This window comes from Actinoallomurus oryzae (genome assembly GCF_039541955.1).
Lineage (GTDB): Bacteria > Actinomycetota > Actinomycetes > Streptosporangiales > Streptosporangiaceae > Actinoallomurus > Actinoallomurus oryzae.
In genome coordinates this window covers 1-54,990 of the sequence record NZ_BAABHF010000028.1, presented here as the reverse complement: position 1 = coordinate 54,990, position 54,990 = coordinate 1, and the positions used below count along the sequence as shown (strand labels likewise).

The following is a 54,990-nucleotide window of genomic DNA, read 5'->3' as shown; positions in this document are numbered from 1 at the left end:
CGAGGACGAGGCGGTCCAGCACCAGGCGGCCGAGCGGATCCGTCTCGTCCGCCGGCTCAACGACGTCGTGGCCGACCTGAACGCCGAGCGGGAGCTGTCGGCCGTCCTCGACCGGGTCGCGGGCAGTGTCATCGAGCTGACCGGCGCCGACGCGGCCGGGTTCGTGCTCATCGAGCAGGCGACCGGCACGCTGCGGCTCGTCAGCATCAGCGGCCTGCCGGAGCGCCTGCGCGGCGTCACCTCCGACCTGCGCACGAGCCTGGTCGGCGAGCTGCTGCGCTCCGGCCGTACGGTCATGCTCGCCACCGCCGACACCCGCAGCCTCGGCGATCTGATCTGGTCGGAGCTGGAGGGCCTGCACACGATCGCGCTCGGCGTCTCCACCGTGCACGGCCGGCCGTACGGCGCCCTCTACGCCCTGTTCTCCGGCCACAAGGCGGGGCACATCGAGCTGGAGCTCCTGGAGCTGTTCGCCGGGCACGCCGGGGTCGTGGTCGGCAACGCGGTCAGCTACTCCGAGGTGGTCAAGCAGCGTAAGCACGAGCGGGCCGTCATCGAGGCCAGTGCCGACGGCATCGCCGTGCTCGACCGTGACGGCATCGTCCGGCAGTGGAACCCCGCCGCGCGCGCGATCACCGGAATGGACGCCGACGAGGTGATCGGCCGGCCGCTGCCGTTCGCGCTGCCCGCGCCGGACGCGGAGCCGACGATCCAGGTCGAGTCGGGCGTCTGGCTCAACGTGCTGTACTCCGAGATCGAAGACCACGACGAGATCGTCGTCGACTTCCGCGACGTGACCGAGGCCAAGTCGCTGGAGGCCGCCAAGGACCTGTTCCTGTCGATGACGAGTCACGAGCTGCGCACGCCGATCACCGTCGTGCACGGGTTCGCCCGCACACTCGTCAACCGGTGGGACAAGCTCGGCGACGCCGACCGGCGGCAGGCGGTGGCGATCATCGCCGAGCGCGCCCAGACGCTGGGTCAGCTGGTGGACAACCTGCTCTACTCCCGCGCGGTGCCCGACGGGCTCGACGTGACCAACGAGCCGTTCGACCTCGACCGTCTCCTGCACGGCGCGGTCGAGGGCTTCCGCGGGATGTCGGAGCAGCACACGCTGGAGCTGATGATCGACGAGAAGCTGCCGGAGGCCCTCGGCGACGCGATGGCCACCGACATCATCATCGGGCAGCTTCTGGAGAACGCCGTGAAGTACTCCCCGGGAGGGGGCACCGTCACCGTACGCGCGGACGCCGAGGACGAATTGATCGTTGTCACCGTCGAGGACGACGGTGTCGGCATCCCGGCCGGAGACCGCGAGCGGGTCTTCGAGCGCTTCGTCCAGGGCGAGGCGGGGGACCGCCGCCGGTTCGGCGGACTCGGGCTCGGGCTCTACATCGTGCGCAGACTCGCCCGCGCCCAGCATGGAGAGGTCACCGCGCACGCCCGGCCGGACGCTCCGGGCACGCTCATGCGATTCACCCTCCCCCGTGCCGACCACCGACAGTAGTCGGTCATACTGTACGTTCTGTGGCGATCTACACCATCATTTCGTGCGCGGTCGAGGTCACCGTTGCTCGTTGTGTTGGCAATAGATTCCTGTGGCAGGGTTTCCGACCGCTTTAACTGGGCATTTCGGTCGTACCGGAGTGACGTTACGGGGAGTGTCCGGGAGAAGTTCCGCGCCCCCTGGGGAGGTGAGGGCGTCGAGCGTCGTATTCCTGCCGCATGCGCCGTCGAGTGTTTCGGTGGTCCGCAGGCGTCTCGCGGCGGAGCTCCTCGAGTCGGGGGTGTACGAGGACATCGCCGATGACGCAGCCGTGATCGTCAGTGAGCTGATCAGCAACGCCCTTCGGCACGCACGCCCCCTACCCTCCGGGGACATACGCGTCGCGTGGAGCCGCCAGGGCGATCTCATCCAGCTCGCGGTCAGCGACGGCGGTGCCATGACCGAGCCCCGGCGCGCCCGCGCCACGCTGTCCTCGCTCGGCGGGCGCGGCCTCGGCATCGTCGAGTCCCTCGCGGACGGCTGGGGAGTCCACCACGATGACGGCGGCACCACCGTCTGGGCGACCCTGCACTCCCCGCACACGAACAACGGCCGGTCGGCCGTCGATCCCCCGTACGGCCTGCTCAACCAGGCCCACTGATCCCACACCGGACGCCGCCCGCGGGGCGGGCTCTCAGGCCGGGTCGCGCAGCACCGGGCAGGACATGCAGCGCGGGCCGCCTCGTCCGCTGCCCAGCTCGCTGCCCTCGATCCGGATGACCTCGATGCCCGCCGCCTCCAGCCGGGCGTTGGTCTCGACGTTGCGCTCGTACGCCACCGCCAGCCGCGGCCCGACCGCGAGCGTGTTGTTGCCGTCGTCCCACTGCTCGCGCTCGGCGGTGACCGGGTCGAGGCCGGTGTCGATCACGCTCAGCCGGTCGATGCGCATGGCCTGCGCGGCGGCCTCCAGGAACGGGCGGGCGCGAGACACCCGCAGGTCGCCGTTCTCGCTGGTCACGGTGTAGGCGGTCAGGGAGTACGCCACGGCCGGGTACATGACGACCTTGTCGACGTCGACCATCGTGCAGATCGTGTCGAGGTGCATCGTCGCGCGGTCCTGGGCGATCGGCACCGCGAGCACGGTGTGCACCAGCCCGCTGGCGAAGACCTGCCGGGCCAGCCGCTCGACCCCCGCCGGCGTCGTACGCTCCCCGGTGCCGATGGCCAGCACGCCCGGGGCCAGGAGCAGCACGTCGCCGCCCTCCAGGTGCTCCAGGGCGGGCTCGTACACGGGTGCGGCGTTCTCGAACCTCGGATGGTGCCGGTAGATCAGCTGGGTGAGCGCGGTCTCGCGCTGCCGTGCCGGCATCGCCAGGCTCGTCACGGCCACCCGGTCGCCGATCCAGACGCTGGAGTCGCGGGTGAACAGCAGGTTCGGCAGCGGGTCGATGACGAAGTCGTGCCGGTCCATGAGCTGGTAGACCAGGCCACGGCCGGTCTTCAGCTCCTCGTGGGCGAGGCCCGCGACGAGCACCTGGGTGAGGGCCTCCGGCGTCAGGTCGCCGAGGAACGCTCCCAGGATCTTGCGAAGCTGGTCGCCGAGCCGGGGGTCGTCGAGCACACCGGCGATGGCCTCGTCGCGCGCCGGCTGGTACTCCAGCGTGTCCTGGAGGAGTTCGGTCAGGTAGAGGACCTCGACGTCGTGGTCCCGCAGCGCCTGCGCGAAGGCGTCGTGCTCCTGCTGGGCACGGCCGACCCAGGGGATGCCGTCGAAGAGAAGCTGGTCGTTGTTCCGCGGCGTCAGCCGCCTCAACTCAGCGCCTGGACGGTGCAGGAGCACGGTCCTCAGGCGGCCGACCTCGCTGTCGACACGGTAGGCATGAGTCACATTTGCGAGCTTAGTCGCCCTAAGTGAAGCCGTGAGTTTTCGCCCAGTAGGCATCTTTCATGGACTTTCCCACCTGCTCATGGCAGAAAGATGCCGTACTCCTTGATCTCCGGTGTCAGGTCCGGGTGCAGGTCCGCGGTCGCCACGAGCTCCTCGGCGGAGGAGAAACGGCCGACGTGCTCGCGCATCGACACGATCCGCTCGGCGATCTCCGGAGTCACGCCGGACAGCATGGTCAGCGCGGGTGCGGGCACGTGGTTGACGTCGATCAGCCCGCCGTCGTCGTACTGCCGGGGCAGGTCGGGCCGGCCGATGCGCAGCTCGCGGGCGAGCGCGACGTCCTCGGCGGCGTGCTCGCGGGCCTGCCGGCGCAGTTCGCGGCGCATGTTGGCGGCGGCGATCGCCTGAGCGTTGGCGTCGCCACGTTGGCGTCGCCGCGGCCGGGCCGGCGGTGGGGCGACCATCGGCGCCGGCCGGCCGTTGAACAGCACGACGCCGTTCGGATCGACCGTGATGATCACGCGCTTCTCGTTGCCGACCAGGCCGATGATCAGCCAGACCGGCAGCCACGCGCCGCAGGTCAGCACGCTGATCAACAGGTGTGCCGCATGGTTGACGTCGCCGCCGTTGGCCATGATCGCCTGGTTGTCGACCTGCGACTCGATCCGCCAGCCGCGCGCGACCTGGCGCATGACCGCGTTGCCGAGGATCGCGCGAAGCCGGTCCGGCGGCAGCGGAGATCCAGGCTGAAACGGAACCATGCTCCCCCTTTTGACCTCGTGTGCCCGGCTCAGCGCACCGCGCGGGACTCTCCGGCCCAGTACGGCTCGCGGAGCTGCCGCTTGAGGACCTTGCCCGTCGGGTTGCGCGGGATCGTCTCCACCCACTCGACCGAGGTCGGGCACTTGAAGTGCGCCAGCCTCTCGCGGCAGTAGCCGATCAGCTCCTGTTCGGTGATCTCGCCGCCGCGTACGACGATGGCCTTCGGGGTCTCGCCCCACTTTTCGTCCGGTACGCCGATCACCGCGCAGTCGGCCACCGCCGGGTGACTCATCAGGGCGTTCTCCACCTCGGCCGGGTAGATGTTCTCCCCGCCCGAGATGATCATGTCCTTGACGCGGTCGTGGATGAACAGGTAGCCGTCCTCGTCGAGGTAGCCGGCGTCGCCCGTGCGCAGCCAGCCGCCGGGCAGCAGCGTCTCGCGTGTGGCCTGTTCGAGCGACCAGTAGCCGCGCATGTTCTGCGCGGTGCGGCAGACGATCTCCCCGACCTGGCCGGTGGGCAGCTCGTCGCCGGTGGCCGGATCGAGGATCCGCAGCTCGACGCCGGGGCCCGCCGTGCCGGCGCTGCGCAGCCGGGTGCCGTCGGGCACGTGATCCGCCGGAGGCAGGTACGTGATCGAGCCGGTCGTCTCGGTCAGCCCGTACACCTGCATGAAGCCGGTGCCCGGCAGCAGCTCCATCGCGCCGCGCAGCACCTCGTCGCTGATCGGGGAGGCGCCGTAGAGCAGGAGCCGGAGACTGGACAGGTCCGCCTCGCGGACCTGCGGGATCTGCTGCATGAACAGCAGCAGCGCCGGAACGAGGAACACGTGCGTGACCCGGTGTGCCTCGATCGCCCGGGCGATCGCGACCGGGTCGGGCTCCCGCACGATCACCGCGGGGATGCCGGCGTAGACCACGCCGACCGCGAGGGCGCAGCCCGCGATGTGGTACAGCGGCATCGCGACCATGTTGACGCTCTCGGGCGTCAGATCCCAGAGCTGGTCGACGACCGGCAGCAGCGCGAGGAAGTTGTCGTGCGTGAGCATGACGCCCTTGGGCCGCCCGGTGGTGCCGGAGGAGTAGAGCTGGGCGAACACCTCGCCGGTGTCATCCCGCCGCTCCGGCTCATCCGCACCGCTGGTGCTCCAGGTCGCGTAGCTCTCGTAGCGCTCCGTTTCGCCGACCACGATCACGTGCTCGGTGTGCTGGAGATCGTCGGCGATGGCGTCGAGGACGGGGACGAACTCGGGTCCGGCGACGAGGACCTTCGCCCTGGCGTTGTCGACGATGTAGGCGACCTCGGCGGGCGCGAGCCGGTAGTTGACCGGCACCTGGACCCCACCGGCACGCGCCGCGCCGAACAGCAGCTCGACGCAGGCCAAGGAGTTTTTGTCGAGCACGGCGACACGGTCACCGGGCCCCACGCCGGAGGCGCGCAACGCCGCCGCGACAGCGTCCACGCGCCGATCGAACTCCGCGAAGGTGACCTGCTCGCTCTCGTAGATGTAGGCGATCCGGTCGGGGTGCGTCGCCGCTTGCTCGCGGAGCATGCCGGTGAGAGTCATGGCCGAATCATGCGGGACCCGACATCACGCGACAAGGCTCGCGCTAACTGCTCTTCGCCATTTTGCTGATGAGGGTCACGATCACCGCGCCGATGACCGCGAGGAAGCCGATCCAGATGAGGAACTTCAACGCCGAGATGATCATGCCGATCACCATGAAGACCAGCCAGATCGCCAACAGCACGCCGACAATCGAAAGTATCGCCTTGCCCATGGGGCGAGCGTACGCGTTCAGCGCGGCGACGGCACCGGTTACAAGCCCTATCAAAGTGACAATCGCGACAAGATGCCTCCCGTACGCCTGCGGGAGCACCGACGGATTGTCACTCCGCCGGCCGAATCCGAGCACCGCGGGCAGCGCGACGAGTGTGACCGTACCTGCGACGACGGCCGCGCGGCGCCACACCGCCGGCGCGCGCCTCGTCACGTACGCCGCACCGAAGACCAGCGGCGCGAACACCGCGTCGTGCGCGACCGCGACACCCGCGAACCAGATCGCCCAGCCCACGACCCCGATGTGGCGGCCGATTCCGGCGAGCCCGACGCCGATGAGCACGGCACCGGCGGCGTAGAGCATCCGGCGCACCATCAGCTCACCTCCAGCTTCGCGACCCACTTCGTCTGCATGACGCCCGGCCGGTCCGGCGCGATCAGGCGGCAGGGGTAGCCGTGGTCGAGGGAGAGCGGCTCGCCGTTCACCTCGAGCGCCAGGAGGGTCAGCGGGTCGTGCCAGTGCGGCGGATCGACCTGGGACGTCCGGTAGAGGCCCTCCTTCTGCAGCGACTCGACCCGTACACGCGCGTCGTCCTCGACGCCGGCCGCGCGCAGGACGTCCCTCAGCCGCACGCCGGCCCAGGTGGCCTCGGCACTCCACCCCTCGACGCAGGCGATCGGCAGCCGTACGACGTGCCGGGGCATCCCGCGCAGGTCGTCCAGGCCGAGCGAGAGCTCCCGTCGTACGGCACCGGTGACCGTGAGCCGCCAGCCGGTGCTCCGGGTGACGCCGGCCGCGAGCGCGGTCTTGTTGACGGGCAGGCGCTGCGGACCGGTGCCGGGGCGCCGGGGGGCGAGGACGGCCAGGTCGCCGAGTGGTGTGAACGTCTCGCCGACGGTCGTCACCGCGACGAGGCCGCAGGCTCCCGCGACCGTGGCGAGGAAGCCGCGCCGCGACGGCCCGTACGGCGGCGGAGGCCGTCGCAGCCCCTTGACCTTGGCCCACTCGTCGGCGGCGTGGATGAGGACGGCGCCGAAGACGACATAGGCGGTCCAGTAGTGCGCCACCGTGAAGAAGAACGGGAACGGGTACCAGTAGTCGACGTTGAACAGGCCGGTGACCAGCTGGAACAGCGAACCGCCGACGAGAAGGAAGACGACGCCGCGCCGGGCCGCGTGGGCCACCGAGCGGATCGGCGGCCACTGCCACAGCTTCGGGTACACCGTCCACAGCTTGGCGAGCAGGAGCGGGATGGTGGCCATCCCGCAGATGACATGCGCGCCCTGGGTGAACCGGTAGAGCCCGACCGGCCGCGACGGCCAGACCATCCATGACGGCGGATGCTGCATGAAGTGACTGACCAGGCCGGTGACGAACGCGACGGTGAAGCTGACGCCGAGACACAGCCCGAGCCAGGCCGCGACCCGTTCGTCGTGGAGACGGCTGGTGAAGACCGTGCCGATCCGGCGAGTGAGGCGTTCGGCGTCCGTGCCGACCCGCCGTGTCAGCCGCCGGGAATCGGCGGCGGCCATGCGGGTGATACGCGCTGGGGCGACGCGGCGTATCAGGCGTCGGGGATCAGCTCGGCGAAGCATCGCGCCGCCTCCGTCCAGATGGTGGTCACGGTCAGCCCGGCCTCGCCGGCGCAGGGGCCGATCGCCTCCACGTCGAGATGGGCCCAGCGGAACCAGTCCCCGGCCCGCCCTCCGTCGCGCAGCCGCAGCCGTTCGGTGCGGGTCGTGTCGCCGAGTTCGACGATGGCGCGGCCGGTCCGGTCGAGGAGCGCCGCGACGCGTCGCAGGAGCACGGGCGGGTCGCCGCCGATGCCGATGTTCCCGTCCGCGAGCAGCACGGTCTGCCAGCGCCCCGCGCCGGGGATCCGGTCGAACACGTCGCGGAGCAGCGCCATGCCGCCCGCGGCCCGGGTCATCTCCACGGCGTACGGGGTGACGTCGATGCCCAGGGCGGGCAGCCCGCGTTCGGCGAGGGCGACGGTGAGACGTCCGGGACCCGACCCGATGTCCAGCGTCGGTCCCTTGCACCGGTCGAGCAGGGCATCGTCGCCGGGCCGTCCGTCGCGCCACTGGTCGACCGGGAGCCGCTCCGTACGCCCGTCCTCGTGTTCGATCACGACCTCGCCCAGGCCGGCGAGCGAGCCCTCGTACAGGTGGCCGATCATCGTGCTCCCGCGTGGACGGCGTGTTCGGCGGCGCGTACGGCGGCGGCGAAGCGTGTGCCGGGAGCCTGAGCGGCCACGCGTACCGCGTCGCCGGCGGTGTCGACGTCCCGCAGTGTGCCGAGCGTCGCGACGCGGAGCCCGGCCAGGCGTTCGAGCTGGCGGGCGCCGGTGTCGGGACGGGACATCGGGACGCCTCGGAGCCGCTGCGGGTCGGGGTCGCGCAGGCCGAGCAGCCAGAACCCGCCGTCGGCGGCCGGCCCGTACACCGCGTCGCAGTCGCTGAGACGCCTGCCCGCGTCGGCGAGCATCCCGGGTGTCACCTGCGGCGTGTCCATGCCGATCAGTACGGCGGGCCCGTCGACGTCCGCGAAGGCGTTCGCGAGCCGTTCGTCGAGCCCCGCACCGCGCTGGGCGATGACCTCGACCCCGCGCGGCAGCCACGCACCGGGCCGTCCCTCCAGCGCGACCACGCGACGCGTCGCGGGAGCCGCGACGACGGTGTCGAGCGTGTCGGCGAGCGCGGCCTCGGCGATGAGCGCGGCCTGCCCGGACGTGTACGGCGGGCTGAGCCGGGTCTTCACCCGGCCCGGCACCGGCTCCTTGGCGATGACGAGGAGCGTGAAGCTCACGTGCCTTCCTTCGCCGGCAGCGCGTCCGGGCGCGTGCTCAGCGCTTCGCCGCCCTCTTTCGCCGGGACGCGCCTGCGCATCGGTTCGCCCGCTTCGCTCACTCATGAGGCCTCCAGGACGCGGCGCATGTCGCGTACGGCCTGGAGCGTGCCGCGTACCGTCCCGGTGACCTTCGACCGGCCCGTACGCGGGTGGTAGGCCACGTCGGTCTCGCTGATGCGCCAGCCGTTCTCGGCGGCCCGCAGCACCATCTCCAGCGGGTAGCCGGAGCGCCGGTCGGTCAGTTCCAGTCCCAGCAGCCGTTCGCGGTCGACGGCCCGCATCGGGCCGATGTCCCGCAGCCCGAACCGCCGGGCGATGAGCGCGTTGCCGAGACGGGCGTGCGGGGGCCAGGCGCCACGAGCAGTGGGCCGCCGGCGGCCGAGCCCGAGCGCGGCACCGCTGAGAAGGCCCGTGACCTTCGGCAGTTCCGCCGGGTCGAGCGAGGCGTCGGCGTCCATGAAGCAGACGATGTCGCTGGTGGCGGCGAGCAATCCCGCGTGACAGGCGGCGCCGAATCCTCGTCGCGGCTCGTGCACGACGTGGGCACCGTGCGCGGCGGCGACGTCCGCCGAGCCGTCGGTGGACCCGTTGTCGACCACGATGGCCCGATAACCGCCGGGCATGCGGCCGAGAACCCAGGGCAGCGCCGCCGCCTCGTCGAGGCAGGGCAGTACGACGTCGATCATGCGAGGACGCTAAGCCCGCGGAACCGCCGCCGACCCTTACAGGATGATGACGCCGCGTCACAGCCGGTCACCGCACAGATGCTTACGAAGCGATGACGCCGCCTTCGCCGCAAACCCTTACGGAGTGATGACGTACCAGGGGTGTCCGGGCTGGTCAGCCCTAGTGTCGGAGGGTGTCCCGCTCCCAGACGCCCGGCTCCGAACCCACGGTCGCCGACCCCGCGCCCCTGTCCGGCGACCTCGTTGCGCCGGACCGACCTGAGGCGCACGGCGAGCCCAGGGAGCCCAGCGGGTCCGGCGGGAGCGGCACGGTCGGCGCGGTCGTGGTCTCAACTGGAGACGACGTCTCCCCACGGCACCCGGGACACCGCCGGACGGCGATCTGGGCGGGGGCCTGGGCGGCATTCGTCGCCGTCGCCTTCGGGGTGGGAGCCGCGTTGCGAGCGGCCGGAGCACTCCCCGTGGACGCCCTGCCGCCGCTGCACGCCTCCGCGCGCCTGCTGATCGGCCCTCTCGTCCCGGCGGTCGTCGTCGCGTCGGCCGGCGTCGCCTTCCTGCCCGCGGCAGCCCGGCGTCTGCGCTGGCGGCCGCTTCTCGCGGTCGGCTGGCTCGCATCCGCCCTGTGGGCCGTGACCCTCCAATGGCCCGACGGCGTGGGCCGCCCGCTGACCGCGCCGACGGAGTATCTCGCCGGCCTGCCCGCGATGGGCGACCACCCACTGGCCTGGCTGCGCGGCTTCACCCGCCACCTCCAGGAGTACCCGACACACATCAAGGGCCATCCACCGCTGCCGGCCCTGATCCTGTGGATACTGCGGTGGACAGGCCTCAACGAACCGGTCTGGGCCGCCGCCCTGGTGATAGCCGTCGGCACGTCGTCGGTCGCCGCGATCGCCATGACGATCCGCACCCTGTCCGATGAGGAGACCGCCCGCCGCGCCCTGCCCTTCGTAGCGCTGGCACCCACGGTCATCTGCCTCGCGACCAGCATGGACGCCCTTTTCCTGGGCGTAGCGGCATGGGCCGTCGCCCTGACCGCCGAAGCGACCGCCCGCGCCGGGGAGGATGCTCCCCACCCGCCCGGGGGGACCAGCCCACTCCAATCATCAAGCCCTGTGGATGATGGGCACAAGACCTTCCACAGGCTGTGGATAACCGTTCGCCTGTGGGGCGGTTTCCACGCCCCCGCGCGATCCACGGATCACGACATCTCACCGGACGCGCGGCCACCCAGCCTCGCACGCGAGCGGTCGCCGGCCGAGTTTCCTCCGCAGCGATACGGACTCGCGCGGCGGTTGCCGGTCGCGGTCGTCGCGGGGGTGGTGACGGGCTCCCTGCCGTACCTCAACTATGGGCTCGTCACGATTCTCGCCCTGCCGCTCGCGGTGTTCCTCCTCACCCGGCCGCGGCGCGCGATCGTTGGCGCGTTCGTCCTCGGCTGTGCCGTGGTGCCGCTCGCCTTCACGCTGGGCGGGTTCCTCTGGTGGGACGGGGTGATGGCCACTCACGCCGCCTGGGCCGCGGGTGCGGGATCGGACCGGCCCTACGCCTACTTCTTCGTCGGAGATCTCGCCGTCCTCGCGCTGATCATCGGTCCCATGGCCGGCGCGGCGCTCCCGTACGTCCTGCGGCGGGGGCGGGCGCTCGGGGTTCTCCTCGCCGCGGCGCTGCTCGGCGTGCTCGCGCTCGACCTGTCCGGAGTCACACGCGGTGAGGTCGAGCGGATCTGGCTGCCGTACGCTGCGTGGTTGACGGCGGCCGCCGCCGTCTACCGGCCTCCCGCCCGGCGAGCGCTGCTCGTCCAGGCCGTCACCGCCCTCCTGATCCAGGCACTGGTGAGATCGCCATGGTGAACACCGAGACCGGCCGCATCCTGGTCGTCGACGACGATCCGACCGTCGCCGAGGTCGTCGCCCGCTACCTCATGCGCGACGGGTACGACGTCGACTGCGTCGCCGACGGGCACGCCGCGCTGCGCGTCGCCGCGCAGAGCGATCCCGACCTGGTCGTCCTGGACCTCATGCTGCCCGGCATCGACGGCCTCGAGGTCTGCCGCAGGCTGCGGGAACGCCGGCCCGTGCCGATCGTCATGCTGAGCGCGCTCGGCGAGGAGACCGACCGCCTCGTCGGGCTGGAGACCGGCGCGGACGACTACGTCACCAAGCCGTTCAGCCCCCGCGAGCTGGCCCTCCGCGTGCGGTCCGTGCTCCGCAGGGCCCGCGGGGCCCTGGCCCCGACCGGCGAGACGATCCACGACGGCGACCTCACCGTCGACTCCGCCGCGCACGAGGTACGGCTCCGCGGCGAGTCCGTCTCGCTCACCGTACGGGAGTTCGACCTCCTCGCCTTCCTCATGCGGCATCCGCGGCAGGCGTTCACCCGCGCCGAACTGCTGGAGAAGGTGTGGGGCTGGGAGTTCGGCGACTCCTCGACGGTGACCGTCCACGTTCGCCGGCTGCGCGAGAAGATCGAACCCGACCCCACCGCCCCCCGGCGCATCCTGACCGTCTGGGGCGTCGGCTACCGCTACGAGCCCACAACATGATCCCTTTCCACGCGTTCGCCGAGGTCGTCGCGTACGCCGCCGGGGCCGCGCTGGTCGCCGGCGCGGTCGGCGTCGGCCTCCTGTACGCCCTGCGGGCCCGCTCGATCACGACCCAGCTGGCCGTCGTCTCGGCGGCGACCGTGCTGGCGACCGTCGCCGGCATCGTCACGATCACCCTGAAGATGCTGATCACCGACCACGACCGGTCGGTGACCCTGACCGTCACGGCCATCGCGGGCCTCGTCGGATTGGGCGTCTCGCTGCTGCTCGGCCACCGGCTGATCGCGGGCAGCCGCGCCCTGCTCGACTCCGTACGCCGCGCCGGTGACGACGGCCGCTTCGTCCCGCCGGACCGTACGCTGCCGGCCGAACTGGACGGACTCGCCGCCGAACTCTCCGCCGCCTACACGCGCCTGGAGACCGCCCGCGCGCGCGAGCGCACGCTGGAGGCCAGCCGCCGGGAGCTGGTCGCCTGGGTCAGTCACGACCTGCGTACGCCGCTGGCGGGGCTGCGGGCCATGGCCGAGGCGCTGGAGGACGAGGTCGTCGCCGACGCCGAGACCGTACGCCGCTACCACGCCCAGATCCGCGCCGAGGCCGACCGGCTGGCCGCGATGGTGGACGACCTGTTCGAGCTGTCCCGGATCCACGCGGGCGCGCTCCGCCTGTCGCGCCGGCGTGTCGGCCTCGCCGAGCTGGTCTCCGACACCGTGGCCGGTACGGAGCCGCTCGCTCGCGCCAAGGGCGTACGGCTCAGCGGCCTGGCCGACGAGATCCTCCCGGTCGAGGCCGACGCCGCCGAACTCGGCCGCGCCCTGCGCAACCTCGTCGTGAACGCCATCCGCCACACCCCGGAGGACGGCGGCGTGGAGGTCGTCGCCGGGATCGAGCAGGGCATGGCGTGCGTGACCGTGTCGGACGCGTGCGGCGGCATCCCCGAACAGGACCTGCCCCGGCTGTTCGACGTGGCCTTCCGCGGCGAGGCGGCCCGTACGCCGGGCGGCGGCGCGGGACTGGGGCTCGCCATCGCCCGCGGCATCGTCGAGGCCCACGACGGCGAGATCGGCGTGTCGAACGCCGGCACCGGCTGCCGCTTCGTCATCCGCCTCCCCCTGGGCGTCTAGAGGTCGATTACGAACTGCTCGATCGTCCGGCCCGGTTCGAGCAGCGCGGTCCGGCCGCTCGGCGCGAACCCGGCTCGCCGGTACAGCCGCTGCGCCCGCTCGTTGCCCGAACCGGTCCACACCTGCAAACGCGTGCCGCCGAGCGCGGCCACGTGCGTGCGCAGCCGCTCCAGGAGCAGCCGGCCGACGCCCTGTCCCTGCCGGCCGGGATGCACGAACACCATGGAGATGTGGCACAGCCCGTCCACCCGCGCCCCTCGTCCGTCGAGGTCACGGCCGGGCTCGGCCAGGAGCATCCCGCATACCCGCCCGGACGCGACCGCCACGATGACGATGGCGTCCGGCTCACCGAGCTTGGCGCGTACGCGATCGACCCGCGCGGCCTCCGGCGGCCGTCCGCGCGCGACGTTGGCCGCACGCCACACAGCGACCGCGTCATCGTGGTCCGCACTCTTCGCCAAACGCGTCGTCATCAATGGGAGCTCCGTTCTGTGGCGGCCCGGGTCGTCCGGACCTTGGGCATGGTCAGTTGGTGACGCGGCCGCCGGCGACGTCGACGGTGATGCCGGTGAGCCAGGAGGCGGCGTCGGAGGCCAGGAAGAGGGCGGTCCGGGCCACGTCCTCGGTGGTGCCCAGGCGCCGGAGCGGGTGCGTCGCGGCGACCTTGGTCCGCACGTCCGGGGGCATGTTGGCCAGGACCTTCTCGGTGGCGATGGCCGAGGGCGCGATGGCGTTGACGCGGATGCCGTGCGGTCCGACCTCGGTGGCCAAGTGGCGGGTCAGCATGACCAGACCGGCGTTGGCCACGCCGTAGGCGAGGTTGGCCTGGCTGGGCTGCCGTCCTGCGGCCGAGGACATGGTGATGATCGACCCTCGGCCGCGTTCGATCATGCCCGGCAAGAACGTACGGATGGTGAGGAACGCCGAGGTCAGGTCGGAGTCGAGGACCTGACGCCAGCGCTCCTCGGTCAGCTTCGCCGTGGGCACCGGGAAACCCTGGCCACCGGCGAACGCGGCCAGTACGTCCACCGGGCCCAGCTCGTCTTCGGTCCTCCGGCGAGCCGCCTCCAGGGCGGCGGAGTCGGTGACGTCGGCCACGACGGCGATCGCCGTCCCGCCCTTGTCCTGGATGCCGGCGACGACCGAGTCGAGGGCCGCGCGGTCGCGGCCGACGACGGCGACCTTGGCGCCCTGGGCCGCGAAGTCCCGCGCCGTCTGCGCGCCGATGCCGCGCGATCCGCCGGTGATGAAGACGACACGACCGTTCAGGTCGGGGTAAGTGCTGGACATCGCGGAACGCTCCTTCGGTCGGGTGGGGGTTGGGTCACGCGTTCTGGTGCCGCGTACGGTGCCGGGTCTTGGGCAGCAGGGCCGCGACGAACACCAGCCAGACGAGGCCGCCGAAGCGGACGATCGGCAGGAGGAAGCCGAAGCCGGACGCCACCAGGGTCAGCAGGGACACCATTCCGATGGCGGCCAGTGGCAGCCCGGTCCAGGTCACGCCGCGCGGCAGCAGGCCGGCGAGCAGGCCCGTCACGGAGATTCCGGCGATGAGCAGGGCGAACGTCGCCGCGTAGAGCGGGCCGCCGGACAGGAACGACAGGTCGGCGAGGGCGCGGGCCAGGGCCGGCGGTGCGTCGGCGGCCAGCCGGCCACCGGCCCAGCCGAAGATCGAACTGAGCGCCAGCGCTACGGACCCCAGCACTCCGCCGACCAGGGTGATCGCCGATCCCGGCGCGGTGATGCCCAGCGCCCGCAGCCGCCGGTACAGCACCGCGGCGCCCAGCGCCAACGGCACGGCGGACGCCAGCATCAGCAGCGCGCCGACCTCGGCGGCCGTCTCGTGAGTCTGCGCGTAGTGGAGAACGGCCGCGCCCGAGGCGTCGGGGTGCGGAGTCTCCCTGTTCACGATCGTGTAGGCGACGGTCGTCACCGCGAAGGCCACGACGGGGGCGAGCAGCGGTGGCCCGGCCTGCGGTCGGCGCCCGGAGCCGGTGGAACGCGGCGAGGTGGACGTGTCGGTCATGATCTCTCCTTCGATCGGTACACACTCGATAATGATTACAGATCTGAACGATTGTCAAGTGTGTATGATGTCCGCATGAGTACGAACCGCGAGAAGGAGAGCCCGGCGTTCCGGGGCGGCGCGGCGTTCCTGCTGTCGCAGCTGGGAGCCCACGTGGCTCAGCAGTTCGCGGACCGGGTCGCCGAGCTGGATCTGACCCCGGCGCAGGCGGGGCTGCTGCGCATGCTGGTTCAGGCGCCCGGCCGCAGCCAGCGTGAGCTCGCCGAGATGTTGGGGATGCCGCCGAGCCGCTTCGTACCGTTCGCCGACGGCATGCAGGAACGCGGCCTGATCGAGCGGCGGAGGAACCCGGACGACCGCCGCGTCTACTCCCTGACCCTGACCGACAAGGGCATGGAGCTACTGGCCCGCCTCGGCACCGTGGCCAAGGCGCATGAAGAACAGGTCTGCCAGGCGCTGGCGCCTGACGAACATCAGCAGCTGATCGGCCTGCTCCGTCGCATCGCCGACCAGCAGCAGCTCACCCCGGGCGTCCACGGCGGCTACCGCCGCCTCCGCTCCGGCTGACCACGGCCCGCTGCGGGTGTGCGATACGAGGGAAGTCGTCGCAGTCAGAAAAGGGGTTCAGCGGAGCGGGCGGAAGAACGCGCGGACGTCCTCGATGAGCAGGTCGGGTGCCTGTAGTGCGGCGAAGTGCCCGCCCCGGTCGAACTCCGACCAGTGCACCACGTTGTGGTCGCGTCCGGCGAGGCGGCGGATGGTCGAGTCGCCGGGGAACACCGCCACGCCCAGCGGCACCTTCGAAGGCTCGGGCGGTCCCCACGACGCGGCGCTCTCCCGGTACAGCCGTGCCGCCGAGCCGGCCGTCCCCGTCAACCAGTAGACCGTCACGTTCGTCAGGATCGCGTCCCGGTCGATCGAGCCCACGGCCTCGCCGTAGTCGTCGAACCACTCCGTGTACCAGCCGAGCTGCCCGGCCGGTGAGTCCGCCAGCCCGTACGCGAGGGTCTGCGGCCGGGTGCTCTGGATCGTCGCGTAGCCGGACCGCTCCCGCTTCCAGCGGTCCAGCCCGGCCAGCCGTTCCCGCTCGGCCTCGGTCAGGCCGGTCAGCTCATCGGGGTCGCCCGAGGGCAGGGCCGTCAGCGCGTTCGCGTGCACGCCGACCACCTGGGACGGGGCGACCCGGGCCAGCTGAGGGGAGATCCGGGCGCCCCAGTCGCCGCCCTGCGCGCCGTACCGCTCATGGCCCAGCCGGCCCATCAGCTCCGCCCACGCCCGCGCCACGCGCGCCACGTCCCAGCCCGCCGACCGCGTCGGGCCGGAGAATCCGTACCCCGGCAGCGAGGGCACCACGACGTCGAACGCGTCCGCCGGGTCGCCGCCGTACGCGCCGGGGTCGGAGAGCGGACCCAGGAGATCGAGGAAGTCCGCGACCGTGCTCGGCCAGCCGTGGCTGAGGATCAGCGGCATCGCTCCCGGCTCCGGCGACCGGGCGTGCAGGAAATGGATGCGTTCCCCGTCGATGACGGTCGTGAACTGCGGGAACGCGTTGAGCCGAGCTTCGTGCGCGCGCCAGTCGTAGCCGGTGCGCCAGTATTCGGCCAGCTCCCGCACCCGCGCGAGCGGCACACCGTACGACCAGCCCGCGTCCGGCAACTCGTCGGGCCAGCGCGTACGGGCCAGCCGGTCGGTCAGGTCGTCGAGGTCGGCCTGCGGGATATCGATGTGGTACGGATGGATGTCGTCGCCCATGCCCGCATTCGACCATCCATTCAGGTCAGGTTCTGTCCTCTGCGAACTCCGCCATCCCGTCGGCGAAGGAGATCGAGGCGCGGAAGCCGAGCTCGGCCGCGGCGCGTTCCGGTGAGGCGATGATGTGCCGGACGTCCCCGAGCCGGTACTCCCCGGTCACCGTCGGCTGCGGGCCGCCGTACGCCTTGGCCAGGGCGATCGCCATCTCCTCGATCGTGTGCGGCTCGCCGCTCGCCACGTTGTACGCCCGCAGGGCGCCGGCGGTATGGGGGTCGGACGACAGCGCCAGCACGTTGGCCCGCGCCACGTCGCGTACGTGCACGAAGTCGCGTCGCTGGCCGCCGTCCTCGAAGACCCGCGGTGGCTCGCCGTGTTCGAGACGGGACCGGAAGAGCGCGGCGACACCGGCGTACGGGGTGTCGCGCGGCATCCGCGGGCCGTACACGTTGTGGTAGCGCAGCGCGGTCACCGAGCCACCGGTCGCCCGCGCCCACGACGCGGCGAGGTGCTCCTGGCCCAGCTTGGTGTCGGCGTAGGCGTTGCGCGGATCGGCCGGGGCGTCCTCGCCGACCGTGCCCGGGGTCAGTGAGGCGCCGCACGTCGGGCACCGGGGTGAGAAGCGCCCCGCGGACAGGTCGGCCTCGTCGCGGGGCCCGGGCCGTACGCGGCCGTGCGACGCGCAGTCGTAGGCGCCCTCCCCGTACACCACCATGGACGAGGCCAGCACGAGCCGCCCGCAGTCCGCCCGCGCCATCGCGGCGAGCAGCACGGCGGTCCCCACGACGTTCGTGGACGCGTAGTCGGGCAGGTCGGAGACGTCGACGCCGAGCCCCACCTTCGCCGCCTGGTGGCAGACCGCGTCGACGCCGTCGAGCCGGCGCGCGACGGTGGCCTCGTCGCGTACGTCCTCGCCCGAGCGAAGGTCGAGAGTGCGCACGTCATGGCCGCCCTCGCGCAGGGCGTCCACGATGTGGGAGCCGATGAAACCAGAGGAGCCGGTCACGAGTACACGCATGGCCGCACGCTAACGACGCGTCCCGTGCGGCGTCCCGCTCCTGACGTGTGCCGTAGCACTTCGGTAAGAACCCAAACCATCCGCGGATGTCCGCTTTCGGCATTTTGTACCGGTAAACCCCCCAGAGATTCTCCACGTCTCCTGATCGTCACTCGACATCGCGAGTGGCAACCTGAGGAGGTCTGGTGAAAGTACGCGTTTTCTCGCGCGCGCTGGCCGTCACCGCGGTCACCGCACTGGGGGCGGCGGGTATGGCGGGCGTGGCCGGTACGGCTCACGCGTCCGCCCTTCCGAGCACGGCACAGGCGGCGGTGAAGGCCGCGCCGGCCGGAGCCAAGCCGTACGACTTCAACGGCGACGGATACTCGGACCTGGCGCTGGGCAGCCCGTACGGCACCGTCGGCAGCGCCACCACCGCGGGCTTCGTGACGATCGTGTACGGCTCGGCGTCCGGGCCGAACACGGCCAAGAAGCAGATCATCTCGCAGAGCACCGCGAGCGTGCCGGGCGTCGTGGAGAACGCCGACCACTTCGGGTTCTCGGTCACGTCCTTCGACTACGACGAGGACGGGTACGCCGATCTCCTCGTCGGCGCGCCGGACGAGGACACCACCGACGGCACCAACGCCGGTTCGGAGACGATCCTGTGGGGCTCGTCGTCGGGCCTGAGCGGCACCGACTCGCAGGCCATCGCCGAGCCCGACTCCCCGGGCGCGAACCACCGGTTCGGCTATGCCCTGGTCGCGGCCGACTTCGACGGCGACGGCCACACCGACTGGGTGGACGCCACGCCCGGCGTGCAGGCGTTCTACCCGTTCCGCAACCCGGGTCCGGCCGCCGTCGCGGCCAAGAGCACCTCCGCTCACCCCGGGCGGGCCCTGCCGTCCGCTCCGCAACGCCAGACGGTCCGCAGGGCCAATAAGGGCGTGAAGGCGGCCGCCGACACGGCGTACACCGGGATGGTCCTGGCCGCCGGTGACATCGACGGCGACGGGAAGCCCGACCTGGCGGTCGGCTGGCAGGACACCGACGATCCGACCTCCGGGTTCGGCGTGTGGCACAACTTCAGCGACACGGAGATCCCGTTCGCGAACGAGGCGATCACCAACGTCACCAGCCTCGCCGTGGGCGACTTCGACGGTGACGGGTACGGCGACATCGCGGTCGGCAGCGCCGACGAGAGCAACGGCGTCGGCGGCAACGTGACGGTCTACAAGGGCGACGCGACCGTCAGCCTCGGCACGACGAGCACGATCACGCAGGACAGCGACGGCGTGCCGGACACGGCCGCGGCCGGTGACCGGTTCGGCTACTCGCTGGCGGCCGGTGACGTGAACAAGGACGGCAAGGCCGACCTGGCGGTCGGAACGCCCTACAAGACCGTCTCCTCGCAGTCGCACGCGGGAGAGTTCTTCCTGCTGTACGGGAGCGCGTCCGGCCTGCCCGGCGCCGCCTCGCAGGTGATCAGCCAGGACACGACCGGTGTACCCGGCGCGTCCGAGGCCGACGACGAACTCGGCTGGACGGTGAACGTGACCGACGTCAACAATGACGGCTACGCCGACGTGATCGGCGGCGCCCCGAAGGAGAACGGCACCGACGGAGCAGTGGTCTACATGCCCGGCAGCGGCACGGGCCTCACCGCCACGGGCTCGCAGGGCTGGGGCGCCGGCACGCTCGGCATCACCGGCCTGGACGCCCAGGTCGGCGTCCGCCAGGGCCGCGACGGCTGATCCACACCGGATGCGGACCGGCCGCTCGCTCAGGAACCGGGCGGCCGGTCCACCGACTCCTCGACGGCGCGGATGGTCGGGCACGGCCAGCGCCACATGCACGCCCGGCAGCGGCGGATCGGGCTGGCCGGGTCGCTGGAGATGCCGCCCGCGTCGCGCGGCTGGTGCAGGTCGAGCAGTCGCAGGCCCAGGTCGGCGAAGGCGACCACCTCGTCGCGGGCGGAGGAGAGGAACCGCAGGTCCTCGCGCGAGAGCCGGGCCTTCACCGGCACGACGCCCTCACGGTTGATCAGTCCCGAGAAGTAGTGCGTGACGGACCGCCACGATGTGGACTTCTGGGAACGGGTCCGGATGAGCTCCAGGCGCTCGCGCAACCGGGCGCGTCGCGGATCGTCGAGCCTGTCGCCGGTCATCGCGCCCGCCTCGGCCGCCGCGTGGCGCGCGAGTAAACGATCGGATACGCCAAGTCGAATCGGCGCTGGATCGAACTCGCGAAATCGCTGGCGCCGACCCGGCGAACGTTCGTGGACACCGCACTAGCTTCCCTTACGCGCGACGCGCCGGGGGGTGAAATCCCGCACATCTGGTCCCGGGAGCCGAGATGATCTCCATGTGCCCTGACCTGCGTCGGAATAATTTATAAATGTCTGATTAAAAGCGGAAATCTGCACAGCGTTCAGGCAAAGGACACCCCACCACCGGGCAACGGACAGTCCCTAATCTGGCTCGCCTCTGGTTCCTCCGGGCGGGGGACGCTAGTGTGCGGCACGTGGAGCTAAAGATCTCGACTGCATCTCAGGGAGGTCACGCCGTCGTCTCTGTCTACGGCGAGGTCGATCTCTATACGGCACCTAGACTGCAAACGGAGCTCGCCGCGCTGGTGCGCGACGGAGTCAGCCGGCTCGTCGTGGACCTCAGCGGGGTCGAGTTCTGCGACTCGACCGGCATGAACGTCCTGCTGTCGGCGATGAAACGCATGCGTGAGAACGGCGGTTCGCTCGAGCTCGCGGCGCCGCGTTCGGCGGTCCGCAGGATTCTCCAGGTCACCGGCCTCGACACGGTGTTCTCCGTGCACGATGCCGTACCTGCCTTCGGACGGACGTAGCCGCCACTACCATCGCCATCATGCAGGCGGACATCCAGGCCGACACGGCCGTGATCATCTCGGCCAAGGACGAGCAGGACCGCATCGCCGCGACCGTGGAGGCCGCCGCGTCACTACCGGGCGTCGACCTGGTGGTCGTCGTGGACGACGGCTCCACGGACGCGACGGCGCGGATCGCCGAGGGCAGCGGCGCCAAGGTCGTCCGGCACTCACGCAACCGCGGCAAGGCCGCGGCCATGGAGACCGGCGCGTCCGCGGTGCGTCTTCTCGACGGCGACGTGCCGCGTCACCTGCTCTTCCTGGACGCCGACCTGGGTGAGACCGCCAAGCAGGCCGGTCCGCTCATCGAGCCGGTACGCGGCGGGTCCGCCGACATGACCATCGCGGTCTTCAGCGAACTGGTCAGGCTCGGCGGGCACGGCTTCGTCGTCCGCCTGTCGCGTGACGGCATCAAGCGGCTCACCGGCTGGTCCGCGACCCAGCCGCTCAACGGCCAGCGGTGCCTGACCCGCGCGGCCTTCGAGGCGGCCCTGCCGCTCGCGGCGGGGTTCGGCGTCGAGACCGGCCTCACCGTCGACCTGCTGCGCAAGGGGTTCAGGATCACCGAGGTCGAGGTGCCGCTCGCGCACCGCGCCACCGGCACCGACTGGCGCGCCCAACTGCACCGCGCCCGCCAGTTCCGCGACGTCGGCCGCGCTCTGGCGGCCCGCGAGCCGGCCGTGGTCCGGCAACGGGACCGCCTGCGCCGTGCCGGACGCTGACCTGCCCGCACACGCCGGCAACGCTCCACCCGTCGCCTCCGCCGTGCCGGACGCCGACCTGCCCGCACACCTCGGCAACGCCCCACCCGTCGTCTCCGCCGAGCCGGGGCCACGGGCTGAAGAACCCGCGGACCGCGCCGCCGCGTCGGACCACCCGCCCCCGAGACCTGCGGGCGGGGCCGGTGAAGCGCCGCCGGGCGGGCCCGGTGTCCCCACCGCACGCCGTGATCACCGTGGTCCGGCCGGGCTGGGGCTCAGCGCCGCCGGCCTGACCTGCTTCCTCCTCGTCGCCCTGCTCGGCCCCTCCGTCATGCAGCCCGCCCTGCCCGGCAGCGCCGGGCAGCCCCCGTACTCCCTCGTCGTCCACCCCTCCGCGTATCTCGTCGTCGCCCTCACCGTCGCCGGCGTCGTCCTCACCGTCGCCGGCCTGGCCCTGTGCGCGCTCGCGGCGCGTCGTGGCTGGACCTTCCGGCCACGCCTGCTGCTGGTCGCCGGGGCCGTCGCCGCCGGGGCGTTCGCGCTGATGCCTCCGGTCGGCTCGGCCGATCACCTCAACTACGCCGCGTACGGGCGGATGGCCGTCACCGGCAACGACCCCTACGTCACGACCGCGCGGAGCCTGCCCGCCGACCCGGTCGCCCACGCCGTGCAGGACTGGCGCGACACCCCGACCGTGTACGGGCCGATCGCCACCGCGCAGCAGACGCTCGCCTCGCTGGTCGGCGGCACGTCGGTGCGGCTGACGGTGTTCGTCATGTCGCTGACCAACGCGCTCGCCTTCGTGGCCGCCGGGCTGCTGCTCTACCGGACCGCCCGCGGCGACCCCGGCCGCGAACTGCGCGCCGTGCTGCTGTGGACCGCCAACCCGCTCCTGCTCTTCGAACTCATCGGCGGTGCGCACAACGACGTCCTGGCGATCGCGTTCGCGGTGGCCGGGCTGGTGGCCTTCGGGCTGCCGGACCCGCTGCGGCCACGCCCGGGCGACGGCCGCAGCCTGAGCCGCTGTGTGTCCGCTGGCATCCTCATCGGCGCGGGCGCCGCGATCAAGATCAACGTCGCCATCGCCGGCGGCGGTCCGCTCCTGGTGCTCGTGAGCGAGTGGTGGCGGTCGCGCGGCACCGGCGAGAGCGGGCACCGTAACGGCCTCGGGCCGACCGTGGCGCGCGCCGCGGCCCTGTGCGCCTCCGCGGCGGCCGTCACCGGTCTGGCCTATCTCATGGCGGGCCCGCACTCGTTCGACCAGCTCGGCCGCGCCTCCAAGTCGGTGTCCCTGGCCACGCCCTGGCACCTGCTGGCGGGTACGGGCGGCGGCCTGCTGGTGACCGTGTCACGCTCGGGCGTACGGCTCGGCTCGGTGCTCCTGACGCTCGTACTGGTCGCGCTGCTGCTGCGTGCGCTGCCCCGGCCGCACGTCGGCGGCCTGACCGACCCGATCGGCGACGAGACGTTCCGTATCGCCGCCGCGCTGGCGCTGGCCTGGCTTTTCGCCGCTCCGTACGCCCTGCCCTGGTACGACGGGCTCGGCTGGGCGACGATCGCGCTGCTGGCCTGGTCGCGGTTCGACGGGCTGCTGCTGGTGCGCACCGGCGTGCTGGCCCTGGCCTACCTGCCCGCCCGAGATCCCCGGCACGCCGGGCTGCCGCACGACCTCGACTGGCTCGTCACGGTCGTACGGGCCCAGGTCACCCCTTGGGTGCTGACGCTGACTCTGATCGCTCTGATCGCGGCGGCGACGCGCTGGTCGCCTCGGGCCCAAGCGCCCGGATGCTCGCCGCGAGCGCCAGCGGGATCGCCACGGTGAACGCCAGCGCCGGGATCGCCACGCCGGAGTCGTTGACCAGCATGCCCGCCCCCGCCGTCACCAGCACGCCGACGAGCGTGGGCCGCAGCGCGGGGGCGCGCTCGTAGGCGGTCTGCAGCACGGCGGCGCGCCAGGCGAGCGGCCGCATCAGCGCGAAGACCAGGAAGGCGAGGGCGGCCACCGCGATGAGCGACAGCTCCCAGTTACCGAACGTGCCGACCATGCCGCGGAACTTGCGGAACACGACCGTGCCGCCGTCCCCGTTCAGCAGGCTCTTCCAGAACTCCCCGATGTGGGTCGGCTCGGCGCGCAACGAGTCGAGGAACGCCACGCCCAGCACCACGACCGCCCCCACGACCAGCACCGCCAGCAGCCGCGACGGCCGGATCCGCCGGCCCGCGATCATCAGGGCGAACACGGCGAACCCGGGGAAGATCGCGATGATGCCGCCGAAGTCGGCACCGGCGAACGGCGCGCCGTCGATCACCAGGCCCAGCACCCCGGCGCCGACCACGGCCGCCGTCGCCGCGGTGCGCCGACCGGCGTCCAGCAGCCATCCGGCCACCGCCCCGGTCGCGATGATCAGGCCGGTCACCCACAGCGCCCAGGGGATGTTGCCGAAGCCGTAGAAGCGGCCCGCGACCACGGGCGTGTACCCGAGCATGCTGCACGTCTGCAGGCGGCTGCCGGTGAGCACGTCGAGCGTCAGGACCAGGGCCGTCACGGCGCCGATGACGGCGCCCGCTCCGGTGATCGAGCGGCGCCACGGCCCCGCCAGGGCGACGGCGGTGATCACGGCGATGCAGACGAGCACGCCGGTGACCATCACGATCGCCGGATGCCCGGCCGACCACCATGGGATCACGTTGGCGAGGAACGTCGCCGCGGGCAGCGCGGCGCCCGCCAGCGAGGCGACCCTGGCCGCCGCCAGGAGGCGGCGCTGTTTGCGCCTGAGGGCGAACACGCCGAACGCGTACAGGGCCACCTGCACGATGACGAGGGCCAGGAAGAAGGACGAGAGGACTCCCCGGTAGACCTGCGCCTGGACGTCCCTGTCGTTCAGCCGGTCGGCGAGCGTGGCCACCGAACGCGGCTTGGCGCCGTCGTCACGCCACCGCGTGCCCACCGCGTCGCTCGGCTGCTTCAGCCCGAGGGAGTGCAGGACCGTCGCGGTGACGTCGGTCAGCGTGACCAGCCCGCCGGTCCGGGTGGAGTCGGCGGTCAGGTAGTGGGAGGAGTACCCCGGGCCGCTGGCGATCGCGACCCGCAGGTGAGCGACGACGTTGGCGTCGGACACGCCCGCGACCAGCACCGTGGCGTTCGGCGGCAGGGCGGTCAGCACCTCGCCGATCTGGGCGTCGGCGGACTTCACCGCCGCCGCGCGCTTCTTGGCCGTGACGTTGGCCTGGTGGCCGTTCACGTCCACGCCCGCGTCGATGTAGGCGTGGACGACGTCGTCGACGTCGACCACGGTGAGCGCGCACCGGGAGAGCCCGTCGGCCGGGATCTGCTCGGTCGACGAGACGTATCCGTCGACCCGGCCGGCGCTGTCGGCGGCGCCGAGGACCGCGCCCGGCCCGACCGCCATCGTGCAGCCGCCGGCGCGGTGCACCGTGTCACCGAGCAGGCCGACGTGTGACTTGTACTTGTTGTGCGCGTTGTCGTCGCGCATCGCGGCGAACCCGGGGACGGCGCTGCCCTCCGGGGCCGGAGGCAGGCCGCAGCTGCCGTGGCGGAGCTGCGACCGCTGTCCCGCGGAGACCGTGAGCCAGCCGTCGATCGGGCACGTGTGCGGGCCGACCGTCTTGACCGACAGTGCGGCGGCGGAGCCCTGCGTGGCGAGCCTGGCGAGGTTCGGCGTGGCGGTAGCGTTGATGTCGCCCCACTGGAGTCCGGGGACGCCGATCAGCACGACGTGGCCGCCGGGCGGGGCACTCGCCGACGCCGCCGGTGCCGTGGCGGACAGGAGAGCCAGCGCCACGGCTGTGAGAAGGAGCAACGCAGCCGCTGCACCTTTTGTGTGGCTACGTCCCGCATCGCGCGGCTGTGCCACGATCACCTCCATGTCTGGGACGTCCCCAGGCTAGCGGCGGACCTGGGACAGGATGGACACATGGGCGGACGAAGGACGATACGCGGGGTGGTGATCGTCGCGACGGCGATCGCCATTACCGCCGTCGCGGTCGCGCCCCTCGTTCTGCACTGGCTGACGAATCAACCTGACCAGCGTCTCGTCGATCTGGACGTCTACCGCTCGGGCGGGCAGGCGGTGCTTCGCGGCGCCCCGGTCTATGACTTCCTGACCCAGCCGCCGCAGCTCCTCCCGTTCACCTACCCGACGTTCGCGGTGCTGCTGGCCGTTCCGCTCGCCCTGGTCCCCTGGACCGCCGCGCAGTGGCTGTGGACGGGATTGATCTTCGCCGCCATGGCCCTGGTGGTGCGCTACTCCTTCGCCCGGCTGCTCGGCCGGATCCGGCCGTGGGCGCCGATCGCGGTCGGGGTGCTCGTCGCGCTCTGTGCGTACGCCATGCCGCTGCGGGACCAGGTCCGGTTCGGGCAGGTCGACATCATGCTCGTGGCCATGTGCGTGGCCGATGTCGCCCCCGGGCGCACCCGCTGGCCGCGCGGCGTCCTGGTCGGGCTGGCCACCGCGATCAAGCTGGTGCCCGGGGTGTTCGTGATCTACTTCTTGGTCACCGGCCGCCGGCGCGAGGCGATCAACGCCGCGTTCGCGGCCGTGGCGGCGACGCTCCTGACCTTCCTGGTGCTGCCCGGCGACTCGGTGGACTACTGGTTCCGCGCGCTGTTCGACAGCGACCGGCTGGGCTCCAACACGGGCACCACCAACCAGTCGATCCGCGGCATGCTGCTGCGCCTGTACTGGCCGGACGCCGTGACCTCGCTGATCTGGCTCGTCTGCGTCGCGATCGTCGCGTACCTCGGCTTCCGCGCCGCCCGCGCCGCCTGGCGGGACGGCGACGAGATCCGCGGCATCGCGATCACCGGGCTGATCCAGGTGCTCGTCTCGCCGGTCTCCTGGATCCACCACCTCGCGTGGCTGGTGGTGATCCTCGGCGCGATCGTCGGGGACGGGCGCGACCTGCGCCGGATCGCGCTCGCCGCCGGCGCCTGGCTCTTCTACGTGCTCCAGGTGCCCTGGTGGGGGATCACCATGTTGGCGCACCACATCGGGCCCCGTTTCCTCGGCCGGATCGTCCAGGACGCGTACGGGCTGGGAGCGTTGGCGTTGTTGGTCGTCTTGTGGCGGATTCGCCGATCCGCCATGGATTCGCAAAGTGACGGCCCGGACACCTCGCGTAATAAGCCCAGGGTGGGTACGCTCAATTCGTGATCCATATCACTCTGGCATTGATCGGCATCATCCTCGGTGGCCTTGGGCTCTACGCGGGCCTCACCGCGCGCAAGCGTGCGGTGCAGGCGTTCGAGGAGTGCGCGGAGATGATGCGTCGTCAGCTCCAGGTGACCTCCGGCGCCGGCGACAACCGCGCCATCCGTGACGTCGCGATCGTCCACTACGACGCGCTGAAGGAGTCCTCCGCCGGGCTGTCCTTCTCCGTGGCCATGCTCAACGCCCTGGGCGACGGCGTCGTGCTCACCTCGATCAACGGCCGCACCGAGGCTCGCACGTACGCCAGGGTGATCCAGGGCGGGCGCAGCCAGCAGGTCCTGTCTCCGGAGGAAGACCACGTCGTCCGCGCGGCACGGCTGGGCCGGGGCCCGTCCATCCGCCTCGACGAGCGGCTCGACGTCCGCGTCAACGGCCAGCCCTCGTCGCCCGCGTAGAGCCGTCGCACGGCGACCGTACCGGGACATACCGCCCACGGTCGGCGAACCGCTCATGCCGGTCCCCGGTAGCCCGTAACCTGGAATGACACCGGACCGGATCACGCCTGAGGGGACCTTGGTGACCGAGCACGACCCACGTCACGACGCTACGGCGGCCGGCCGGTTCGCCTATTTCGGACCCGAGGGCACCTTCACCGAGGCCGCCCTCCTCACGCTGCCCGAGGCGGCCGAGGCGGTCCGCGAGCCGTTCGCCACCGTCCCGGCGGCCCTGGACGCCGTACGCCGCGGCGACGCCGACGCCGCGATGGTCCCCCTGGAGAACTCCGTCGAGGGCCCGGTCACCACCACGGTCGACGACCTCGCCGACGGCGACGCGCTGATCATCGCGGGCGAGGTCCTGCTCCCCGTGGAGTTCTCGCTGCTCGTACGCCCCGGCACCGCACTGGGCGACATCAAGCGCGTATGCACCCACCCGCACGCCTACGCCCAGTGCCGCAAGTGGCTCGCCGCGGCCCTGCCGGACGCCGACGTGTCGACCGGCACCTCCACCGCGGGCGCCGCCATGGAGGTCTCCGACCCGACCTCCGGCTTCGACGCGGCGATCGCCGCCCCCATCGCCGGGCGGCGCTACGGCCTCGTCCCCGCCGCCGAGGGCATCGCCGACCACGCCGGCGCAGTGACGAGGTTCGTCCTCGTACGCCGCCCCGGCCCGCCCGCCGCCCCGACCGGTGCCGACCGCACCTCCCTGATGGCGTACCTCACCCACGACCACCCCGGCGCGCTGCTGGAGTTCCTCACCGAGTTCGCGGTGCGCGGCGTCAACCTGACCCTGATCCAGTCGCGGCCGACCGGAGACGGCTTCGGCCGCTACCGCTTCTGGATCGACTGCGAGGGCCACGTCGCGGACGCCCGCGTCGGCGAGGCGCTCGTCGGCCTGCGCCGCGTCTGCGCCGACATCCGCTTCCTCGGCAGCTACCCGCGCGCCGACGAGGTGCGCCCGGAGATCCGCCGCGGCACCCACGACGACGACTTCGCCGAGGCGTCCGCCTGGCTGTCCGCCATCCGCGCGGGTCGCGACCTGTAGCCAGGCCCTGACAGACTGCTCCTCACCCCGCGCCGTGCCCCCGGGCCGCCTGGAGATTCGAGGACGACCTCATGAGCTATTTCTGGCCGATACTCGTCGGGCTCCTGGCCGTGGCCATGGCGGTCCTGGCCTTCCGCGTCGGCGTGAGGGTCGCGCGGATCCTCTTCATCGTCGCCGCGGTGTGCCTGGCGATCGGCACCGTCCAGCTGATCCGCGCCCAGGGCGGGAACTCCTGGAGCGGCGGCGAGATACACGACGCCGCCGAGCAGGCCGCCCAGGCGTTGGAGACCGAGGAGGGCGTGCTCGCGGACGCGGGGGACGAAGACCGCGGCTTCTTCTCCTCGTACGTCGAGGACAAGCTGCAGCACACCGACGCGGCGCACGCCAACCGCGGAGAGCTCTCCGTCTCGCGTGATCAGGCTCAGGGGGGCCCGGCGGATCCGCGCCGGCAGAAGGAGATCGTCGAGCGCTACGCCGTCAGCGACCGGGGCAGGCACGCCGTGTGCATGACGGTCACCGGCACGAGGGCCGGCCGAGTCATGGCCGCCGGCAAGGTCTCTCCCGACTACTACTGGAAGCTCTCCGTCGAGGTCGCGAGCGGTTCCTGCTGACCCCCACCCACGGTCCGCCGTTACCGAATCGTGTTTCCGGGCGGCCAACCCGCGATGATCATGGGGCGTCTCCTTTGCGCCACATCGGCACGCCCTGCCGCCATCCCAGGCCATCGATCCGGAGATCACCTGTGCGTGGAATCGTCGCTGCCGCCGTCGTCGCGGCGGCACTGTTCACCCCGAGCGCGTCGCATGCCTCCGACCTGCTCCCCACACACTTCAGCGAGTTCACCTTGACGCCCTCGACGGTCGACGTGGACCACGACACCGTCACGTACGCGGGCCGCCTCGTCTACACCGACACCGACGGCGTCGACAAGGGCGTGCCCGGCGTGAACGTCTGCGCCGGCCTGGAAAGCTCCTGCACCAAGGCGACGACGACCGATGCCGACGGCCGTTTCACCACCGATCTGACGCTGACGACCACCGGCCAGGATCCGACCATGGTGGAGGGGACCGCGACCGTGTCGTTCCGCGGCACCGCCGCGTACCGCTGGGTCAAGGCCGACCCCGTTCCGCTGCACGTCCGGTCGGCCCCGACCAGGATCTCCCTCTCGCTGGACCCGATGCCGAGCGTGATCGGCGAGAAGGTGAACGTCAGCGGTCGGCTCGAACGACAGACCGCGGACGGCGGGTGGGCAGGAGCCCCCGGCCAGGTCGTCCGGATCTATCTGCACGATCCGAACACCGGCGTCGACCGGCCGGTGGTGAGTAAGCTCACCGACCCGGACGGTTACTACGCCTTCCCGGCGACCGTTCCGGCCAGTGGCCAGTGGACCGTCGAGACCCGGGACACGTTCGAACGGTTGGACGGCACTCCGTCCAACGGTCCCTACCAGGGAGCCCGCGCGCAGACCGACTACCTCACCGTCAAGGACCCCACGCAGATCGTCGGTTTCAATGCCGCGCCGGAACCGGTCGGAAAGGGTGCGACGCTGACCGGTGACGGGCGGATGACGCGGACCGTGGCGGGCGGTTCGAACGCCCCTGTCACGGGCGGGGACGTCGACCTGCAGTTCTCGGCCGACGGCACGAAATGGACCACGGTCGCCCACGGCCGGACCGACGACGGCGGGTACTTCACCATTCCCGCGAAGGCGACGGCCGACGGCTACTGGCGGGCCGCCGTCGAGTCGGGACCGGTGTATCTGCCCTCCACGAGTTCCTCCGACCACGTCGACGTGCGCTACCGGACGGCGATCTCCTCGTTCAACGCCTCGCCCGAGCCGGTGACCAAGGGCAAGACGATCACCGTTGCCGGGACGCTCAAGCGTGACACGACGGCGTGGAAGGCGTTCTCCGGTCAGAGCGTGAAGATCTACTTCCAGGCGAAGGGCGCCACGAGCTGGACGTACGAGGGGACCGCGAAGACGAGCTCCACCGGGCACTTCTCCCACGGGTTCAAGGCGGCCAAGGACGGCATCTGGCGGGCGACGTACGCGGGCGGTTCCTCGTACCTGGCCGTGACCGGCTCCGGGGACTACGTCGACGTACGTTGATCGTCGCGTGAGCGGTTATCGGCGCGCGGAGGCCGAGGTCGTCCGGGTAACCTCGTGCCTGTGATCGACCTGCGAACCCTTCGTGACGACCCGGAGCGGCTGCGTGTCAGCCAGCGCACCCGGGGTGAGGACGACACCGTCGTCGAGCGACTGCTCGACCTGGACGAGCGGCGGCGGTCCGCGCTGAGCTCGTTCGAGTCGCTGCGGGCGGAGCAGAAGTCGTTCGGGCGGTCGGTCTCCAAGGCGCAGGGCGACGAGCGCCAGAAGCTCCTCGACCGGGCGAAGGAGCTCGCGCAGCAGGTGAAGGAGGCCGACGCCGAGGCGCAGCGGCTCGAGCAGGAGCTGACCGAGCTCCTGCGCACGGTGCCGAACATCGTCGAGGAGGGCGCGCCGGCCGGCGGCGAAGAGGACTACGTCGTCCTGGAGACCGTCGGCACCCCGCCGACCTTCGCCTTCGAGCCCAAAGATCATCTGGAGCTCGGGGAGGCGCTCGGTGCGATCGACACCGAGCGCGGCGCCAAGGTCTCCGGCGCCCGGTTCTTCTACCTGACCGGCGTCGGCGCCCAGCTCCAGCTCGCCCTGCTCAACCTCGCCATGGAGCAGGCCATCGGCTACGGGTTCACCGCGATGGTGCCGCCCGTGCTGGTCAAGCCCGAGGCGATGGAGGGCACCGGCTTCCTCGGCGCGCACGCCGCCGAGGTCTACCAGCTGCCCCAGGACGACCTCTACCTCGTCGGCACCTCCGAGGTGCCCCTGGCCGGCTACCACATGAACGAGATCATCAACGATCTCCCGCGGCGCTACGTCGCCTGGTCCTCCTGCTTCCGCCGCGAGGCCGGGTCGTACGGCAAGGACACCCGCGGCATCATCCGGGTGCACCAGTTCGACAAGGTGGAGATGTTCTCCTACTGCGACCCGGCGGACGCGCACGAGGAGCACCTGCGCCTGCTGGAGTGGGAGAAGGAGATGCTCGCCAAGGTCGAGCTGCCCTACCGCGTGATCGACACCGCGGGCGGCGACCTGGGCACGAGCGCGGCCCGCAAGTACGACTGTGAGGCGTGGGTGCCGACCCAGGAGCGCTACCGCGAGCTGACCTCGACCTCCAACTGCACCGACTTCCAGGCGCGCCGCCTGTCGGTGCGCTACCGCGACGAAGGCGGCCGTACGCGCCCGGTGGCGACGCTCAACGGCACGCTGGCCACCACCCGGTGGATCGTCGCGATCCTGGAGAACCATCAGCAGGCCGACGGCTCGGTGCGCGTGCCCAAGGCACTCCAGCGGTTCCTCGGTCGCGAAGTGCTCGAGCCCGTCGCGAAATGACGCCTCCGCGCCTCATCGCGACCGACCTGGACGGCACGACCGTGCGCAGCGACGGCACGGTGTCCGAGCGCACCGTCAAGGCGTTCGCCAGGGTGGAGCGGGCCGGGGCCATGCTGGTCATGGTCACCGGCCGGCCGCCGCGCTGGATCCACCCGGTCGCCGAGGCCGTGGGCCATCGCGGCGTCGCGATCTGCGCCAACGGCGCCCTGGTCTACGACCTGCACGACGAGCGGGTGATCCGCTCACACCTGATGACCAGCGAGGCGCTGCGGACCGCGATCGAGACGCTGCACGCGGCCCTTCCCGACCTAGGATTCGCGGTGGAGTACGAGGAGGGCATCCAGTACGCGCGCGGCTACGAGCTGTCCGGCTGGGACAACGCCGAACGCGACGACTCGATCGCCCTGGAAGAGCTGATGACGCGGCCGGCCGCCAAGCTGCTGGCCCGTCATCCCGAGCTCGACGCCGACGCGTTGCTCGCCGCCGTCGTCGACCTGGTGGGCGAGGTCGTGCTGCCGACCCACTCCAACGGCCGGCGGCTCGTCGAGATGAGCGCGCCGGGCGTGTCGAAGGCCAGCGCGCTCGCCGAGCTGTGCGAGGAGCACGGCATCGCCGCCGACGACGTCGCGGCGTTCGGTGACATGCCCAACGACCTGCCGATGCTCCTGTGGGCAGGCCGGTCGTACGCCGTGGCCAACGCCCACCCGCAGGTGCTGTCGGCGGTGAGCCGAACGGTGGCGGGCAACGACGACGACGGCGTTGCCCGCACCATCGAGAAGCTGTTCCCCGAAGAACTATAGGTACGGGCCGGAGGTGCGGCCGGGGGCGTTGTCCTCCTGCGGGATGGCGCCCGGCGGCAGCGCGCGGCGCATCTGCTCCAGCTGGGCGCGGGCCGCCATCTGCTGGGCGAACAACGTGGTCTGAATGCCGTGGAACAGGCCCTCGAGCCAGCCGACGAGCTGCGCGTGGGCGACCCGCAGCTCGGCCTCGCTGGGGGTGTTCTCGGTCGTGAACGGCAGCGCGATGCGCTCCAGCTCCTCGATCAGCTCCGGGGCGAGCCCGTCCTCCAGCTCCTTGATCGAACGCTGGTGGATCTCGGCCAGCCGTGCGCGGCTGGCCTCGTCGAGGGGCGCCTGCCGGACCTCTTCGAGCAGTTGCCGGATCATGCTGCCGATGCGCATGACCTTGGCCGGCTGCTCGACCATCTCGGCGACCGAGCGCTCCTCGGACTCACCGTCCTCACCGGAGGCCGTGGCCATGCCGTTCTGGCCGACAACGACGATATGCGGGTCCTGGTTGCTGTTCAGTGGATTGTTCATGAAGCCTCAGTTTCCCACTGTGAGGAGGATCTTGCCGATGTGTGTGCTCTCTTCCAGGATGCGGTGCGCGGTGGCCGCATCGTGCATCGGGACCGTCCGATCCGTGATCGAGCGTACGGCTCCCGACTCCAGCAGCGGCCACACGTGCTCGCGCACCGAGGCGACGATCTCCGCCTTCTCTTCGCGCGGGCGCGCCCGCAACCCCGTCGACTGTATCGACGCGCGCCGGCTCATGAGCTTGCCGAGGTTCAGCTCGGCCCGGGCGCCGCTCTGGAAGCCGATGATCATGAGTCGCCCTCCGGTGCCCAGAGTCTCCACGTTGCGCGCCAGATATTCGGCGCCCATGTTGTCCAGGATGACATCGACCGGCCGGGCCTCTTTGACGAAATCCTCGGTGCGGTAGTTGATTGCGATGTCGGCGCCGAGCTCGCGGCAGCGCCGGAGCTTTTCCTCGCTGCCCGCGGTGCACAGCACTCGTGCGCCGTGCGCCTTGGCGAGCTGGATGGCCATCGTGCCGATTCCGCTCGAACCGCCGTGCACCAGGAATGACTCGCCTTCGCGGAGTCCGGCCAGCATGAAGACGTTCGACCAAACGGTGCACACGACCTCGGGCAGGCCCGCGGCCTCGACCACGCTCATGCCTTTGGGAACGGGCAGTAGCTGCCCCGCGGGCACGGCCACCCGCTCGGCGTAACCGCCGCCGGCGAGGAGGGCGCACACCTCGTCGCCGACCTTCCAGCCGGTGACGCCCTCGCCCAGCGCCGCGATGCGCCCGGAGGCCTCCAGCCCGGGATACTCCGGTGCGCCGGGCGGCGGGGGATAGGCACCCTTTCGCTGGGAGACGTCGGCGCGATTGACGCCGGCCGCGACGATGTCGAGCAGCACCTCACCTGGGCCGATGACGGGATCAGGAACCTCGGTCCATCGCAATACGTCTGGCTCGCCCGGATTTTCGATCACGATCGCATGCATGGGCCTCACGTTAGTCGGGCATGGTGACGCGACACGGTATGGGCCGGTACCTACAGTGGCTTAGGCTGCGGATGAGCGTCTTTTTGCGGGTTCATCCACTGCGCGTCCACGAGGGGGACCTAGTGGCACGAAATGATCAGGATAAAACGGGTCGTTCTCTCGAAGAACAACTCGCGTCCCTTGATGCGATGAGCGGCGGCGACGCCGTCAAGCCGAGCGAAGAGGATAGGGCGAAAAAGCCCGGCGAGGACAAAGCGGTCGAAGAGGACGAGGGCGAGTCCACCGGCGCGTGGACGAACACGCCGCCCGCACCGACCTTCCCGCAGTACCCCGCCCCGCAGGACGCCCCCGCTCAGCCGCCCGCGGAGGGGCCGCAACCGTACGGCTTCGGCTTCCCCGGCTATCCCCCGCAGGACTTCGGGGCGGTGCAGCAGCCGCCGCAGTTCCCCGGAATGCCCACGCCGGGCCCGGAGTACGCCCATCCGCCGTACCAGCCGCCCGAGCAGGCCGCGGCGTACGAGAGCATGCCGCCGGTGAACGGCGCGAACGCCGCCGAGCCCGCGCCGGCGGACCCCGAGCCCCAGCCCGCGCCCGCCGAGCCGGAGGAGCGGTACGAAACGGACGAGGGCGAACGGACCCACTACATCGATCGCCGCCTGCCGGCCGCCGAGGCCACCCAGGTGGACTCCGGCTATGACAACTACGCCGAGGGCGGTTACCAGGGCTACGTGCAGTACCCGCCGCCGCAGTACGGCCCGCCGCCGGAGCAGGGATACCCCGGGCAGCAGTACTACGGGCCGCCCCCGGGCGTTGAGCAGCCGCCGTACCAGGGACAGCAGCAGTACGGTCCGCCGCCGGAAGCCGAGCAGGGCCCGTACCAGCAGCCGTACGCTCAGCCGCAGCAGTACGGTCCGCCGCCCGAGGCCGAGCAGGGCCCGTACCAGCAGCCCTACGCCCAGCCGCAGCAGCCGTACGGTCCGCCGCCCGGTGGAGAGCAGGGCCCGCCGCTGGCCCCGCTGCCGGACGCGTACGCCCAGCAGCCGGAGACCGGCCAGACCGCCGACAGCCTGAGCGCCGACATGCTGCTGCGCGGCCGGCGCCACGCGCCGGCGGGCGGTTGGCGGCGCGCGATCTACAAGGCGTCGGGCGGTGTCATCCACCCGGGCGAGTCACCGCAGGAGCTGCGCAAACGCGAGCTCTTGGCGCGTGCGCGCACGCCCGTCGCCGGCGGCCACCACCGCGTGGCGGTGATGAGCCTCAAGGGCGGCGTCGGCAAGACCACGACCACCGTCGGGCTCGGCTCGACACTGGCGTCGTTGCGTGGCGACCGGGTCATCGCGGTCGACGCCAACCCCGACCGCGGCACGCTGTCGGACAAGGTCCGCCTGGAGACCGCCACGACCGTACGCGACCTGCTGAACGAGCACCAGCAGATCCAGCGGTACGCGGACGTGCGGGCCTACACGTCCCAGTCGTCCTCACGGCTGGAGGTGCTGGCCTCCGACCGCGACCCGGCGGTGTCCGAGGCGTTCAGCGAGGACGACTACCGCACCGTCGCCCACGTGCTGGAGCACTTCTACTCGATCTGCCTGACCGACTGCGGCACCGGCCTGCTGCACTCGGCGATGGCGGGCGTGCTGGGCCTGGCGAACCAGCTGGTGCTGGTCAGCTCGCCGTCCGTCGACGGCGCACGCTCGGCCTCGGCGACGCTCGACTGGCTGGAGGCCCACCACTACGGCGACCTCGTACGCAACGGCGTCGTGGTGCTGTCGATGGTGCGTTCCCGCAGCCGCAGCACGGTCGACCTGGACCGGCTCCAGGCCCACTTCGAAAGCCGCTGCCGAGCGGTCGTCCGTATCCCGTACGACCCCCATCTGGAGGAAGGCGCCGAAGTAGAACTCGACCAACTCTCCGCCGCCACCCAGGACGCCTACCTGGTCCTGGCCGCGACGGTGGGCGACGGCTTCGCCTGGCCGCGCTAGGGGACGGGCGGGGGCGACCAGATCGCGCGTAGGGGTGCCATGCCCTCCTCGACGTAGTCGGCGATCGGGCGTGCGCCGCCGTCGAGGTACCACTGCTCCAGCGCGCCGAAGTAACCGAACACCAGTGCGTTCGCCGTCACGCGCGCCTGGGTCTCGGTCACATCGCCGCGGCCGGCCAGCATCGGGGCGATGCGCTGGCTCGCCCGGTCGAGCGCGGCGCACGCGGCCATGCGCACCGACGGCTCCTGGAAGAAGTAGCGCACCCGGCGCCAGGGGCTCCGCTCGGCCTGCGACCGCGACGTGTCCTGAGCCCCGGACGTCTCCTCCGGCGTCGCCTCATAAGCGCGCACGATCCGCAGCAGGCTGCTGACCGGATCGTTCAGATCCAGGATCTCCTCCAGCGCCTCCTGGCTCATGCTGTCGAACTCGTCGGCGACGAGGAGCCCTTCCTTGGTGCCGAAGTAGCGGTAGACCGACGACGGCGACACCTCCGCCGCGGCGGCGATCTCCTCGATCGTCACCGCGTCGAACCCACGCTCGTCGAACAGGTCGAGTGCCCGCTCCTGGATGGTGCGCCTGGCCTTGACTCGCCGGCGTTCCCGCAGACCGGATGCCATCCACCGAGGCTATAGACAGTCACACTCTTCAGCAAGTGACTCTCTATAGCAATTGACTCGCTGCTTCATGCCTTCGTACAGTCACTCGCATGAGACAGTCACTATCTGAAAAATCCGGTATCCCGACGGCGGCGCCCGGCGGCCGGCGCTTCACCGGCTACGCCGTGGCCGCCGCGATGGCCCTGTCGGTCGTCCTCGCGGCGGCGGCGATCGTCGACCAGTCCGGCGGACGCACCCTTGTCGACCACGCCGCCGCCGTGTACGCGTCATCCGGCAAGCGGCCGTCCGCGGGCCTGCTCTACGGCCTCGTGTACTCCGTCGCCGTCATCGACGCCCTGCTGTGGCTGCTCGTGCTGCGCGCCGCGCGCTCCCACCGCAGGTCGGCGCCGGTCCTGACCGTGACCGGGATCGTGGTCTCCGCCGGCCTCGCCGCACTCCTGCTCGCGTCCTCGGAGTACGGCGAACGGATCTTCCCGCCGCTGTGGGGCGTGCTGGCGATCCTGCCGGCCGTCGCGGGCGTCGTCGCGGCCACGTTCCTCCTGCGCCGGGCCTAGAGTTTCGGCAGGCGGAGCGGGTGCGCGGATGTGTCCGATGAGCCACCGGGGCACATCGCGCCGAGGATGAACGCCCTGAGCGCGTCGTCGATCGGACTCTCCTCCAGCGTTCCGTCGGCCTTGAGGTGCTGGTAGGTGCTCTCGTTCAGCCCGTACGCGAGCTGGCGCCGGCCGTCCGCGCTGCTGAGCGCCATCGTCTCCATGCCGAACACCGCGCCGTCGTGCCCCCAGACCCGGCCGCAGGGAAGGTCGAGCCGGAACAGGGCGAGACCGTAGTCGCCGACATGGGCGCCGGAGGCATCGAGCATCGGCACCGTGCGCTCCATCTCGGCGAGCTCGGCCGCCGGGACCAGCCGTCCGCCGAGCAGCGCGGCGTAGAAGGCGTCGAGGTCGGCCATGGTCGAGACGACCTCACCCGCCGTGGAGGCCCAGCTCATGTTGTAGACGCTGTACTCGCCCGGCGGATCCACCAGGCCGTACAGCGGGTAGTACGCCTTGGAGTGCGGACCGGCGATATAGGGGTTCGTGCCGGGAAAGTAGGTGTGACGCATCCCGGCCGGGCGGATCACGTGTTCGGTGATGTAGGTGGCGGCGGGCCGCCCGGTGACCTTCTCCAGCAGCAACCCGGCCAGGACGTAGTTGGTGTTCGAGTAGGCCCACTTCGCGCCTGGCTCGTTCGTGGCCGGCCGGTTCATCCCGATTCTCACCAGCTCCTCGGGCCGGAAGGTGTGGAACCGGTAGCGATCGAGGTCCGCCGTCGACCCCTGGCCCAGCGAGGCGAACACCGCGTCGTCGTAGTCGTTGATGCCGCTCGTGTGGTTCAGCAGCATCCGTACGGTGATCTGTCGGCCGCGCTCGCCCGGTACGAGATCGGGCAGGTACCGCCCGATCGGCGCGTCCAGCGCGATCCTGCCTTGCGCGACCTGCTGGAGAACGGCGGTGGCGGTGAGCGTCTTGGTGATGCTGCCGATGCGGTGCCGTGAGTCCGGCGTGACGGGCCGCCCGGTGCTCGTGTCCGCGACCCCGGACGCCCCCTTCCAGGTCCGCCCGCCGTCGCGTACGGCGGCGTAGACACCGGGCATGCCGGCCGCGTGAACGGCGTCGAGCGACCGCTGCAACCTGGCCGTGGCCGCGACCGCCGGGGACGAGGTCAGAGCGGGAAGCGCCAGGCCGCTCATCAGCACGGCCCCCACGTAGGTGCGCCAGGTACGGCGCCACTTCTTGGTCAGCATGCACCGAGGATTACGGAACTACGTAATTTCGTCAAACCGTAGGGGCGGCGTGATCGCGACGTCGTGGGGCCGAGATAATGACCCCATGGCAGATGACGACGCGGGAGCGGAGCCGGGTCTCGCCGAACGGCTGGCCCGGCTGGAAGAGCGGGTGGCGGCCCTGGAGTCCGCCAACGCCGCTCCCGTGTCCACTCCCGGTGTGAGCTCGGACCGGTTCTGGGCCCTCGACGGCCTCAAGGAACGAATCCCCGACCCGGGAGCGGTCCTGTTCGCCGGCTCGGTCACGCTGCCCACCGGCGAGCACTACGACTGGCAGGAAGGCCACCCCACCACCGCGATCCTGGACGGCGACTGGACCGAGGCCGGCACGACGCTCACAGCACTGGCCCACCCCATCCGCCTGCTGCTCCTGCGAGAGATCCTCGGCGGCGCCCGCACCACGGCCGAACTCGGCAACCACGAACAACTGGGCACCACCGGCCAGCTGTACCACCACCTACGCCAGTTGGTCTCCGCCGGCTGGCTACGCTCCACAACACGCGGCCAATACACAGTTCCCCCGGAACGCGTAATCCCCCTCCTGGTCATCCTCACCATCTGCCACCGCTAACGCCGAACCGACCGGACGTACGTCACGCAAGCCAAAAATGGCGAGAACCGAGAAGACGGCGAGAAACCACCAATCGTGGGGGTTCCGGGGGGCTCGGCCCCCCGGGCAGACACGGAACCCCATGGCGAAGCCGATCCCCGAAAGGGGTCGGCGAGTATGCGAGCGGAGGGTGTGGGATTCGAACCCACGAGGACTGTCACCAGCCCTGGGCGCTTTCAAGGCGCCTGCACTAGTCCACTATGCGAACCCTCCAAGCGAGGTCCACGATAGCGGTCCGGCCGCATCGACGCGTCCTCCGGTGTGAGGTGGTCCGGTGAATGGGCATGGTCACCGGTGGAGGGGTGGTGCGTCATGGCCGAGGGCGTGTCCGTGGACGTCGGTGCGGTGAAGCATCGGCTGGGCCGGGTGGGCGTCTGGCTGGTCTCGGCCTCCGAGGCGCCGGCCGAGGTGGAGCGCCGGGTGGCGGTGGCGATCGAGCAGCTCGGCTACTGCGCGTTCTGGTTCGGTGAGACGCCGCGGGGCAAGGAGGCGTTCACACATGCCGCGGCGGTGCTGTCATGGACGGAGCGGATGCTGGTGGCGACGGGCATCGCGAACATCTACGGTCGTGACGCGGTCGCGGCCGCCAACGGGGCGGCGACGCTGGACGACGCGTGGCCGGACCGGTTCGTGCTGGGGCTGGGTGTCAGCCATGCCCCGTCGGTGACCTCGCGTGGGCATGACTACGGGCGGCCGGTGGCGACGATGCGTACCTACCTCGACGCCATGGACTCCGCGGAGTCGGCCCTGCCGGTGGCCGTGCCGCGTGTGCTCGCGGCGCTGCGTCCCCGGATGCTGGAGCTCGCGCGGACGCACGCGCAGGGCGCGCACACCTACTTCACGACGCCCGCGCATACGGCACGCGCCCGGGAGGTGCTCGGCGAGGACGCGATCCTCGCGGTGGAGCAGGCGGTCGTGGTCGGTACGGACGCGGAGGCGGCCCGCGCCGCCGCGCGGGAGTACGCCGCGTTCTACCTGCGCCTGCCGAACTACCGTAACCACCTGCGGGAGCTGGGCTTCTCCGAGGCGGATCTCGACGGCGGCGGCAGCGACGCGCTGATCGACGCGATCGTGCCGTCGGGCGACCCGGACGCTCTCGCGGAGCGGGTCCGGGCCCACCACGACGCCGGCGCCGACCACGTCTGCGTCCAGCCGATCGCCGCCACGCTCGATGAGCAGGCCGAGCACCTGCGCCTGCTGGCTCCGGTTTTGACGACCTGAGACGCCGTACGAAACCCACGCCCGTACGAGGTCAGGGCATCGGCCACTGCCGCCACTCGCACGCGTCGCGCCACCCGTCTGCGTCGGCGGCCCAGCCGATGAGCACGGTGAGCGCCGTACGCAGGTCGGTGGCGACCGCCTCGAAGTGGCGCTCGGGCGCCCCCTCGCGGTACTCGATGACGTACGTCGCGTCGACCTCGCGGTACACCTGCATGTAGTGCTGTCCGCCGGGGACGTCGACCCGGTCCACGACGAGGAACTGGTTGCCCGGTCCCAGCTCGCCGAGCAGCCGGAACAGCAGCGCCTCGCTGGGCGCGTCGTACGACCGGCCGCTCGCGGTCTCCGCGCGCAGCGCCCATTGCCCCATTCCCCGGACGCTACGACATTTCCAGGCTTGATGAAGCATGGCGGCTTTCGGAGAGGCCTCCCCTACGTTTCTCATCATCCAGTCCGAAACAGGGGGAGCACACCCAGTGAAGCGGATGAAGACCATCGCGGTCGCGGCCGGTGTGGCCGCCGCGGTGACCACACTGTCGGTCGGCGCGTGGGCCGCCACCGGCGACTCCAAGCCCGCGCCGAAGAAGGCCGCGGCCACCGCCGCGCAGCCGAGCGCGAACACCGCCGCCGCACCCGCCGGCGCGCCGAAGAGCGATCTGCGGTCCAAGAGCAGCGCCGCCGCGGGCCTCGTCAAGCCCGGCCACGTCTTCAAGGTCGGCGCGTGGGTCCGCTCCGCGAACGGCAAGTACGGACTCGTCCTGCAAAAGGACGGCAACCTGGTCCTCTACCAGGGCAAGAAGGCACTGTGGTCCACCGGGACGGGCCGCCACCCGGGCGCGTACGCGGCCATGCAGACCGACGGCAACCTGGTCGTCTACGACAGCGCGAAGAAGGCGCTGTGGTCCAGCAACACCGGCGAACACCCGGGCGCGTCGCTCCTCGTACAGGACGACGGCAACCTGGTGATCTACAGCACGGCCAAGAAGGCACTCTGGTCGCGGCACGTCTCCCTGGGCAGTCTCCAGCCGGGGTACGTCCTGTCGAAGGGCCAGGCCGTCCGGTCGATGAACGGTGACTACCAGCTGCTCCAGCAGACCGACGGCAACCTCGTCCTCTACCGGGGCAAGACCCCGCTCTGGAGCACCGAGACGAGCCGCCACCCGGGCGCGTACACGGTCATGCAGACCGACGGAAACCTGGTCGTCTACGGCAAGGACAAGTCGCCGCTCTGGCACAGCAACACCTCGAGCCACTCCGGCGCGCACCTTGAGGTGCAGAACGACGGAAACCTGGTCATCTACGGCACCGGCCACAAGGCGCTGTGGTCGCGGCACATGGCCATCGGCGGCCTGCAGCCCGGTCAGAAGCTGACCACGGGCAACGAGGTCCGCTCGCCGAACGGCGTGTACTCGCTCCAGGCGCAGACCGACGGCAACGTCGTGCTGTACAAGGACGGCAGGACGCCGATCTGGAGCACCGCCACCAAGGGCTCGGGCGTGTACGCCCTCATGCAGACGGACGGCAACTTCGTCGTCTACACGGGCACCAAGCCGCTGTGGAGCTCGAACACGGGCGGCCACCCGGGCGCGACCCTGGCGGTGCAGGACGACGGCAACCTGGTGGTCTACCAGGACAAACACCCTCTGTGGGCCAGCCGCAAGTAACCCTCGCCGACGGCCACGGCCCCGTGATCACCGATGTGGTCACGGGGTCGTTCCGCGTACACGGGAACCGAGGCGCCCGCCCGCGTCGTCCAAGGCCGTGTCGATCCGGCGGCGACGCCTCGTCCTGTCCGGCTCACTCGCCGTTCTCGTGGCCGTGAGCATCCTGACCGTCGGTCATCACTACACGTGGGCCTACCGCCGCGTCTACCGTGACGCCCGCCTCGCCGGGCTGGCCGCCGCGCGCACCCTCCCCAGTGAAGAACAGATGCCCGACGCCGGACCGACCGTACTCACGCTCCTCGCCGGAGGGCGTCACAAGGTCACAACCGTGCAGCCGGGTGCCCGGGGCGTGCGCGTCTGGATGATCAACCGGCTCATCGACGGCCTGCGGTCCCTGTCGCGCGGTGACCTCCTACGCCCATCCGTGACCTACCGGCCGGCCCAGATGGCGATCATCGCGTGGCGACCTCAGGAGACCGCACTCGCGCCGACGCACCAGATCGTGCCGTGGACGCTGCGGCCGCTCCCGGCGAGCCAACAGGCGACCTGCTCGCTCTTCAACGGGACCGAGGCCGAAGCCGCCGCGCGGCTGGCCGCATCGGCGCCATCCGGCACCTACTGGCGTAGTGGTTCCCGCCTCTATTCGGTGGTCTTCCGGCCGTTGCTACCCGACGAGTCCGGCTGCACCGCGATCTCCCCGTAGGCCCGGCGTACCGCAGAGGACGTTCCGGGAAAGTCCGATGACGCTCTGCTTTCCTCTACTAGTCTGTCGGTGCATGGCGAGAAACGAACAGGATCCCGCAGCGAGCACGCAGCAGTTCCGGGCCTTCGCCAACCGCGGCGGAGGTGAGGCCGCGAAGCAGGGCCCCAACACCGGATTGATCGTCGGCCTGGTCATCGGCGTCGTGGTCGTCGTCGCGGTGATCGCCGTGCTCGTCCTCTAGATACCGGTAGATACCGGGCGCCGCTCAGTGCCCGGTGGCGGAGAAGTGCTGGAAGTCCCACGGGCCGCCCCAGCTTCCGCCCCAGCCCCAGCCGATCGAGCGGAACGCCTTCACGACCTTGTCATTCGCGTGGATGAGCCCCGGGTCGTGGCGCTTGCGGTTGCCGTACTTCACGCACCGCGGGTGCTCGATGTGACCGTTGGGGTGCACGTAGGGGTTCTCGCAGGTGTTGAGGTCGACCGCGTGCCCGTACGCGTGCTGTGACCACGAGCTCGCGCCCGTGGCGTTGCGGCAGTTGAACGCCGAGGTGTTGTCGGCCTCGATCGACTTGAAGTCGCTGCCGCCGTATTTGTCCACGAGCTCCATGCGCCGGATCGGGTAGCGCTCGTCGTACAGCTTGTGGAAGACCTTCACGATCTTGCCGGCGACGTCTTCGTTGACGACCATCTCGCCCTCGTGGGGCTTCTTGTCCATGCCCCAGTACGTCATCGTGATCAGGCGCAGGTCGCCGACGCCGACGGGGCAGCCGGGGTGCCAGGAGTGCTTCACGGTCGCACGGGTGACCTTGCTGATCTTGGCGGAGAACGGCCGGGGACCGGTCGGCGAGGCCTTCGACGGTGAGGGCGAGGCGGACGCGGGCGTCGACGGCGCCGTCGAGGCGGCCGCCGCCGGCGGGGACGCCGCGGCGCCGGACCCGCCGCCCCCGCAGGCCGACGAGAGCGTCACGCAGAGTCCGGTCGCGAGGATTCCGAGAGTCGCGCGTCTCATCTTCAAAGGATTACACGGGTCAGCTTCTCGGCCCTGAAGGGGGCCGAGCTTGCAGCTCTGGCCCGTACCTGGCGGGTACGGGCCAGGCCGCGTCGTCGGCAGCGTGACTCACTGCCCAGCCCGCCGCACCGCGCGTGGCGATGTTGCGGGCTGCGTTGATGTCGGCGTGCTCAGCGAAGCCGCACGACATGCAGGCGAAGGTGGCCTGGTCGGGCCGGTTCTTCTTACTGATGTGGCCGCACGCGTTGCACCCCTGGGAGGTGTAACCAGGGTCCACGAACACCACCGGAACCCCGGCACGGGCCGCCTTGTAGACGATGTAGGCGCCGAGTTGGGCAAAGCTCCACGAATGCAAGGTGACCCGCTGGGGCTTGCGGAGCCGTACCCTCTCGCGGATACCGCCCAGGTCTTCCAGGGCGATGCCGCGACAGGTGCGTTCAGCCTCGGTCACCAGCTGCTTGGAGATGAAATGGTTGGTATCGGCCGCGAAACGCGCCTCCCGGCCCGACAGCTTCCGCAACAGCCGCTTAGCGGACTTGGTGCCCTTCTTCTGCAAACGCTGGCGGAGACGGCGATTGCGGTGCCGGACCCGGTTCAAATGTTTACCGGCGTGGACAGTGCCATCAGAAGTGACGGCGATGTTCGCGATGCCGAGATCGACGCCGAGAAACCCCTCCTCGGGCTCGCGTATGTCGGGTTCAGGGATGTCGCAGGTCGCGTACAGGTACCAGTTCCCACCTCGGAACACCAGATCCGATTCACCACGCCGATACTCGGTCAGCAGCTTCATCTGCTCGGGGGAGCACTGGAACCCGATACGGCCCAACCGGCCGTGGACGGTCCAGCTCGATACCGTGCGGGCATCGAGCTGCCAGGACAGGCAACGATCATCGAACGGCTGGGCGGCGTCCTTACGGAACCGGACCGGCGTGCTCTCTGCTTTGATGCGCCGCTTGGAGCCTTCGGGCCCGTATTTTCCCGCCTTCAGATTCGCCTTCAACGTCGCATAAGCCCCCGCGGCTTTGCGAACCGCGTGGATCGTCGGCTGAGCGGACAACCCCATCTGTTTCAACTCGCCATAAACCAGACGCTGCAAAGACGTCTTTCCCATGACACCAGTGTCGAAAGCGCGACGGGAGGCGTGGTTCGCGGCGATGTTGCACAAACGCAGCGTCTCCCGCAGAGCCGTTTCGGCCGCCTCATCCGGGAGCAGCTTCACCTGCACACCAGCTTCACGACCAGCATCGTATGGCCGACATCTCCACGATGCGCTCCGAACGCCGCAAATACGCGGGGACACGGCATCGTCCAGCTCCTGCATCGTCCTCAAGGCCACAAACGCCCGGACTGACCGGCACACTTCCGGTCCGCTGCCACACGGCTACACGGCACTCCTTGGATGCGACTCCTCCCGGCCGTGAACGGTCGGGACTCCCCGCAAGGATTCGTTGAAGCCGTGCTTCGGACACTTTCATGCGGGACGATGTGGCTGCCATGTCCGGCGGACAGAGGACCGATCATGGAGGAAACGGACCCCAAGCGCCGCCCGCCGCTCGGTATGCGTGAGATCACCGCGGTGGGCAGCGGACTCGGCACATTCATCCTGGTAGACGCGATCATGATGTACTCCGCGTTCGAACGGAACATCATGCACGACCACGACACCAACCTGGTGGCACAGGCGTTAGCCCTGATGCTGCTCGCGTGGGGGCTCGGTGGCTTCCTCGCGTGGAAGATGACCGGGTTCATGCGCCTGTACGGCGTGGGGCTGATGTGCGGCTGGACCTTCCTGACGCTGTTCTCGCTCGGCTTCTGCACCGGCCTGAACCCCAGGGTCTAACGTGCCTTGGCGACCCGGTCGGCGATGGCGGTGAACGCGCGGCCGATGGCCTGAAGGTCGGCGGGGTCGACCACGTCGACGAAGAACTCGCGCACCGCCGCGACGTGGTCGACGGCGGCCTTGGACAAGAACGCGAACCCGTCCTCGGTGAGCTCGGCGAAGACACCGCGCTTGTCCGCACCGCAGTTGTTGCGCGCCACGAGGCCCTTGCACTCCAGGCGCGAGACGGTGTGGGAGAGGCGGCTGCGCGACTGGCTGGCGACCTCGGCGAGCTCCGCCATGCGCAGCCGCCGCTCGGGCGCCTCCGACAGGCGTACGAGGATTTCGTACTCGGCCATGGTCAGGCCGTGCTTGGACTTGAGGTCACGGTCGAGAAGGTCGGCCAGCCGCACACTGCCTTCGACGTAGGCACGCCAGTCGCGCTGCTGAGCGGCGTCGAGCCAGCGCGGTTCGGTCATATCTCGATCCTACCGCTTGATTGAATATTCAACAAAGTTCGGCACCCGGCCGCCCCCCGGATGATCTCATCGGTCGCCCCGCCGGGCGAGTGTTTTCGTGACCTGCACGGACGTTGAAACTTCAACCGAGACGGCTACTCTGACGGCAGAGTCACCGGAGCGGCAGCTCCAGGAATAGTTGAATTTTCAACTTGGTTGCACGGCGTGTAACCCGACCGAGGAGGGCACGATGCCTGCCGTAACCGCCGATCCGCTGACCCTGACACGACTTCCCCGGCTCCCGGAGCAGGACACCGCCTGGCGTCCCGTCCGCCGCGTCATCACCGCCGCGCGCCACCTCGAGGGCGAGGGCTTCGAGGTCCGCCGGCCCTTCCCGGGCGTCGACCTCTCGCTCGCGGATCCGTTCCTGCTGCTCGACCACATGGGCGCGGTGGAGTACGCCCCCGGCGAGGCGCGAGGCACACCCTGGCATCCGCACCGCGGCTTCGAGACCGTGACCTACATCATCGACGGCGCGTTCCAGCACCAGGACACCACCGGTGGCGGCGGTCTGATCACCGACGGCGCCACCCAGTGGATGACCGCCGGCGCCGGGATCCAGCACATCGAGCAGCCCCCGCCGGAGCTGGTCGCCTCGGGCGGCCTGTTCCACGGCGTGCAGCTGTGGGTGAACCTGCCCCGCGAGCGCAAGTGGGTGCCGCCGCGCTACCAGGACATCGAGTCCCGCGACGTGGCCCTGCTGAGCAGCGACGACGGCTCGTCGATCGTGCGAGTGATCGCCGGTGAGCTGGCCGGGCACCAGGGTCCGGGGGTCACCTACACGCCGATCACGTACCTGCACGCCACCGTCGCCCCCGGCGCGCGGCTCACGCTTCCGTGGCCGCGCGACTTCAACGCCCTGGTGTACGCCCTGAGCGGTCGCGGCACGGCGGGGCCGGACGGGCGCCCGGTGGACGAGGGGCAGCTCGCGGTGTTCGGCCACGGCGACGCGCTGACGGTCGCCGCCGCCGACTCCCAGCCCCTGGCGTCGCGGAGCGGCTGGGAGATCCTGGTCCTCGGCGGCCTGCCGATCCGCGAGCCGGTCGCGCGCTACGGGCCGTTCGTGATGAACACCCGCGAGGAGATCATCGAGGCCTTCCAGGACTTCCAGGCGGGCCGGATGGGCACCGTCCCGGCCGAGCGCGTGCCGCACCGGAGCAGCGCGGACGAGTCCGTCGAGGACTGACGGGCTGATCCCGGCGGTACGTACCGGCGCGCCGCGGTCACGCGCGGCGCGCCGTACCGCCGAGCTGTTCCAGGCCGGGCTGGTCGTCGCGGACACGCCGCACCGGCGTACGGGGAGGGGGCGCGGCGATGAACGCCCTGGTCGATTGTTTGTTCGAAAAAGAGCGCCGCTTCTCCTGACGGCGCCTCGCCTCGTGCGCTACGGTGATGAACCTCTTCGAACAGAGTTTCGACCAGCAATGAGGGAGGTGGGGCCGGTGGCGACCCTTACCGCTCCGGTCGCGACGCGCTGCCGTCCACGGCATCGCGCGACACGCCGTAGCACTTTCTACGGAAATCTACGGCCCCAGCTATATCCCCTCATAAAGTCCGAGAGCGTGGACCCCGTGCGCAATCCCTACGCCCCCGGTGCCGGACAGCGACCGCCCGAGCTGACCGGCCGCGATCGCGAGCTCCAGCAGTTCGACGTCGTGCTGGAGCGTGTCGCCCGCGGGCGCCCCGAGCGCAGCATGATCCTCACCGGGCTGCGGGGTGTCGGCAAGACCGTGCTGCTCAACACGTTCCGGTCGATGGCGATCCAGAAGCTCTGGGGCACCGGCAAGATCGAGGCGCGGCCCGACCAGTCGATCCGCCGCCCGGTCGCCTCCGCTCTCCACATGGCCATCCGCGAGCTGGCCCCCCGGCACCGCGCGCCCGACCGCATCGAGGAGTTCCTCGGCGTGCTCAAGGCGTTCGCGCAGGCCGACGCCGATCCGCCCAAGGGCAAGGCCGTGCCCCGCCGCTGGAACCCCGGCATCGACGTGCCCGCCGCACGCGGCCGGGCCGACTCCGGCGACCTGGAGATCGACCTCACCGAGCTGTTCGTCGACGCGGCCTCGGTCGCCACCGACCTCGGCGTCGGCATCGCCCTCTACGTCGACGAGATGCAGGACATCCCGGCCGACGACGTCTCGGCGCTCTGCGCCGCCTGCCACGAGCTGTCGCAGAGCGGCGGCCCGCTCATCGTCGTCGGCGCCGGTCTGCCCCACCTGCCGGCCGTGCTGTCGGCGAGCAAGTCCTACTCCGAGCGGCTGTTCCGCTACGCCCGCATCGACCGGCTCGACCGGGACGCCGCCGACCTCGCCCTGCTCGCCCCGGCCGAGCGCGAGGGCGTCACCTTCACCCAGGACGCGCTCGACGCGCTGTACGACGCGGCCGACGGATACCCCTACTTCGTCCAGGCGTACGGCAAGGTCGCCTGGGACATCGCGCCCGAGACGCCGATCAACGACGGTGACGTCCGCGTCGCCGCGCCGGAGGCCGAGGGTGAGCTGGCGGTCGGCTTCTTCGGCAGCCGGTACGAACGCGCCACGCCCGCCGAGCGCGACTACATGCGGGCGATGGCCTCGCTCGGCGACGAGCCGGTGCTCACCGCCAACGTCGCCGACGAGCTGGGCCGCAAGCCCTCCAGCCTCTCGCCCGCCCGCGACGGCCTGATCAAGAAGGGCCTCATCTACAGCGCCGAGCGCGGCCTGGTCGCCTTCACCGTCCCGCACTTCGGTCATTTCCTCAGATCGCAGCCGGTCTGAGGGCCGCTACCGCTCTCTAGGTCACTCTTGCGCTGCGGCTAGAAAGCCGTAGACAACGCCATCGGCGCGCTGCCTGTTGGCGAGTATTCGCCTGTCTTGCTTATTCGCTAGAGAGGAGTAGAAAACCCGATGACCCCGAACACGCCTGTGGCCGCCCGCGTACTCGCCAGGCGGCCACAGGGGAATGCTCCGGGGTCACTCAGTCGTCGAAGAGGTCCTCGAAGAAGCTCCGCCGCTTCTTCTTGTGCCGATACTTGTCGCCGTAGGGGCGCTGTTCGTACCGGCGATCGTCGTCGTAGTGCTGTTCGTATCGATGGTCCTCATACCGCGGCGGCGGCGCGGCCGGAGGAGCGTAGCCGGGACCGGCAGGGTTGCCGGACCACTGCGACTCGGCGCTGATGAGGTGGTCGAGCTCGCCACGGCCGAGGAAGATGCCGCGGCACTCGCCGCACTGATCCACCACGATGCCGCTCCGCTCGTACTGGCGCATCTGACCCTGACACTTCGGACACGTTACGGCGCTCACGCCCGGTTCAACGCGGCACACGTGCAGTCGAGTTCCTTATAAGGCCCTCTAGCCGAGCCGCAAGAGAGCGCTATACGTCGGCAGACTCAGGCGGGCGTGTGGATGCGGCGGGGGCCGGAGTCGTCGTCCTGCTCCTCGTGCCCGCCGGCCCAGACGATCCCGGCGCGCACGTGCTGCCGCCGCCCGTCGACCGGCACGGCGAACACCACCTCCGCCGCCCGCCCGTCGATCCGCGCCGGGTACACCACGTAGCGAACGCACAGCTCACGCCACGTCTCGGTGGGTCGCGCCGAGGTGAGGTCGTCCTCGTGCTCGCGCCACGCTTCGCTCGCCCGCAGCCGCGCGTGCGTCTGCTCCAGCGGCACGTCGAGCACCTCGCACGGCGTCGCCTTGCGGGAGCGTTCGACGGCGAGGGCGAGCTCCGGCGAGAGGGTCAGCAGCAGCGCGGTCTCCGCCGCCAGGATCAGCACCGCCCCGGCGCCGGCCCGGCCCAGCACCGCGGCGCCGGTCTCCGGAACGCCGGCCGAGGCGACGGCCGCGACCGTCAGCAGCGCCGCGCGGACGAGCCCGCGCCGTCCGGCCGGGGCCGAGCTGAGGTCGCCGAAGCACCCGCATCCCTCGTCGGTGCCGCGCCGCGCGAGGTCACCGATGATCCACGTGGCCGTGCCGAAGAACACCACACAGGCCAGACGTACCAGGCCCATCGGAGTCACCAGCAGGGCGACGCCGATCGTGCCCTCGGCGACGGCCACGCCGTAGACGAACGGGCGCCGGCGGTGCGGCACGCCCCCGGGGTCGGGGTCGCGTACGGTCAGCTTCGCGGTGCAGGCCAGCAGCAGCACACTGGCCAGAAACGGGATCTGCAACTCCCGTACAGCCTCGGTCATCACAAGTCCACTCGTGCGGTCACGTTGAAGCACCCGGCGTCGAGGTCGCCGCCGAGGTCGACGAAGGCGGCCCTGGTCAGCTCGATGACCCGGCCGCGCGGCGAGATGCCGCAGCAGACACAGCGGTCGCAGAAGCGCGCCGCCACGCAACCGCACTCGATGACCGGAACCCGCGTCGCCAGGCCGGTGCAGTCGTTGCGGACGTGTACCTCGCTGGCGATCGACAGCAGCGGCAACGGCAGGGGCGTGGCCGGACCCGTGCCGCAGCCACCCGCGTCGCCGTACGGGTCGAGCGCCGGATAGGCCGCGCCGCGCCGCCCGGCGGGACCGTCGAACCAGGTCGCGGTGCCGCGCAGGATCCGCGGCACCGATCCGGAACGGTGGGCCGGCGGATGCTCGGCGTGCGAGGCCGGCTGCGGCGACTTCGACGCCGGCAGCAGGCCGTGGATCTCACCGCCCCGGCGCACGCCGATCACGTCGATCAGCGCGCCGGGCTCCAGCCGCGGGTGACGCACCCGGATGCGGGTCATGGCCTCGGCCGGGATGACCAGCGCCGTACGGCCGCGGTGGGGGCCGCAGTCGACCTCGATCGCGCGCCCGGACCGGCCGGCGATGACCCCGGTCACGCGGGTGATGTCGACCCAGACGCGCTCGGCCACCGCGCCGCCGGTGCGGGACGGGCGCACGACGACGTCACGGCCGGACCGGAGGGCGCTCACGCCCGCCTTGCCCGCGTGCCAGACGAACACGTCGGCCGCGATCGGCATGCGCACCTCCTCGCCGTCCGGTGCGGCCAGGACGAGCAGGTGCGGGCTGGCGTCGACGACCGTACCCTCGACGCCGCGCAGGGGGCGGGCACCGGCGTCGTACGGCTCGGACGCCCGGTCGCCGGACACGGCTTCGCGGAGCCGGCGTCGGCGCAGGACGAGATCGCGGGTGGGCGACGGCATGGGGGTCTCCGGAGCTTGATGATCGTAAGTCGTCAGGCGTTGAGTAAGACTGCATGTCAAGACTTACCCCGAGCCCTCCTTCTGTCGACTCCTTTGTCCAAATAAACCAATGAACCTCAAGGGAAATACGTGACAATTATTCGCGATGCGGCCTGGTGTGTTGACCGGAATATGAGATTCGACTTGGTCCATAATTACGATCTTCATGCGATCGTCGGGCCTGGTGGCAACAGCACTCCCCAGGCTTCCGGACGGTCACGTGGGCGCACTACCGCAGGACGAGTTCCATGACTTCGTGGCCGCGCGACGGCCGACGTTGCTGCGTGCGGCCATGTTGCTGACCGCGGACCGGGCCGACGCCGAAGATCTTCTCCAGTCCGCGCTGACCAAGACCTACCTCGCCTGGGAGCGGATCAACGACCGCGGCGCGCTGGACGGTTATGTGCGCCGCACGATGGTGAACATCAACATCTCGTGGTGGCGCCGCAGGAAGCTCGAGGAGTACCCCACCGACGAGCTGCCCGACACCCCGATCGCCGACCACACGCGCCGCAGCGAGCTCCGCGACGGCCTGGACCGGATCCTCGACCGGCTGCCCGCCCGCCAGCGCGCCGCCGTCGTCCTGCGCTACTACGAGGACCTGACCGAGAACGAGATCGCCGAGGCCCTCGGCGTCAGCGTCGGCACGGTCAAGAGCACCGTCTCCCGTGCCATGGCCAAGCTCCGCGACGAGGCCGCCGGCGAACTCGCCTCGCTCGAGTGACCGCCCACCGAACTCGCGCCACTTCGTTGATCGCAGGGTGCTGACAACCGCGCACGGTCGGGACAGAATCCGACTCACCACCCTCGAACGTGGAGGCCGCCGTGTGGAGCACGATGCAGGACTATCCACTGACCATCTCCTCGATCATGCGATACGGCACCGGGATCTTCGGCGACAGCGAGGTCGCCACCTTCACGGGCGACGGGGTGCGCCGCACCTCGTACGCCGAACTGGGCCGGCGCGCGGCGCGCCTGGCGAACGTACTGCGTGACCTGGGCATCGACGCCGACCAGCGAGTCGCGACCTTCCAGTGGAACACCACCGAGCACCTCGAGGCGTACCTGGCGATCCCCTCGATGGGCGCCGTCATGCACACCCTCAACGTCCGCCTGTCCGCCGACCAGCTCGTCTACATCGCCGACCACGCCGAGGACGAGATCGTCATCGCCGATGGTTCGCTGGTGCCGCTGCTCGCCCCCGTGCTGCCGAAGATGAAGACCGTACGGCACGTCATCGTCATCGGCGACGCCGACATGTCCGCGCTGTCGTCGTCGGGAAAGACACTGCACTCGTACGAGGAACTGCTGGCCGGGGCGTCCGAGACGTACGACTGGCCCGAGCTCGACGAACGCCAGGCGGCGGCGATGTGCTACACGAGCGGCACGACGGGCAACCCCAAGGGCGTCGTCTACTCGCACCGCTCGGCGTACCTGCACTCGATGGCGGCCTGCACGGGAAACGCCTTCGCGCTGTCCGCCGCGGACCGGGTGCTGCCCGTGGTCCCGATGTTCCACGCCAACGCGTGGGGGCTGCCGTACGCCGCGCTCATGGCCGGCGCGTCACTGGTGATGCCCGACCGGTTCCTGCAGGCGGAGCCGCTCGCACGCCTCATCGAGGACGAGCGCCCGACCGTGTCCGGCGCCGTACCGACGATCTGGAACGACCTGCTGCGGTACGCCCGCGAGCACGGTTCGGACCTGAGCTCGCTGCGGCTGGTGCCGTGCGGCGGATCGGCCGTCCCGGAGTCGCTGATGCGCGGGTTCGAGGAGCTCGGCGTGCACATCGTGCAGGCGTGGGGGATGACCGAGACGTCACCGCTCGCCTCGGTCGCCCACCCGCCGCCCGGCGTCGCCGACCCGTGGCCGTACCGCGCGACCCAGGGGCGCTTCATGAGCGGTCTGGAGGCACGGGTGGTCGGCGACGGCGACCGCGTCCTGCCCGCCGACGGCGCCGCCGTCGGCGAGATCGAGGTACGCGGCGCGTGGGTGACCGCGACGTACTACAAGGACGAGGACCCCTCGAAGTTCAACGAGGGCTGGCTGCGCACCGGCGACGTCGGCATGGTCTCCCCCGACGGCTACCTGACCCTGACCGACCGGGCCAAGGACGTCATCAAGTCCGGCGGCGAGTGGATCTCCTCGGTCGACCTGGAGAACCACCTCATGGCCCACCCGGACGTGATCGAGGCCGCGGTCGTCGGCGTACCTGACCCCCGATGGGAGGAACGCCCGCTGGCCTCGGTCGTCCTACGCGCGGGCGCGGAGGTGTCGGCGCGGGACCTGCGCGCGTTCCTGGCCGAGCGCGTGCCGAAGTGGCAGCTGCCGGAGCGGTGGACCTTCATCGCCGAGGTGCCCAAGACGTCGGTGGGCAAGTTCTCCAAGAAGACCTTGCGCCAGATGTACGCCGATGGCGGACTGGAGGTCGTACGGGCGGATTCCTGACTGGCGTTGTCAGGAGATTTTCGGCCAGTATGCCAAGTGCGCCCAGGCGTGGGTCTGCTCCTGGACGTTGGCGAACAGCCAGTCGGTGAACCTCGCGTGGCTGCGCGTGGGAGCGGTGTCATCCTCGCAGTAGGACCAGACCTCGGGATCCTCGCCCGCGCCGCGGAGGAAGTCGAACTGCGTGCCCTGGTGCATGAGGATGACGCGATCCTCGCCGGTGAGCGCGAGGCCTGTTCCGGCCAGCAGCTCCTCGGCGGCCCGCCGCAGCCCGAGCACGTGGGGGTGGAAGACGTCACACCCTTGCAGGAACCGCCCCGCGCCGGCCCCCGCGAGCTCGAGAAAACACCGGTAGGCGAACGCCAGCGGCGCGGGCTGGTCGTCGTCGACCTGCTGGATGAGATCGCCGCCGAGCCCCTGGATGTCGTCGTCCGACGCCGTGGTGCCGTCGGAGACCATCGCGAGACAGGCCCTGACCCGCTCCTCGGGCGACAGCCCCACCAAGACGTCGTCCCTCGCCCGCTCCATGCCACCCCCGGTACGTTCGTCTGTAAAGCCTGGTACATGGTGGGACGCACGAAATGAGGCCAATGTTCCGACGTATCGCCAACGATGCGGCGGGGACGAGGCATCCACTTTGCCGGAAGGCCTGGTTGCCCGGTACCCTGTGTGCGGCCTGAGGGCTACCAGGAGGCTTCGCCTAGTCCGGTCTATGGCGCCGCACTGCTAATGCGGTTTGGGCTTATCGTCCATCCGGGGTTCAAATCCCCGAGCCTCCGCTCACCGACCAGGGCCTTCCCCGCGAACACGCAGAGGAAGGCCCTTGGTCGTTCCAGGGGCTTGGACGGTCCCAGTTGCAGTTCCCGTTGCAGTTGTCATCCCTCGCCCCACAGGGCGGCGCCCATGCGGTTGCCCGCGTCCTGGACTTGAGCGGCGGCCACGTGGGTGTAGCGCTCGGTGGTGGTCACGCGGGTGTGGCCGAGGACCTCCGCGCACTCCGGCTTGCTTGAGGATGGCCTTCCACTCGCGCCAGTCCTCCGTACGCTCGATGGGAGTGCCGCGCTTGGTGGCGAACACGAGGTCGTGATCCTGCCAGAGCTCGCCGGCCTTGCGTCGTTCGGCGTCCTGGGCCTCTTTGTGCTCCTTGAGGATGGCCAGCAGCTCAGGCGGGCAGTACAGGGTCAGCTTCTTGCGGCCCCTTGCGTTGCCGAAAGACCAGGCCGCCGCTGTGGCGCTTCGGGCACCTGTCGGCGTGGCCGACGCAGTCCTTGGGGCAGGGGCGTTTCGGGCATGTGTGGCCTGACCGGGTGCATCCTTCCCGGCCGTCCGACGTGTGGCGATGAGTCGAACACTTCTTCTTGCAAGGCTTTCGGTGCCACTGCTCGCCGCACTTGTTCGGGTCGCCGCAGCCGTGCTTCCAAGGTCGTCGCTGGACCTGGAACTGAAGTTGCCCCGGCTTGGTAGACACTGCGAGGCTTGCGGCTATGCAGCAGCGTAGCCG

The 54,990-nt window shown here is 70.8% G+C and carries 56 protein-coding genes and 2 tRNA genes (1 of these 58 only partly in view); 30 read left to right on the top strand and 28 right to left on the bottom strand.

Annotation, left to right across the window (positions count from 1 at the left end):
- Both ABEA10_RS27240 and ABEA10_RS27235 read left to right on the top strand, forming a co-directional pair.
- Positions 1–1,507: the 3' portion of a sensor histidine kinase gene (locus ABEA10_RS27240; RefSeq protein WP_345468783.1), read on the top strand. The gene continues 347 nt to the left of window position 1, outside the view; 1,507 of the gene's 1,854 nt are visible here — the last part of the coding sequence; its start codon lies beyond the left edge, outside the window; it ends in the stop codon at positions 1,505–1,507.
- Positions 1,508–1,661: 154 nt separating this feature from the next.
- A complete protein-coding gene (locus ABEA10_RS27235) occupies positions 1,662–2,147 on the top strand; it encodes an ATP-binding protein (RefSeq protein WP_345468782.1) in 486 nt (161 codons plus the stop codon).
- A gap of 33 nt (positions 2,148–2,180) precedes the next feature.
- On the opposite strand, the gene ABEA10_RS27230 is transcribed toward ABEA10_RS27235, so the two are convergent.
- The 8 genes from ABEA10_RS27230 to ABEA10_RS27195 form a co-directional block, all read right to left on the bottom strand.
- Positions 2,181–3,374 carry an arginine deiminase gene (locus ABEA10_RS27230; protein ID WP_329249146.1) on the bottom strand — a complete coding sequence of 398 codons (1,194 nt, stop codon included), beginning with the start codon at positions 3,372–3,374 and terminating at the stop codon, positions 2,181–2,183.
- 77 nt (positions 3,375–3,451) lie between these two features.
- Complete coding sequence (locus ABEA10_RS27225) at positions 3,452–4,135, bottom strand: ComEA family DNA-binding protein (RefSeq protein ID WP_345468780.1); 684 nt, start codon at positions 4,133–4,135, stop codon at positions 3,452–3,454.
- 29 nt (positions 4,136–4,164) lie between these two features.
- Positions 4,165–5,703: a long-chain-fatty-acid--CoA ligase gene (locus tag ABEA10_RS27220; RefSeq protein ID WP_345468779.1), complete on the bottom strand. Its 1,539-nt coding sequence runs from the start codon at positions 5,701–5,703 to the stop codon at positions 4,165–4,167.
- Positions 5,704–5,746: 43 nt separating this feature from the next.
- A complete protein-coding gene (locus ABEA10_RS27215; protein WP_345468778.1) occupies positions 5,747–6,280 on the bottom strand; it encodes a hypothetical protein in 534 nt (177 codons plus the stop codon).
- 11 nt (positions 6,281–6,291) lie between these two features.
- Positions 6,292–7,449 (bottom strand): molybdopterin-dependent oxidoreductase, encoded by a 1,158-nt coding sequence (locus ABEA10_RS27210; RefSeq protein WP_345468777.1) that lies wholly within the window; start codon positions 7,447–7,449, stop codon positions 6,292–6,294.
- Positions 7,450–7,481: 32 nt separating this feature from the next.
- The gene (locus ABEA10_RS27205) at positions 7,482–8,096 is read right to left on the bottom strand and encodes a class I SAM-dependent methyltransferase (RefSeq protein ID WP_345468776.1); all 615 of its coding nucleotides are present in this window, start codon (positions 8,094–8,096) and stop codon (positions 7,482–7,484) included.
- Positions 8,093–8,725: a TIGR04282 family arsenosugar biosynthesis glycosyltransferase gene (locus ABEA10_RS27200; RefSeq protein ID WP_345468774.1), complete on the bottom strand. Its 633-nt coding sequence runs from the start codon at positions 8,723–8,725 to the stop codon at positions 8,093–8,095. Before ABEA10_RS27200 ends, ABEA10_RS27205 begins: the two co-directional genes overlap by 4 nt.
- A 101-nt stretch (positions 8,726–8,826) precedes the next feature.
- Positions 8,827–9,453 (bottom strand): glycosyltransferase family 2 protein, encoded by a 627-nt coding sequence (locus tag ABEA10_RS27195; protein WP_345468773.1) that lies wholly within the window; start codon positions 9,451–9,453, stop codon positions 8,827–8,829.
- A gap of 173 nt (positions 9,454–9,626) precedes the next feature.
- Here ABEA10_RS27195 and ABEA10_RS27190 point away from each other — a divergent pair, with 173 nt between their 5' ends.
- From ABEA10_RS27190 to ABEA10_RS27180, 3 genes are read left to right on the top strand one after another with little or no spacing between them, the layout of a single operon-like run.
- On the top strand, positions 9,627–11,306 hold the full coding sequence (locus tag ABEA10_RS27190; protein WP_345468771.1) for a hypothetical protein: 1,680 nt from the start codon (positions 9,627–9,629) through the stop codon (positions 11,304–11,306).
- Complete coding sequence (locus tag ABEA10_RS27185) at positions 11,300–11,998, top strand: response regulator transcription factor (protein ID WP_329249170.1); 699 nt, start codon at positions 11,300–11,302, stop codon at positions 11,996–11,998. Before ABEA10_RS27190 ends, ABEA10_RS27185 begins: the two co-directional genes overlap by 7 nt.
- Positions 11,995–13,122, top strand: coding sequence for a sensor histidine kinase (locus tag ABEA10_RS27180; protein WP_345468770.1), 1,128 nt, complete (start codon positions 11,995–11,997; stop codon positions 13,120–13,122). The genes ABEA10_RS27185 and ABEA10_RS27180 overlap by 4 nt, the downstream gene beginning before the upstream one ends.
- Here the strand turns inward: ABEA10_RS27180 and ABEA10_RS27175 are convergent.
- The 3 genes from ABEA10_RS27175 to ABEA10_RS27165 are packed head-to-tail and all read right to left on the bottom strand — an operon-like array spanning position 13,119 to position 15,148.
- Positions 13,119–13,595 carry a GNAT family N-acetyltransferase gene (locus ABEA10_RS27175; protein ID WP_345468768.1) on the bottom strand — a complete coding sequence of 159 codons (477 nt, stop codon included), beginning with the start codon at positions 13,593–13,595 and terminating at the stop codon, positions 13,119–13,121. The genes ABEA10_RS27180 and ABEA10_RS27175 overlap by 4 nt on opposite strands.
- 52 nt (positions 13,596–13,647) lie before the next feature.
- Complete coding sequence (locus ABEA10_RS27170) at positions 13,648–14,412, bottom strand: SDR family NAD(P)-dependent oxidoreductase (RefSeq protein ID WP_345468766.1); 765 nt, start codon at positions 14,410–14,412, stop codon at positions 13,648–13,650.
- A 34-nt stretch (positions 14,413–14,446) separates the two neighbouring features.
- Entirely contained in the window at positions 14,447–15,148 is a 702-nt protein-coding gene (locus tag ABEA10_RS27165; protein WP_345468765.1) for a DUF4386 domain-containing protein, read from the bottom strand.
- A gap of 75 nt (positions 15,149–15,223) precedes the next feature.
- Here ABEA10_RS27165 and ABEA10_RS27160 point away from each other — a divergent pair, with 75 nt between their 5' ends.
- Positions 15,224–15,715, top strand: coding sequence for a MarR family winged helix-turn-helix transcriptional regulator (locus ABEA10_RS27160; protein WP_345468764.1), 492 nt, complete (start codon positions 15,224–15,226; stop codon positions 15,713–15,715).
- A 57-nt stretch (positions 15,716–15,772) separates the two neighbouring features.
- Here ABEA10_RS27160 and ABEA10_RS27155 read toward each other — a convergent pair whose 3' ends face one another.
- Both ABEA10_RS27155 and ABEA10_RS27150 read right to left on the bottom strand, forming a co-directional pair.
- Positions 15,773–16,900, bottom strand: coding sequence for an epoxide hydrolase family protein (locus tag ABEA10_RS27155; RefSeq protein ID WP_345468763.1), 1,128 nt, complete (start codon positions 16,898–16,900; stop codon positions 15,773–15,775).
- Between the two features lie 25 nt (positions 16,901–16,925).
- Entirely contained in the window at positions 16,926–17,915 is a 990-nt protein-coding gene (locus ABEA10_RS27150) for an NAD-dependent epimerase/dehydratase family protein (RefSeq protein WP_345468762.1), read from the bottom strand.
- Between the two features lie 185 nt (positions 17,916–18,100).
- On the opposite strand from ABEA10_RS27150, the gene ABEA10_RS27145 reads away from it, so the two are divergent.
- A complete protein-coding gene (locus ABEA10_RS27145; protein WP_345468761.1) occupies positions 18,101–19,648 on the top strand; it encodes a hypothetical protein in 1,548 nt (515 codons plus the stop codon).
- Positions 19,649–19,677: 29 nt separating this feature from the next.
- Here ABEA10_RS27145 and ABEA10_RS27140 read toward each other — a convergent pair whose 3' ends face one another.
- The gene (locus ABEA10_RS27140) at positions 19,678–20,061 is read right to left on the bottom strand and encodes a hypothetical protein (protein WP_345468760.1); all 384 of its coding nucleotides are present in this window, start codon (positions 20,059–20,061) and stop codon (positions 19,678–19,680) included.
- A gap of 356 nt (positions 20,062–20,417) precedes the next feature.
- Between ABEA10_RS27140 and ABEA10_RS27135 the strand changes: the two genes are divergently transcribed.
- The 3 genes from ABEA10_RS27135 to ABEA10_RS27125 are packed head-to-tail and all read left to right on the top strand — an operon-like array spanning position 20,418 to position 23,315.
- Positions 20,418–20,753 (top strand): STAS domain-containing protein, encoded by a 336-nt coding sequence (locus ABEA10_RS27135; protein WP_329249211.1) that lies wholly within the window; start codon positions 20,418–20,420, stop codon positions 20,751–20,753.
- A gap of 20 nt (positions 20,754–20,773) precedes the next feature.
- Positions 20,774–21,514, top strand: a complete 741-nt coding sequence (locus ABEA10_RS27130; RefSeq protein WP_345468759.1) for a glycosyltransferase family 2 protein — start codon at positions 20,774–20,776, stop codon at positions 21,512–21,514.
- Entirely contained in the window at positions 21,501–23,315 is a 1,815-nt protein-coding gene (locus ABEA10_RS27125; RefSeq protein WP_345468758.1) for an MptA/MptB family glycosyltransferase, read from the top strand. Before ABEA10_RS27130 ends, ABEA10_RS27125 begins: the two co-directional genes overlap by 14 nt.
- Here the strand turns inward: ABEA10_RS27125 and ABEA10_RS27120 are convergent.
- Complete coding sequence (locus ABEA10_RS27120) at positions 23,197–25,314, bottom strand: hypothetical protein (RefSeq protein ID WP_345468756.1); 2,118 nt, start codon at positions 25,312–25,314, stop codon at positions 23,197–23,199. The two genes, ABEA10_RS27125 and ABEA10_RS27120, sit on opposite strands and share 119 nt — an antisense overlap.
- Positions 25,315–25,428: 114 nt before the next feature.
- Here ABEA10_RS27120 and ABEA10_RS27115 point away from each other — a divergent pair, with 114 nt between their 5' ends.
- The 7 genes from ABEA10_RS27115 (at position 25,429) to ABEA10_RS27085 (ending at position 32,436) form a co-directional block, all read left to right on the top strand.
- A complete protein-coding gene (locus ABEA10_RS27115) occupies positions 25,429–26,667 on the top strand; it encodes a glycosyltransferase 87 family protein (RefSeq protein WP_345468755.1) in 1,239 nt (412 codons plus the stop codon).
- Positions 26,664–27,119 carry a DUF4446 family protein gene (locus ABEA10_RS27110; protein ID WP_345468754.1) on the top strand — a complete coding sequence of 152 codons (456 nt, stop codon included), beginning with the start codon at positions 26,664–26,666 and terminating at the stop codon, positions 27,117–27,119. Before ABEA10_RS27115 ends, ABEA10_RS27110 begins: the two co-directional genes overlap by 4 nt.
- A gap of 121 nt (positions 27,120–27,240) precedes the next feature.
- Positions 27,241–28,206: a prephenate dehydratase gene (gene pheA / locus ABEA10_RS27105; RefSeq protein ID WP_345468753.1), complete on the top strand. Its 966-nt coding sequence runs from the start codon at positions 27,241–27,243 to the stop codon at positions 28,204–28,206.
- A gap of 71 nt (positions 28,207–28,277) precedes the next feature.
- A complete protein-coding gene (locus ABEA10_RS27100) occupies positions 28,278–28,817 on the top strand; it encodes a hypothetical protein (protein ID WP_345468752.1) in 540 nt (179 codons plus the stop codon).
- Between the two features lie 131 nt (positions 28,818–28,948).
- On the top strand, positions 28,949–30,316 hold the full coding sequence (locus tag ABEA10_RS27095; RefSeq protein WP_345468751.1) for a peptidase associated/transthyretin-like domain-containing protein: 1,368 nt from the start codon (positions 28,949–28,951) through the stop codon (positions 30,314–30,316).
- A 60-nt stretch (positions 30,317–30,376) separates the two neighbouring features.
- Positions 30,377–31,636 carry a serine--tRNA ligase gene (serS, locus tag ABEA10_RS27090; protein ID WP_329249237.1) on the top strand — a complete coding sequence of 420 codons (1,260 nt, stop codon included), beginning with the start codon at positions 30,377–30,379 and terminating at the stop codon, positions 31,634–31,636.
- The gene (locus tag ABEA10_RS27085) at positions 31,633–32,436 is read left to right on the top strand and encodes an HAD family hydrolase (RefSeq protein WP_345468750.1); all 804 of its coding nucleotides are present in this window, start codon (positions 31,633–31,635) and stop codon (positions 32,434–32,436) included. The genes serS and ABEA10_RS27085 overlap by 4 nt, the downstream gene beginning before the upstream one ends.
- On the opposite strand, the gene ABEA10_RS27080 is transcribed toward ABEA10_RS27085, so the two are convergent.
- On the bottom strand, positions 32,431–32,955 hold the full coding sequence (locus tag ABEA10_RS27080; protein WP_329249242.1) for a bacterial proteasome activator family protein: 525 nt from the start codon (positions 32,953–32,955) through the stop codon (positions 32,431–32,433). The genes ABEA10_RS27085 and ABEA10_RS27080 overlap by 6 nt on opposite strands.
- 6 nt (positions 32,956–32,961) lie before the next feature.
- Positions 32,962–33,927, bottom strand: coding sequence for an NAD(P)H-quinone oxidoreductase (locus tag ABEA10_RS27075; RefSeq protein WP_345468749.1), 966 nt, complete (start codon positions 33,925–33,927; stop codon positions 32,962–32,964).
- A 188-nt stretch (positions 33,928–34,115) separates the two neighbouring features.
- Here ABEA10_RS27075 and ABEA10_RS27070 point away from each other — a divergent pair, with 188 nt between their 5' ends.
- The gene (locus tag ABEA10_RS27070) at positions 34,116–35,909 is read left to right on the top strand and encodes a nucleotide-binding protein (RefSeq protein WP_345468747.1); all 1,794 of its coding nucleotides are present in this window, start codon (positions 34,116–34,118) and stop codon (positions 35,907–35,909) included.
- On the opposite strand, the gene ABEA10_RS27065 is transcribed toward ABEA10_RS27070, so the two are convergent.
- Positions 35,906–36,526: a TetR/AcrR family transcriptional regulator gene (locus tag ABEA10_RS27065; RefSeq protein ID WP_345468746.1), complete on the bottom strand. Its 621-nt coding sequence runs from the start codon at positions 36,524–36,526 to the stop codon at positions 35,906–35,908. The genes ABEA10_RS27070 and ABEA10_RS27065 overlap by 4 nt on opposite strands.
- Before the next feature lie 89 nt (positions 36,527–36,615).
- On the opposite strand from ABEA10_RS27065, the gene ABEA10_RS27060 reads away from it, so the two are divergent.
- Complete coding sequence (locus ABEA10_RS27060) at positions 36,616–37,080, top strand: hypothetical protein (protein ID WP_345468744.1); 465 nt, start codon at positions 36,616–36,618, stop codon at positions 37,078–37,080.
- Here ABEA10_RS27060 and ABEA10_RS27055 read toward each other — a convergent pair.
- Complete coding sequence (locus ABEA10_RS27055; protein ID WP_345468743.1) at positions 37,077–38,312, bottom strand: serine hydrolase domain-containing protein; 1,236 nt, start codon at positions 38,310–38,312, stop codon at positions 37,077–37,079. The two genes, ABEA10_RS27060 and ABEA10_RS27055, sit on opposite strands and share 4 nt — an antisense overlap.
- 85 nt (positions 38,313–38,397) lie before the next feature.
- Here ABEA10_RS27055 and ABEA10_RS27050 point away from each other — a divergent pair, with 85 nt between their 5' ends.
- On the top strand, positions 38,398–38,922 hold the full coding sequence (locus ABEA10_RS27050) for an ArsR family transcriptional regulator (protein WP_345468741.1): 525 nt from the start codon (positions 38,398–38,400) through the stop codon (positions 38,920–38,922).
- Between the two features lie 163 nt (positions 38,923–39,085).
- Here the strand turns inward: ABEA10_RS27050 and ABEA10_RS27045 are convergent.
- Positions 39,086–39,174: transfer RNA gene (locus tag ABEA10_RS27045), tRNA-Ser, on the bottom strand.
- Between the two features lie 99 nt (positions 39,175–39,273).
- Between ABEA10_RS27045 and ABEA10_RS27040 the strand changes: the two genes are divergently transcribed.
- Positions 39,274–40,182, top strand: coding sequence for a TIGR03620 family F420-dependent LLM class oxidoreductase (locus ABEA10_RS27040; protein ID WP_345468740.1), 909 nt, complete (start codon positions 39,274–39,276; stop codon positions 40,180–40,182).
- Between the two features lie 31 nt (positions 40,183–40,213).
- Here ABEA10_RS27040 and ABEA10_RS27035 read toward each other — a convergent pair whose 3' ends face one another.
- Entirely contained in the window at positions 40,214–40,549 is a 336-nt protein-coding gene (locus ABEA10_RS27035; RefSeq protein ID WP_345468739.1) for a hypothetical protein, read from the bottom strand.
- 106 nt (positions 40,550–40,655) lie between these two features.
- Here ABEA10_RS27035 and ABEA10_RS27030 point away from each other — a divergent pair, with 106 nt between their 5' ends.
- From ABEA10_RS27030 to ABEA10_RS27020, 3 genes are all read left to right on the top strand, one after another.
- Complete coding sequence (locus ABEA10_RS27030) at positions 40,656–41,843, top strand: hypothetical protein (RefSeq protein ID WP_345468737.1); 1,188 nt, start codon at positions 40,656–40,658, stop codon at positions 41,841–41,843.
- Between the two features lie 97 nt (positions 41,844–41,940).
- The gene (locus ABEA10_RS27025; protein WP_345468736.1) at positions 41,941–42,546 is read left to right on the top strand and encodes a hypothetical protein; all 606 of its coding nucleotides are present in this window, start codon (positions 41,941–41,943) and stop codon (positions 42,544–42,546) included.
- A gap of 73 nt (positions 42,547–42,619) precedes the next feature.
- Positions 42,620–42,787 carry a hypothetical protein gene (locus ABEA10_RS27020; protein ID WP_345468735.1) on the top strand — a complete coding sequence of 56 codons (168 nt, stop codon included), beginning with the start codon at positions 42,620–42,622 and terminating at the stop codon, positions 42,785–42,787.
- Positions 42,788–42,811: 24 nt separating this feature from the next.
- Here ABEA10_RS27020 and ABEA10_RS27015 read toward each other — a convergent pair whose 3' ends face one another.
- The gene (locus ABEA10_RS27015) at positions 42,812–43,555 is read right to left on the bottom strand and encodes a M15 family metallopeptidase (RefSeq protein ID WP_345468734.1); all 744 of its coding nucleotides are present in this window, start codon (positions 43,553–43,555) and stop codon (positions 42,812–42,814) included.
- A 19-nt stretch (positions 43,556–43,574) separates the two neighbouring features.
- On the bottom strand, positions 43,575–44,780 hold the full coding sequence (locus ABEA10_RS27010) for an RNA-guided endonuclease InsQ/TnpB family protein (RefSeq protein ID WP_345468733.1): 1,206 nt from the start codon (positions 44,778–44,780) through the stop codon (positions 43,575–43,577).
- Between the two features lie 294 nt (positions 44,781–45,074).
- Here ABEA10_RS27010 and ABEA10_RS27005 point away from each other — a divergent pair, with 294 nt between their 5' ends.
- Entirely contained in the window at positions 45,075–45,395 is a 321-nt protein-coding gene (locus ABEA10_RS27005; protein WP_329249290.1) for a hypothetical protein, read from the top strand.
- On the opposite strand, the gene ABEA10_RS27000 is transcribed toward ABEA10_RS27005, so the two are convergent.
- A complete protein-coding gene (locus ABEA10_RS27000; protein WP_345468731.1) occupies positions 45,392–45,853 on the bottom strand; it encodes a MarR family winged helix-turn-helix transcriptional regulator in 462 nt (153 codons plus the stop codon). The genes ABEA10_RS27005 and ABEA10_RS27000 overlap by 4 nt on opposite strands.
- Positions 45,854–46,082: 229 nt before the next feature.
- Between ABEA10_RS27000 and ABEA10_RS26995 the strand changes: the two genes are divergently transcribed.
- Together ABEA10_RS26995 and ABEA10_RS26990 are read left to right on the top strand one after the other, a co-directional pair.
- Positions 46,083–47,078, top strand: a complete 996-nt coding sequence (locus tag ABEA10_RS26995; RefSeq protein WP_345468729.1) for a pirin family protein — start codon at positions 46,083–46,085, stop codon at positions 47,076–47,078.
- Positions 47,079–47,463: 385 nt separating this feature from the next.
- Positions 47,464–48,645 carry an ATP-binding protein gene (locus tag ABEA10_RS26990; protein ID WP_425550969.1) on the top strand — a complete coding sequence of 394 codons (1,182 nt, stop codon included), beginning with the start codon at positions 47,464–47,466 and terminating at the stop codon, positions 48,643–48,645.
- Between the two features lie 199 nt (positions 48,646–48,844).
- On the opposite strand, the gene ABEA10_RS26985 is transcribed toward ABEA10_RS26990, so the two are convergent.
- The 3 genes from ABEA10_RS26985 to ABEA10_RS26975 form a co-directional block, all read right to left on the bottom strand.
- The gene (locus ABEA10_RS26985) at positions 48,845–49,171 is read right to left on the bottom strand and encodes a TFIIB-type zinc ribbon-containing protein (RefSeq protein WP_345468727.1); all 327 of its coding nucleotides are present in this window, start codon (positions 49,169–49,171) and stop codon (positions 48,845–48,847) included.
- Between the two features lie 86 nt (positions 49,172–49,257).
- Entirely contained in the window at positions 49,258–50,058 is an 801-nt protein-coding gene (locus tag ABEA10_RS26980) for a MauE/DoxX family redox-associated membrane protein (protein WP_345468726.1), read from the bottom strand.
- A complete protein-coding gene (locus ABEA10_RS26975; RefSeq protein WP_345468725.1) occupies positions 50,058–51,008 on the bottom strand; it encodes a hypothetical protein in 951 nt (316 codons plus the stop codon). Before ABEA10_RS26975 ends, ABEA10_RS26980 begins: the two co-directional genes overlap by 1 nt.
- A 223-nt stretch (positions 51,009–51,231) precedes the next feature.
- On the opposite strand from ABEA10_RS26975, the gene ABEA10_RS26970 reads away from it, so the two are divergent.
- Positions 51,232–51,771 (top strand): SigE family RNA polymerase sigma factor, encoded by a 540-nt coding sequence (locus ABEA10_RS26970; protein ID WP_345468724.1) that lies wholly within the window; start codon positions 51,232–51,234, stop codon positions 51,769–51,771.
- A gap of 113 nt (positions 51,772–51,884) precedes the next feature.
- The gene (locus ABEA10_RS26965; protein WP_345468723.1) at positions 51,885–53,492 is read left to right on the top strand and encodes a fatty acid--CoA ligase; all 1,608 of its coding nucleotides are present in this window, start codon (positions 51,885–51,887) and stop codon (positions 53,490–53,492) included.
- A gap of 9 nt (positions 53,493–53,501) precedes the next feature.
- Here the strand turns inward: ABEA10_RS26965 and ABEA10_RS26960 are convergent, their stop codons facing one another.
- Positions 53,502–54,017: a hypothetical protein gene (locus tag ABEA10_RS26960; RefSeq protein WP_345468722.1), complete on the bottom strand. Its 516-nt coding sequence runs from the start codon at positions 54,015–54,017 to the stop codon at positions 53,502–53,504.
- A 161-nt stretch (positions 54,018–54,178) separates the two neighbouring features.
- Between ABEA10_RS26960 and ABEA10_RS26955 the strand changes: the two genes are divergently transcribed.
- Positions 54,179–54,268: transfer RNA gene (locus ABEA10_RS26955), tRNA-Ser, on the top strand.
- Positions 54,269–54,990 lie beyond the last annotated feature (722 nt).

Excerpts from the sequence above, each read along its gene's own strand:
- ABEA10_RS27075 (WP_345468749.1), bottom strand. The coding sequence starts at position 33,927 with ATGCATGCGATCGTGATCGAAAATCCGGGCGAGCCAGACGTATTGCGA.
- ABEA10_RS27195 (WP_345468773.1), bottom strand. The coding sequence starts at position 9,453 with ATGATCGACGTCGTACTGCCCTGCCTCGACGAGGCGGCGGCGCTGCCC.
- ABEA10_RS26975 (WP_345468725.1), bottom strand. The coding sequence starts at position 51,008 with ATGCCGTCGCCCACCCGCGATCTCGTCCTGCGCCGACGCCGGCTCCGC.
- ABEA10_RS27170 (WP_345468766.1), bottom strand. The coding sequence starts at position 14,412 with ATGTCCAGCACTTACCCCGACCTGAACGGTCGTGTCGTCTTCATCACC.
- ABEA10_RS26980 (WP_345468726.1), bottom strand. The coding sequence starts at position 50,058 with ATGACCGAGGCTGTACGGGAGTTGCAGATCCCGTTTCTGGCCAGTGTG.
- ABEA10_RS27015 (WP_345468734.1), bottom strand. The coding sequence starts at position 43,555 with ATGAGACGCGCGACTCTCGGAATCCTCGCGACCGGACTCTGCGTGACG.
- ABEA10_RS27205 (WP_345468776.1), bottom strand. The coding sequence starts at position 8,096 with ATGATCGGCCACCTGTACGAGGGCTCGCTCGCCGGCCTGGGCGAGGTC.
- ABEA10_RS27085 (WP_345468750.1), top strand. The coding sequence starts at position 31,633 with ATGACGCCTCCGCGCCTCATCGCGACCGACCTGGACGGCACGACCGTG.
- ABEA10_RS27140 (WP_345468760.1), bottom strand. The coding sequence starts at position 20,061 with ATGACCGGCGACAGGCTCGACGATCCGCGACGCGCCCGGTTGCGCGAG.
- ABEA10_RS27180 (WP_345468770.1), top strand. The coding sequence starts at position 11,995 with ATGATCCCTTTCCACGCGTTCGCCGAGGTCGTCGCGTACGCCGCCGGG.
- ABEA10_RS27130 (WP_345468759.1), top strand. The coding sequence starts at position 20,774 with ATGCAGGCGGACATCCAGGCCGACACGGCCGTGATCATCTCGGCCAAG.
- ABEA10_RS27070 (WP_345468747.1), top strand. The coding sequence starts at position 34,116 with ATGAGCGGCGGCGACGCCGTCAAGCCGAGCGAAGAGGATAGGGCGAAA.
- ABEA10_RS27150 (WP_345468762.1), bottom strand. The coding sequence starts at position 17,915 with ATGCGTGTACTCGTGACCGGCTCCTCTGGTTTCATCGGCTCCCACATC.
- ABEA10_RS27225 (WP_345468780.1), bottom strand. The coding sequence starts at position 4,135 with ATGGTTCCGTTTCAGCCTGGATCTCCGCTGCCGCCGGACCGGCTTCGC.
- ABEA10_RS27185 (WP_329249170.1), top strand. The coding sequence starts at position 11,300 with ATGGTGAACACCGAGACCGGCCGCATCCTGGTCGTCGACGACGATCCG.
- ABEA10_RS27165 (WP_345468765.1), bottom strand. The coding sequence starts at position 15,148 with ATGACCGACACGTCCACCTCGCCGCGTTCCACCGGCTCCGGGCGCCGA.
- ABEA10_RS27035 (WP_345468739.1), bottom strand. The coding sequence starts at position 40,549 with ATGGGGCAATGGGCGCTGCGCGCGGAGACCGCGAGCGGCCGGTCGTAC.
- ABEA10_RS27215 (WP_345468778.1), bottom strand. The coding sequence starts at position 6,280 with ATGCTCTACGCCGCCGGTGCCGTGCTCATCGGCGTCGGGCTCGCCGGA.
- ABEA10_RS27055 (WP_345468743.1), bottom strand. The coding sequence starts at position 38,312 with ATGCTGACCAAGAAGTGGCGCCGTACCTGGCGCACCTACGTGGGGGCC.
- ABEA10_RS27115 (WP_345468755.1), top strand. The coding sequence starts at position 25,429 with ATGGGCGGACGAAGGACGATACGCGGGGTGGTGATCGTCGCGACGGCG.
- ABEA10_RS27175 (WP_345468768.1), bottom strand. The coding sequence starts at position 13,595 with ATGACGACGCGTTTGGCGAAGAGTGCGGACCACGATGACGCGGTCGCT.
- ABEA10_RS26995 (WP_345468729.1), top strand. The coding sequence starts at position 46,083 with ATGCCTGCCGTAACCGCCGATCCGCTGACCCTGACACGACTTCCCCGG.
- ABEA10_RS27210 (WP_345468777.1), bottom strand. The coding sequence starts at position 7,449 with ATGGCCGCCGCCGATTCCCGGCGGCTGACACGGCGGGTCGGCACGGAC.
- ABEA10_RS27050 (WP_345468741.1), top strand. The coding sequence starts at position 38,398 with ATGGCAGATGACGACGCGGGAGCGGAGCCGGGTCTCGCCGAACGGCTG.
- ABEA10_RS27155 (WP_345468763.1), bottom strand. The coding sequence starts at position 16,900 with ATGGGCGACGACATCCATCCGTACCACATCGATATCCCGCAGGCCGAC.
- ABEA10_RS27020 (WP_345468735.1), top strand. The coding sequence starts at position 42,620 with ATGGCGAGAAACGAACAGGATCCCGCAGCGAGCACGCAGCAGTTCCGG.
- ABEA10_RS27005 (WP_329249290.1), top strand. The coding sequence starts at position 45,075 with ATGGAGGAAACGGACCCCAAGCGCCGCCCGCCGCTCGGTATGCGTGAG.
- ABEA10_RS27000 (WP_345468731.1), bottom strand. The coding sequence starts at position 45,853 with ATGACCGAACCGCGCTGGCTCGACGCCGCTCAGCAGCGCGACTGGCGT.
- ABEA10_RS27080 (WP_329249242.1), bottom strand. The coding sequence starts at position 32,955 with ATGAACAATCCACTGAACAGCAACCAGGACCCGCATATCGTCGTTGTC.
- ABEA10_RS27220 (WP_345468779.1), bottom strand. The coding sequence starts at position 5,703 with ATGACTCTCACCGGCATGCTCCGCGAGCAAGCGGCGACGCACCCCGAC.
- ABEA10_RS26965 (WP_345468723.1), top strand. The coding sequence starts at position 51,885 with ATGCAGGACTATCCACTGACCATCTCCTCGATCATGCGATACGGCACC.
- ABEA10_RS27160 (WP_345468764.1), top strand. The coding sequence starts at position 15,224 with ATGAGTACGAACCGCGAGAAGGAGAGCCCGGCGTTCCGGGGCGGCGCG.
- ABEA10_RS27100 (WP_345468752.1), top strand. The coding sequence starts at position 28,278 with ATGAGCTATTTCTGGCCGATACTCGTCGGGCTCCTGGCCGTGGCCATG.
- ABEA10_RS27040 (WP_345468740.1), top strand. The coding sequence starts at position 39,274 with ATGGCCGAGGGCGTGTCCGTGGACGTCGGTGCGGTGAAGCATCGGCTG.
- ABEA10_RS26960 (WP_345468722.1), bottom strand. The coding sequence starts at position 54,017 with ATGGAGCGGGCGAGGGACGACGTCTTGGTGGGGCTGTCGCCCGAGGAG.
- ABEA10_RS27060 (WP_345468744.1), top strand. The coding sequence starts at position 36,616 with ATGAGACAGTCACTATCTGAAAAATCCGGTATCCCGACGGCGGCGCCC.
- ABEA10_RS27065 (WP_345468746.1), bottom strand. The coding sequence starts at position 36,526 with ATGGCATCCGGTCTGCGGGAACGCCGGCGAGTCAAGGCCAGGCGCACC.